Below are 54,421 nucleotides of genomic sequence, written 5' to 3'. Positions count from 1 at the left end.
TGGCCGCGTTCCGCACACCCTTCTTTCGGTCCTTTCTGATCAACGATCCGACCCTTGTGAAAGAGGTATTGCAGGACAATCCAGAGGACTACCCGAAGTCCAGTCGCGTGAACGAAGGTTTGCGCCCCTTGCTGGGTAACAGCGTGTTCGTCACCAACGGGGCAGTCTGGGAACGGCAGCGACGGATCATCGATCCGGCCTTCGAAGGCGGGCGTCTGCGCGATAGCTTTCCAGCCATGCAGCATGCCGCTGCCCGCACGGTCGAGCGCCTTGCCGAACGGGGGGCTGCCGACGCGGTGGAGGTTGAGGAACAGGCCAGTCACGCCGCCGCGGACGTCATGTTTCGCACGCTGTTTTCGATCCCGATCCAGGACGAAACCGCGACCAAGGTGTTCAAAGCGTTCCGTACCTACCAGCGCAGCCAACCCATCCTGAATCTTGCCGCGTTTATTCCGCTGCCGCACTGGATGCCCCGGTTCCACCGGTCCGAGACGGTTCTTGCGGCAGAAAAGATCCGCAAATTACTCACCCAACTGTGCGATGCACGTCAGGCAGAAATTGCCGCGGGCACGGCCCCCGATGACTTGGCGACCAAGATCATGACGACGCGGGACCCCGAGACGGGGGAGTTGTTCACGACGGAGGAAATGGTGGATCAGGTTGCGATCTTCTTCCTCGCCGGACATGAGACCTCTGCCAGCGCGCTTGGCTGGGCGCTGTGGCTGCTGGCGGCGCATCCCGACATACAAGAGCGCGTCGCGGCCGAGGCTGCCAGTGTCGACCCGGTCTCGATGCCATTTGCGCACCTGTCGAAATTGCCCCTTACGCGCAATGTCTTCCGGGAAGCGCTACGCCTGTACCCGCCGGTGCCGATGATGGTGCGCCAGAACACTTATCAGCGCGAGTGGCGCGACCGGCGCATCCCGCGCGGCGCGCAGATCGTCCTGAGCCCCTGGCATCTGCATCGGCACGAGCGGTTGTGGGACAATCCCGACGGGTTCGATCCGGACCGTTGGGACGATCCTGCAACGAAAGACAGCCAGCGCGACGCCTACTTGCCGTTCTCTGCCGGGCCGCGTGTCTGTGTCGGGGCCGGGTTCGCGATGGCCGAGGGTGTGGTGTTGCTTTCCGCGATCATGGCGTCCTGTCGCGTTGCGCCGATCGAGGGGCAGGTGCCGGAACCGCAGGCTCATCTGACGGTGCGTGCGCGTCACGGCATCTGGTTGAAGATCATGCCCCGATCAGGCCAGGCAGGTTGAGCGCCAGCCCCAGAGCGGCAACTGCAAACTCGGTTACAAAGAACGCCCACGTCTTCGGTGTCGGGGCCGTATCGCGCAGCAAAGAGGTCGCGCGCCCGAGCGCTGCACCACCCCATGCGAACCCGACCATGGCGTAGGCCGCAGGCCCGCCGAGAATCAGTGCGCCACTACCCAGACCCACGAACAGAGCCCCCGCAGAGGCGCGAATTTCCGACACGCCCATCGTTGTTTCGCCGGTATGCAAGTCCAACGCTTCCATTGTGTATTTCGGCGCGAGCCAGCCGAAGCATCCAAGGCCGATGCTCAACAAAGCAATTATAATGTTCAGAATCTCGATCATCGGGGTGGCCTTCCTGTGGCAGTCCCGTGCCTCTACCGCACGGGTCGGCGAATGAAAACGGCAGAGCGCGGGGTGCGGGAATGTTTGACAATTCAGGTTTGCTGCGGAAATCCTGCGGCCTAGGGAGGATACATGCTTCGCACAGCTTTTGATTTGCGCAGCCTTTGCTGGCTGGCATTTTTTGCCGCCATCCTGATGGCGTGGGTCATGCTGTTCGGCATGGCGAGGATGTCGGGTCTTGATTGGCTTGGGCGACCGGTCGCAATGAACATGATGCCGATGACCTCGTTCGGGGCGCTTGCTCCGATGTGGGCGATCATGATGGCCGCGATGATGTTGCCCACACTGGTGCCTGCCCTTGGCACGTACGAAGCCTTGATCCGATCCGCCGATGGCAGCCGGGCCGGGTGGGTTGGCGTTGTGGTCGGGTATTTCGGAGTTTGGATCGGCATGGCGCTGATCTTTGCGTTCATGCAGGCGGTGCTGATCAGCACCGGAGTGGTGGATGACCTCGGGGCTGCAACCTCGCTTTGGATATCCGCCGGATTAATGATTTTTGTGGGGCTTTACCAGTTTTCCCGCTTGAAAGAGATCTGCCACGGCGTCTGTCACAGCCCGATGTCTTACTACCTTGGGCACTGGACACCCGGATTTGCCGGTGGGGCGCGCATGGGGGCGGGGCTCGGCGGCTATTGTGCGGGCTGCTGCTGGGGCATCATGGCGCTCGGGTTTGTTGGCGGCACTATGAGCCTTTTGTGGATGGGGCTTGCGACGGCCTTCATGGTGCTCGAAAAGCTGCCGCAGGTCGCGCACGTGGTGTCGCGCCCGGCTGGGGTCGTTTTGATCGCGGCAGGCGTGACTGTCATCGCCTACGCGGCCACGGGTATGTAAGGGAGGGACAATGGCGAAGCACAAGAAATCCGACCGCCTTCAGGTGATGGAGCGGATCGACGCGCGGATGAACCCGCGCCGCCGCCGGATGGAGCCCACGAGTTGGGAGATCAAGGGCGAGCTGTTTCTCAATTGCTCCTGCGACGTGTTCTGTCCGTGCGTTGTCAGTCTTGGCAAGCATCCCCCGACCGAAGGCGACTGCAAGGCCTGGATGGCGATCCGCATTGATGAGGGCCATTTCGAAGGCGAGTCCCTCGCCGGGCTGAACGTCGCGCTGATGGTCGAGATTCCGGGCCGCATGGCCGAAGGCGGCTGGCGTGTCGCGGCCTACGTGGACGAACGGTCCACACAAAAAGCCTATAACGGCATTCTCAAGATTTTCTCCGGCGCGGCGGGCGGCACCACGGGCCTCTTTACGCTGCTGGTCTCCGACATTGTCGGTGCGGAGCGCGCGCCCGTGGAGATTGGGACGAACGGCGCGCGCCGTTCGATCAAGGTGGGCCGCAAGATCGAAGGGGAGATCGAGATGGTCGGTGGCGCCGATCCCGATCATCCCGTGATGGTCTCGAACTCCAAATACTGGATGGGACCCGACATCATCGTCGCGAAAGGGCTCAAAAGCAGGGTGCGCGATTTCGGCCGGATGTGGGACTTCGGGGGCAAGTCCGCCGAGATTTGTCCGATCCACTGGTCCGGGCCCGGGAAATGATCACGCCCGGCTATTGCCACATGATGGCACGCTATAACGCGTGGCAGAACGAAAGCCTGATCTCGGCGGCGGCGGGCTTGCCTGTGGCCGAGTTGACCAAGTTTCGCGGCGCGCATTTCGGCTCGATCTTTGCGACGTTCAATCACCTGCTCTGGGGCGACACGATCTGGATGAGTCGCTTTGCCGAATGGGACAAACCCGAGGGCGGCATTGCCTCAAGCGTCGAATTCACCCCGAGCTGGGCAGTCTATTTACGGGCCCGGCGGGAGGCAGACCGTCAGATCACCGATTGGGCAGGACGGTTGGACGCGGAAGCCCTCGAAGGCACGCTTGGTTGGTTTTCTGGGGCCCTGAACCAGCAGGTCGAGCGGCCCTTCGCCGTGTGTGTGGCGCATTTCTTCAACCATCAAACGCACCATCGCGGCCAGATCCACGCGATGCTGACTGCCGCTGGCGCGCGTCCTGGCGACACCGACCTGTTCGCGATGCCGGAGGGGCTTTGATGGAACTCTCGCTCTCTCGCCGCCTGCGGCGCACGCCCTTTTCGCCCGGTGTGGAGGCGGCCGGGGTCAAGGGATACACCGTTTACAACCGTATGCTCCTTCCGACCGTATTCGAGAGCGTTGAGGCAGATTACCGCCACCTGAAAACAAACGTGCAAATCTGGGACGTGGCCGTCGAACGACAGGTGGAATTGCGCGGCCCTGATGCGGGGCGCCTGTTGCAAATTCTGACCCCGCGCGATCTGCGCGGTATGCTTCCGGGGCAGTGCTATTACATCCCCGTCGTGGACGAGACGGGCGGCATGCTGAACGACCCGGTCGCATTGAAGCTGGCGGAGGACCGGTACTGGATTTCGATTGCTGACAGCGATCTGCTTTTGTGGGTCAAGGCGTTGGGCCACGCGCGCCAGCTCGAGGTCTCGGTGGAGGAACCGGATGTCTCGCCGCTGGCCGTTCAGGGTCCAAAAGCGGACACGCTGATTGCCCGGCTCTTTGGCGATGACGCCGTCGCCCTGCGCTTTTTCCGGTTCGGCTTTTTTCAATGGGAGGGGCGCGAACTGGTCGTGGCCCGATCAGGCTATTCGCGCCAGGGTGGGTTCGAGATTTACGTGGAAGGCGCAGAGCTTGGCATGCCGCTCTGGGATGCGCTGATGACGGCGGGTGCCGATCTGGGCGTGCGGGCTGGATGTCCCAACCTGATCGAACGGATCGAGGGGGGCTTGTTGAGCTACGGCAATGACATGACGCGGGCGAATACGCCCTTCGAGTGCGGCCTGGGGCGATTTTGCAATGTGGAAACCGCAATCGGCTGTCTGGGGCGCGATGCCTTGATGCGCGTGTCGATGGACGGGCCGATCCGGCAGGTCCGCGCGCTGGATATCAGTGGCGAACCGGTCGGGCGCTGTGACCGGGAGTGGCCCTTGTGGGCGGGCAACACGCGGGTCGGGCAGATTACCTCGGCGGCGTGGTCGCCCGACTATCAGACCAACGTGGCCATCGGCATGGTGCGTCTGACCCACTGGGATGCAGGCACCGAGTTGCTGGTCGAAACACAAGCAGGCGCGCGTACCGCGACGGTGCGTGGCGGGTTTTGGATTTAACCGGATCAAACGGAGAGTGGATGACATGAAAGCACTGGTCGTGCGCAAAGAAGGTGACGAAAAACCGGTCGCTGCGGTTGAAGAGATCACCGAAGACATGCTGCCCGAGGGCGACGTGACGGTGGCGGTCGAATACTCTACCGTGAATTACAAGGACGGTCTTTGCATTGGTCCGGGCGGAGGTTTGGTGCGCAAGTACCCGCACGTGCCCGGCATCGACTTCGCCGGAACGGTTGAGGCGTCCGAAGACGCCCGCTACGCCCCCGGTGACAAGGTTGTCCTGACCGGCTGGCGCGTTGGGGAGGTCCACTGGGGCGGGTATGCGCAAAAGGCGCGTGTAAAAGCCGACTGGCTGGTGCCGTTGCCTGGCGCACTCAGCACGCGGCAGGCCATGGCCGTCGGCACGGCAGGGTTCACCGCGATGTTGGCAGTTATGGCGCTCGAAGATCACGGGCTGACCCCCGAAAACGGCCCGGTTCTGGTTACGGGTGCGGCTGGCGGTGTGGGGTCTGTCGCGGTCGCGATCCTGTCGGCGAAGGGCTACGAGGTGGCCGGTGTCACCGGACGGCCCGAAACGGCAGATTACCTCAAGAGCCTCGGGGCGACGCAGATCGTCGCCCGCGAGGACATAAACGAGACCGTAAAACGCCCGCTTGAGGCCGAAACCTGGGCGGGGTGCATCGATGCCGTCGGCGGACCGATGCTGGCGCGCGTGCTGGGTCAGATCAAGTACGGCGGCTCTGTCGCGGCGGTTGGACTTGCCGGCGGTGCAGGTCTTCCTGCAACTGTGATCCCGTTCCTGTTGCGCGGTGTGAACCTGCTCGGCATCGATTCCGTCATGCGCCCCTACGAGGACCGTGTCCGCGCCTGGGCCGAGATCGCCCAGAGCCTTCCGATGGACAAGCTCGAGACGATGGTGCAACCCGCCACGATGGCCGATCTTCCCAAGTTGGGGTCGGACATCCTGAAAGGACAGGTCAAGGGCCGCGTTGTCGTTGACGTGAACGCCTGATCCAGTCGCGCCCTACATCGCACTGCGCGGTGGGGGCGCGATCAACAGGTCTGTGGGAGGATTGCGGACCATGTCGGCGGTGAAGCTGCCGAGCAGCGCATCCATGATCCCTGTTTTCGTGTGCGCGCCGAGGCAGACCAGATCGGCGCGCGCCTCCTGAAATGCCGCTTCGAACACGCTGCTGATCGCACCCGCCTTGCACGTGACCGCCTGATCCGGGCTGAATGCCTTTGCGCGCGCCTCTGCATCTTCAAGAAACGGCGTTGGGTCCACCATATGGGAGATATCGCCAACGGCACCCGGGGCCGCGATTGCGGTTTGATAGGGCACTTGCACTGCATGGATAACGTCGATTTCGGCCTGCGGGGCCAGGGCGCGCGCGGCCTCGATGCTGGCCTTGCATGCGCGGGAGAAATCGACCGGAGCCAGAACCCGCGCGTAGTCCTGTGCCGCGGGTGAAACTGCCAGCAAGGCAGGGCAGGTCAGGCTTTGCAGGATTTTCTCGACCGTGGTGGCCCGGACCGCATCCAGCAATCTGCGGTGGTGGTGGCGCCCCATCACAACCAGATCGGCGGCGCAACCGGCGCTCGCATGGGCTATCTCGGATGCCGGGTCTCCGGCCTTGACGGTGATGTGCGTGTCCAGTGCGTCTGCGCCGACATGCAGCGCAAGCTGATCGCGCACCAATCCCTTGCGCAGGGTGAGTGCTGCGTCCTGTTCGGTGTCTTCCATAACGGACAGCACGGTCAGGGCGGCACCCTGAGCCGTTGCGATCCGTATCGCCCGTGCGAGGGCCCGGTCGCTGTCGGCATGGGTGTCGGTAGCAATCAGAATTGAGCGCATCGCGTCCTCCTGTCATGTGCGCCTTACGGTACCATAACGCGTTGCGTGATGGCTTGATCAGGGTCAACCAGTCTGCGCGCCGTTCAAGGCCTTGGCAATCAGACCCTGTCGCGCTACCCCGAGGCAAAAGACAGGGAGTGGACAGCATGGATCTGGGTATCAGAGGCAAGAAAGGGATTGTGTGCGCAGGCTCGAAGGGCCTTGGACGCGGGTGCGCAGAAGCCCTCGCGGCAGCAGGGGTTGATCTGGTCCTCAACGCACGCGGAGCGGAGGCACTGGAAAAGACCGCAGCGCAGATTGCCGAGACGTTTGGCGTCTCCGTGACACCGGTTGCGGCCGATATCGCGACCGAGGAGGGGCGTACGATGGTCCTCGATGCCGCCGGGGATGTGGACATCCTCGTGAACAATGCGGGAGGGCCGCCGCCGGGGGTGTGGTCCGACTGGGACCGGGAGGATTTCATCGCGGCCCTTGATGCAAACATGCTGAGCCCGATCGCCATGATGAAGGCCACGTTGCCGGGCATGATCGATCGCAGGTTCGGGCGTGTGGTCAATATCACCTCCGTTTCCGTGCGCGCTCCGATCCCGCAACTGGGGCTATCGAACTCGGCCCGCGCGGGACTGACTGGCTATGTCGCCGGAACCGCCCGGCAGGTTGCTGCCAACAACGTGACGATCAACAACCTGTTGCCCGGCATCCATGCGACCGACCGGGCCGATGCGCTGGACGCGGCGGTTGTTGCGCGGGACGGCGTCACCCTCGACGAAGCCCGCGCGGCGCGGCAGGCCACGATCCCGGCGCATCGCTATGGCACACCCGAGGAGTTCGGTCAGGCCTGCGCGTTCCTGTGTTCAATACATGCAGGCTTCATCGTTGGTCAGAACATCCTGATCGATGGCGGCGCGGCGAACCTGACGGTCTGATCGACGCCGTCAGTCACATACGCGTAGGTGATCGTGTTGTGACTGGTCGTTTCCAGCGGGCCTTGCTAGCCCGGTCTGGCAAACCACACGGCGGGAAGTTTCTGTATGATGACGATCTATGTTGGGCTGGCTTTCGTTCTGGTGGCGGCGGCCTCTGTCGCCGTGGCACCGCGCCGTGCAACGGTGGACGGGTTTTTTGGTGGCCGGTCCGCAGCGGGGGCGGCGCCGGGATTGTGGACGCTGGTACTCAGCCAGGTGACCACCTGGATTTTCGCCCGCTCGCTCATGAACGCCGCGATCCTGGGGTACTTTTACGGAATGCCCGGCACGCTGGCCTACGCTGCCTACTATGGGTCGTTTCTGACCGGCGGTTTCATCGTTGCACGCATCCGTGCGCAGGGCGGACGTTCGGTGCAGGCGTGGCTTGGCGCGCGGTTCGGCGCGACCGGAACCGGCACCTACAATATCGTCATCGCGCTTCGCCTGTTGTCGGAGGTGTTCGCCAACCTTCTGGTGGTCGGGCTCATTTTCGATGCCCTGGTCCCGCAGAGCGGGGCAGGGACCATCGCAATTCTCGCCGTGGCGGTTCTGGGGCTCGCCTATTCCGCCTGGGGCGGGTTGTCCGCAGCGTTACGGACGGATGTGGTGCAGATGCTTTTGTTTCTGGTGGTGTTCGGCATCGCCTTCTACGCGCTCATTACGTCCGCCGAATTCGATCTTGCGGCGGTTCTGAGCGCTGAAGGCACCTCCGGCACGCGACAGGGCTGGATTCTGCTGGCCGTCGCCGCGCTTCAGGTGTTTTCGTATCCGGCGCATGACCCGGTGATGATGGATCGCGGATTTCTGGCGGATCGCAAGCGTACCGCTTGGTCGTTCCTGCATGCGTTCTGGATTTCCAGCCTGTGTATCATCGGCTTCGGTATGTTCGGCATTCAAGCGAGCCTGACGGGTGCCGAATACGAAGGGCAACTGCTTGGCACATGGGCCACGATGTTTCCTGGATGGGTCTGGGCCTTGCTGATGCTGTCGCTTCTGATCTCGGCCCTATCAACACTTGATTCCGCACTGTCTTCGTCCGCCCGTGTCATGGTGGAGGAGTTGCGTCTGCTGCCGCGCACCCTGGCTGGCGGGCGTATCGCCATGGTCGGGTTCATGGCGGCGGGCACGGCGCTGACGCTGTGGGGCAATGCGACCCTGTTTGACGCTGTGGCGGTTTCCGGCACGGCCTCTATGTTCCTCACCCCCGTGTTGGTGGCGGGTCTGATCCTGAAACGGGACATTCCGCTGTGGTCTTACCTTGTTTCGTTCGCGGCGGCGATTGGTGGAGCGCTTGTATATTTCTGGCGGGATACGGAACTCGTCGTCCGGGTTTTGCCCGAGGCGCACAAATATGATCAGCTTCTGTGGATCTGCGTGGCGGTGCTCGCCATTGGTTTCGTGGCCGTCGGTCTGGGCCTGCGCGGGGCGCGGGTTGCGCCTGCGGAATAGGGCTGATACGCCCAATCCCGAGTAAAACCTTCGGGATTGAGGCTGCCTTTGCTGAAACCGCCCCCTCCAAGGCTGGATGTCCGCAACCTGATGCGCGAGTTTCAGGGCAAACGCGTGGTCGACGATGTCAGCCTGCAGGTCGAACAGGGGCAGGTCACATGCTTGCTGGGCCCCTCAGGTTGCGGAAAATCGACCACCCTGCGGATCATTGCAGGTGTAGACCGACAGGATGGCGGCGATCTGCTCGTGGATGGGGAGATGATCGCCTCCGATGCGCTCCATACTCCTCCGGAAGGCCGCTCTATCGGGCTGATGTTTCAGGACTTCGCCCTGTTTCCGCATCTGAGTGTCGAGGATAACGTCGGGTTTGGCCTGCATGGCGCAAAATCCAAGAAACGCGCCCGTGCGGGCGAGCTTCTGGAACGCGTCGGGCTGACCGGATACGCCAAGAAATTTCCCCATCAGCTGTCTGGCGGCGAGCAGCAGCGCGTGGCCCTCGCGCGCGCCCTTGCCCCACGGCCCCGGATCATGTTGATGGACGAACCGTTCTCGGGCCTCGACAACCGGTTGCGCGACGGGATCCGCGACGACACGTTGGAGGTCCTCAAGGACGAAGGCACGGCTGTGTTGCTGGTCACGCATGAACCGGACGAAGCGATGCGCATGGCGGACAATATCGCCCTGATGCGGGACGGCCGGATCGTGCAGCAAGGTGCCCCATACAACGTGTACAATGCGCCAATGGACAAGGCAGCGGCTGCATTTTTCAGCGATATCAATGTTATATCTGGAAAAGTTCAGGGCGCGCTTACGGAAACGCCATTCGGTCAGTTCCTCGCTCCGGGTGTTCCCGATGGCGGCCAGGTTGAGATTATCATTCGGCCCCAGCATCTGCGCATCGATTTCGACCGCGCGGGACAAGGCCCCAGACCGACCCCGCAAGACGGCGCCCCTGCGCGAGGCACGGTGACCCGCGCGCGGTTCATGGGGCGCGAAAGTCTGGTCGAATTTCGCATGGATTTCGACGATCTCATCCTGCGGGCGACGGTGCCGGGGGTGTTCTTGCCCAAACCGGACACGGTCTTGTGGTTGTCGCTGCGGCGCGACCGGTGCTTCGTGTTTGCCGCCTGAACTCTCTTACGCACCACCTCGGTGCGCAGCCATGGGGTCATAGTCCGCCAGGCGTTTGCCCGGTTCGTCCACGAACAGCGCGGGCATGGGTTTCACGGCGCTGATCCGGTCCAAGCGAAACACGCGAAACCCGGTGCGCAGTTCGCACCACGCGGTCAGGGTCCAGACCCGGCCCCAGTACTCCAGCTCCAACGGGCGTACGACACGCTCCGTTTCGGCCCCGTCGAGCGACGTGTAGCCCAGTAGAACCTTCTGGCGCGCCCGGATCGCCGCGCGCAAGGGTGGCATATGGGTAAAGCCTTTTGCGGCTTCGGCAAAGGGATAGACGGCAAAGCCCCATCCGGGGCGTGGCGCTTGGGTGTCTTCGGGCAACACCGCGTCTATCTTTCGTGACAGCGTGTGTGCTGCGGCCTGCATCTCGGGGCCCGCAGCCTCCCCGATGATGGCGAGCCCCAGATGCAGTGCCTCCAGCTCTGCAAGTGTCAGGTTGAGCGGGGGCAGGGTAACGGGCGCGGTCATCATGTATCCGACGCCGCGCTCCCCTTCCACCGGGACGCCTGAGGCCTGTAATGTCTCCATATCCCTGTAGATCGTGCGCACTGACACCTCCGTGGCCTCCGCAAGGTCCTGTGCGCGGTGCAGTTTGCCATCGCGCAGGATCTGGATCAGGTCGAAGAGACGGTCGGTGCGGCGCATGGGTCAGCAGGCCGTTTGCAAGCGGATCACCAGACAGCCACGCGTGACGCCGGACCGATCGATGGTGGCAAGAACCCGATTGAACTCCGGCCGCGTCAGGACTGCCGCGCCCGCGAACCGCGCAGTTCCGCTTGACGCCCCGAGGATCATGTCGCGCCATCGCTCCTTCGTCCCGAAGCGGGCTGTCCTCTGTTCGGTCGCGCGCAAGACTGGTCCTGCCGCTCTCGCCGTGGTCAGGCAGAAAACGCTGTCGTGCCCCGGCAGTGGGCAAGTGATGCCATGTTCCGTGCCGGGCTGGTGCTGCTGGCTGATGGGCGACGTCAGTGTGCTTTTCCTCATGACCGCGTGTGATTCCATCTCAACTCGACCTATAACTGACATAAACCTGTCAGTTGGCCCGGTCCAGTTTTGGAGTTTTCATGGGAAACACGTGAAAATTCCGACCTGATGCGAACCTCCGCCGAATTGCCCTTTTCATTGGCGTGCACGGAAAATACCTGTTGTCGCAATCATGGAACCGGCGTGCCTGAACGGCGCGCAGCGAATGGAGAGATGACATGCTCAACAATATCGGCCTTCCTGGCCTGCTTCTGATCGCGGTTGTTGTCCTGGTCCTGTTTGGCCGGGGCAAGATCAGCTCTCTGATGGGCGAGGTCGGCAAGGGCATTACCGCCTTCAAGAAGGGCGTGAAGGAAAGCAACGACGAGATCGAAGAGGCCAAGGACGTCGCCGCGCGCGACGTTACGCCGGAGACTGAAGACAAAGACAAAGTCTGAGCGCCCGAGCTGAGACATGTTTGATCTGGGTTGGACCGAACTGCTTGTCATCGGGGTCGTGGCGTTGATCGTCGTGGGCCCAAAGGACTTGCCCAAAATGTTCCGCACGTTGGGGCGGTTCACGGGCAAGTTGCGTGGCATGGCGCGCGAATTTAGCCGTGCGATGGAGGACGCCGCCGACGATGCGGGCGTCAAGGACGTCGCCAAGGAATTCAAGAACGCGGCCAACCCGCGCAAGATGGGCATGGACGCCCTCGACGATGCCGCGAAGAGTTTCGAGAAGTGGGACCCGGGCTCCAACACTGGCAAGCTGGCCAAAGACCGCGCAGAGGCCGCCAGAAAAATTCACGACGCGACGGCTAGAAAACAGCAGGAAAAGCGTGATGCCGAAGCGGCCGCCAAGGTGGCCGAAGAGCCGCCCGCGCCAGTGGCCGACCCTGCGCCCGAGGCCCCGAAAGAAACATGACAAAGACCGACGACATCGAAGACAGCTCCGCCCCGCTGATCGAGCATCTGGCGGAACTGCGCACACGCCTGATCCGGTGCGTGGCGTATTTCGCTGTTGGCATGATCATCTGCTTTACGGTCGCGACGCCGATATTCAATTTTCTGACGGACCCGCTCTGCAAGGTGCTGGCCGATCGCGGGCAGGATTGCGACCTGATTTTCATCTCTCCGCAGGAGGGTTTCTTTGTCGCGATCAAGGTGTCCTTCCTTGGCGGCTTCATGCTGGCGTTTCCGTTCATTGCCAACCAGATGTGGCGGTTCGTGGCGCCCGGCCTCTACAAGTCCGAGAAGGGCGCATTCCTGCCGTTTCTCATCGCATCGCCGTTCATGTTCATCCTTGGCGCAGCCTTCGCGTTCTATGTCGTCACACCGCTGGCCTATGACTTCTTCCTTGGATTTCAGCAGTTTGGCACCGAAGGGGAGGCGGTCGTCGGCGAAGAGATCAGCCAGGGCCTGTCGGTCGTTTTTCAGGGCTCGGCGCAGGAATACCTGAACCTGACGATCAAGTTTATCGTGGCCTTCGGCATGTGTTTTCAACTGCCGGTGCTGCTGACCCTCATGGGCAAGGCGGGGCTGGTATCGTCCGCCGGACTGGGCGAGGTGCGCAAATACGCCGTTGTCGGCATTCTGGTGTTGGCAGCGCTGGTTACGCCGCCCGACGTAATCACGCAGATCATCCTGTTCGTCGTGGTCTACGGCCTGTACGAAGTGTCGATCATGCTTGTGCGCCGGGTGGAACGGAAGCGTGAGGCGGACTTGCGGGCGCAGGGCCTGTGGGTCGATGAAGATGAAGACGACGAAGACCTTGAAGCGGACCCGATCTTTGACGAGTTCCGTGAGGAGGACGAGAAGGACCGCAAGGACCCCAATACGTGAGCGAAGAAGTACTGACGCGGATCGCGCAGGCGCTGGAACGCCTCGCCCCGCCCCCGTTGGACCACCCGGATTTCAAGGTTGCCGATGCGTTCTTGTGGCAAGAGACGCCGGAGGCGGTCTTGCCTGTTGCGCGGGTCAACCGCGTCGATCTGAAACTGCTGGTCGGGATCGACCGGGCGCGCGATACCTTGCTGGAAAACACGCTCCAGTTTGCCCGCGGTTTGCCCGCGAACAACGCGCTTTTGTGGGGGGCGCGCGGGATGGGCAAATCCTCGCTCGTCAAGGCGGTCCATGCCGAGGTTCTGGCACAATGGCATGCGCTCAAGCTCGTGGAGGTGCCACGAGAGGATCTGGCAAGCATTGGGCGGTTGCTGGACCATCTGCGCGCCGCGCCGGATCACCGCTTTGTCCTGTACTGCGACGACCTGAGCTTCAGCCACGATGACCAGCATTACAAATCGCTCAAGGCGGTTTTGGACGGCGGAATCGCGGGGCGGCCGGACAATGTGGTGTTTTACGCAACCTCGAACCGTCGCCACCTGATGCCGCGCGACATGATCGAAAACGAGCGCTCAAGCGCGATCAGCCCGTCTGAGGCGGTGGAGGAAAAAGTATCTCTGTCAGATCGTTTCGGTCTTTGGCTCGGGTTCCATGCCTGCGACCAGGACCAGTACCTGTCGATGATCGACGGGTATTGTGCGGCCTACGGCGTCGACGTGGCCCCGGAGGTTCTGCGCGCGGAGGCCATTGAATGGCAGGCGACGCGCGGCGGTCGGTCAGGTCGGGTTGCGTGGCAATTCTTTACTGACCTCGCAGGGCGCCACGGGGTAACGCTCTAGCCGCGTTCCAACACCAATCGGCCATCGTTGATCTCGATCCGGTCGAACGTGTTGAGATAGCTCATGCCCAACAGAGAACGCCGCATCTCGCCCCCGTTGACGACAGCGCGGATGTTTTCGTCCTTTAAAGAGCCGAGCTCGACCTGTCGTAACCGCACCGGTGCGGTCTGAACCGTGCCGTTTGCCGTGCGTGCCATCCCGCTGAACATCAGGTTGTCCGGATCGATGCCGGCGCGCAGCGCGTCCTCGCGGCTCAGCACCACATCGGTCGCGCCGGTATCGACGATGAACTCGATCGGGGCGCCGTTGATGTCCAGAACGACATGATAGTGCCCATCCCGCGAGCGCGGAATTTCCACGCGGCCTTCCGACTGAAACACGGCGGTGCGAGGCAGGTGCGTGCGATTGTCGGTGAACAGACCATAGCCGACGATCAGTGCAGCGAAGATCAATGCCCAGGCGCTGGCCTGCCTGAGCATCGCGCCAAGCTGTCCGCGAAATGCCATCAACATGCCGCCGCCGATAAAGACGCCGAGCAAGACGAGGTAGATCAGATTTGCGGTTTCGGTGCTGCCCATGGAGAAGATATAGGTCCGCTTTCGCCCTGCAGGAGGGTCAGAGCGGCATAATCCCCAGATCGCGGATACCGTCGAGGACAAACTGCACCGACAGCGCGGCCAGCAACATTCCCAGAAGCCGCGTGACCACCATGATGCCTGTCGGCCCCAGCCCGCGTTCGATCACCCCGCCCAACAAGAACATGACCAGCACACAGGCCAGGACGGCAGCCATCACGCCGTGCACCATGGCAAGATACGCGACATCGCCGCTGCTCTGCCCGGTCAGCAGGATCATCGTCGCGATAGAGCCCGGTCCGGCAATCAGCGGCGTGGCAAGGGGAAAGATCGACGGGTCATCTTCGGGGTCCGTCACACTGTCGCTGGCCTGACCCTCGCGGCGCTTCGTGCGCCGCTCAAAGAGCATGTCGAGCGCAGTCAGAAACAACAAGATCCCACCCGCGATGCGAAAAGCGGGCATCGAAATGCCCAGAAACCCAAGGATCGCTTCTCCGGCCAGGCCGAAAAGCGTGAGCAGGATCAACGAGATCACGCACGCTCGTACTGCGATTGCCCGCCGTGCGGAAGCAGACGCCCCTTGGGTCAGCGCCACGAACAACGGTGCGAGGCCGATGGGATCGATGATCACGAACAGCGCAACGAAGGCGGTTATGGCCTCGGCCATGGTCATGCCGGGTTTTCCGCCTTTTCCAGCTTTTCAGCCGCCGCCATCCAGAGCGCCTCTGCCTTGTCGAGCCCGTCCATCACTTCGGCATATTTCCGGTTCCATGTTTCCAATTCGCCGACCTTCTCGTCTTCGTAAAGTGCCGGGTCGGCGAGCTTCTTTGACAGTTTTTCCTGCATCGCCGCAATCTTGGCGACACGTTCCTCGCATTTGCGCACTTCCGCACGCATCGCTTGCAGATCGTCGCGGCTGGCGCGTTTGGGTTTGGAAGGCGCCTTTGCTTTGGTTTGCGCAGGCTTGTCAGGGGTCAGAAGCATTCGCCGGTACGCTTCCAGATCCTCATCGTAGGGCTTTACATGACCATCTTTCACCAGCCACAGACGGTCGGCGACAAGGCTCAGCAGGTGCATGTCGTGGCTCACGAGGATCACTGCGCCCGAATAGGCGGTGAGCGCTTCCACAAGCGCCTCGCGGCTTTCGATGTCGAGGTGGTTTGTCGGCTCGTCAAGGATCAACAGATGCGGCGCATCCAGTGTGGCCAGCAGCAGCGATAGCCGGGCTTTCTGCCCGCCTGACAGGCGGCCAACCTCGGTCTCTGCCTGCTCGGCCATCAGGCCAAAGCCCGCGAGCCGTGCGCGCAGGCGCGGTGGCGCTTCCTCCGGACGGGCGCGCTGGATATGCTGAAGCGGCGTTTCGTCCACCCGCAACTCGTCGACCTGATGCTGGGCAAAGAACCCCACACGCAGTTTCGAAGAGGTGGTCATCCGCCCTTCCATCGCCTGCAGGCGGTCGGCCAGCAGTTTCGACAGGGTGGACTTGCCCTCGCCGTTGCGACCCAGCAGCGCGATCCGGTCGTCCTGATCGATCCGCAGATCCAGCTGGCGCAGAACAGCGGTGCCGCCATAGCCGACGCTGGCATTTTCGGTCGCCAGAATGGGTGGGCTGAGCTGATCAGGCTCCGGAAAGGTGAAGACCGTGCGCGCGGCATCCTCCGGCGCGCGGATCGTTTCCATCTTCTCCAGCATCTTGACCCGTGACTGGGCTTGCTTGGCCTTGGAGGCCTTCGCGCGGAACCGGTCCACGAAACCTTGCAGATGGGCACGCCGCGTCTCCTGCTTGGCGGCGGCTGCGGCTTGCGCGGCGCGCGCGGCGGCGCGCTGCCGCGCGAACTGGTCATAGGTACCGGTGTAGTAGGCAAGCTTGCGGTCGTTGAGGTGCAGGATGCCCCCAACCGCCCGGTTCAGAAGACCGCGATCATGGCTGACGATCAGAACAGTGTGCGGATACTTCGCAAGGTAGGCTTCAAGCCACAGCGCACCTTCGAGGTCTAGGTAGTTCGTCGGTTCGTCCAGCAGAAGCAGATCCGGCTGTGAGAAAAGCACGCCGGCAAGCGCCACGCGCATCCGCCACCCGCCAGAGAAGGCAGAGCAGGGCTGGTGAATCTCGTCGGCCGTAAAGCCCAGACCGCGCAGGATCGCACTGGCCCGCCCTTCAGCGGACCACGCGTCGATATCGGCAAGGCGTGTTTGAATGTCGGCAATCCGGCCCGGGTCCTGAGCTGTCTCTGCCTCCGCCAGAAGGCTGGCGCGCTCCGTATCGGCGGCCAGTACCGTGTCAAGCAGGCTGACCTCGTTGCCCGGCACTTCTTGTGCCACGCCGCCGACGCGCGCCCCGCGCGGCAGGCTGATGCTGCCGGTATCGAGGGTGAGCTCGCCCCGGATCAGCCGAAACAGCGTGGTCTTGCCCGTCCCGTTGCGTCCGACGAGGCCGACCTTGTGCCCTGTCGGGATCACCGCGGATGTGTGGTCGAGCAAGGTGCGCCCCTCAACCGCGTAGGAGATATCTTCGAGCTTCAGCATGGGCGCGGTGTGGCGCGCGCGGGCGTCGCTGTCAACGGGGTGTGTTTGGCGTGCCGGGGGCCTCCGGCGGAGGTATTTTCGCACAAAAGAAGCCCGCGTGCCTCCTGTCATGCAGCAGGGCAAGACAACGCGTAAGCAGGGCTTTGCCGGGTCTCCGCGCCGTGGTGTGCGGTGTCGGGGGTAAACACGTCTTTTCAAGCTTCGCCCCCCATGCTAGGGCGCGCGCAACCGAACGCGGCGGCATGCAAACCGCCTCAACTCCAAGGAGCGAGACCCATGGCAATCGAACGTACATTGTCCATCATCAAACCCGATGCGACCAAGCGGAACCTGACTGGCAAGATCAACGCCAAGTTCGAGGATGCAGGCCTGCGCATCATCGCGCAAAAGCGCGTGCAACTGACCAAGGCGCAAGCCGGCGTGTTCTATGCCGTCCATGCCGAGCGTCCGTTCTATGAGGAGCTGTGCGAATTCATGGCATCCGGCCCGGTGGTTCTTCAGGTGCTGGAAGGCGAGGGTGCGATCGCGAAGAACCGCGAGGTCATGGGCGCGACGAACCCCGCAGACGCTGCCCCGGGCACAGTGCGTGCGGATTTCGCCGAAAGCGTGGGCGAAAACTCTGTCCACGGCTCGGATGCCCCAGAGACTGCGGCGGTCGAGATCGCGTATTTCTTCTCGGGCCTCGAACTGGTCGGCTGACTGCGGTTCACAGACAGGTCGGAAAGCCCCGGGTCGCGCAGCGCCGGGGCTTTTTCATGTCCGGCGCAACCCGGTTCCGATCTCATCCAGCAGACGTTCGATCGCACTGTCGGTGGTGGGGGAGGCTTGGGCCTTGAGCGTGTCGAAGCGCACGCGAAGCGCGTCTTTCTCTGCGCCTTTGGCATCGTTCCACGGGCGCCCCTGAAGGCCCATGACCAGCGCGTAGTAGGCGATGAAATGCGGCTTCGATCCGGTATTGAGCAGCTGCAGATAGGTTGCGTCAGCGCCGAGCGCGCGAACCTCCTCAGCCGTGTGCAAACCGGCGCGCGCGAAGGCTTCGTCGCTGGCCGGGCCAAGGTTGCGGATCGAGGAAACGGGGTCGGGCATGGTGTGGAGCACTCACAATCTGCCCGGACAGTAGCCTTGCGCAAAACGAGCGCAAGTCGTCAGCCCATTCTGATCGTCCGTCCGCGACGGTCCGTCAGGTCAGATCATCGCCCAGTCGGTGAACTTCACCGGGGGTTTCTGGTCGCCCTTGCCAGTCTGGACCGGCTTTTGCGGTTCGGGGTCACGGGGGGTCTGTTTGGTACGCATTACAATACTCCTTACGCCAGCTCTGCCTCATCCTGCGCTCTGCGGCACTTCGGATGCGAAGCAGAATACCACGATTCATCTTTGAAAACCTTACCGGTGCACCGTCAGTAAAACGTTTGAAACCATGTCGTGAATGGTAAGGGCGCGACCTCGTCATGCGTCCGGTTCGGAAAAAGCGCTTGCTTTAAATGGGTTGCATGGTCCAGTGTTGGCGGCAGGATGCGCGCAGATGATGGGATGGGGAGGTCTTGTCAGTTAACGCAGCCGCCGGAATTATTTCAGCGCTGTGAACGTTTTCTGTCCAAAACGCCCCCAAATGCGAAATATTGTTTCCCGATGCGGCCTCAAAATGAACACGAAATCAGGGAGGAACGTTTCGTGACACGACATTTAATTCCCCGAAAGGGTACTTTTCTGACGAGCACGGCAGTCGCGCTCGCCCTGTCCGCGATGGGCGTTCAGGCCGACACAATCCGGTTCTGGACGACGGAAGAACAACCCGAACGCCTGGCCAAGCAGCAGGAAATGGCCGCAGCATTCGAAGCGCAAAGCGGTACCGCCGTAGAGGTCATTCCGGTCACGGAAAGCGACCTGGGCACGCGCGCGACTGCGGCGTTTGCCGCCGGGGATCTGCCGGACGTGATCTATCACACGCTGCAATACGCGCTGCCGTGGGCCGAGGCAGGCATTCTGGACACCGATGCCGCGACCGAAGTGATCGAGGACCTGGGCGCAGGAACGTTTGCGTCCGGTGCTCTGGCGATGGCGGCCTATGACGGCGGTACGGCCTCCGTTCCGGTTGATGGCTGGACGCAGATGATCGTGTATCGCAAGGATCTGTTCGACGCGGCCGGTCTTGAAGCTCCCTCGAGTTATGCAAATGTCCTCGCTGCGGTGGAAGCGCTGCACAATCCTCCAGAGGTTTACGGCTTCGTCGCCGCGACCAAGGTGGACGAGAACTTCATGAGCCAGGTGCTGGAGCATGTCTTTCTTGCCAATGGTGTGAGCCCGGTGGACGATGACGGTCTGGCCGATCTTGATGTGGCGGCCACAACCGAAGTTCTCGATTTCTACAAGGCCATCGCCGAAGCGTCGCCTCCGGGAGAGTTGTTCTGGCAGCAGTCGCGCGAGCTCTATTTTGCGGGTCGTGCTGCGATGATCATCTGGTCGCCGTTCATTCTGGATGAACTGGCGGGCCTGCGCGACAGTGCGCCCCCCACGATCAACGACGATCCGACCTCGGGTGAACTGGCATCCAAGACCGGTATCGTGACCCGGTTCTCGGGTCCGTCGAACCCGGATGGCGCTGCATGGGGCGACATCCGGTATTTCGGGATCACGAGTGACGCGGATACAGACGCGGCGATGGAGTTCGTGAAGTTCTCGATGGATGAAGGCTACACCCAGACGTTGTCCATCGCACCCGAAGGCAAGTTTCCCGTGCGGCGCGGTACCGCTGATGCCCCCACCAGGTTCACCGATGCCTGGGCGCAACTGCCGGTAGGTGTGGACCGCAAGGCGCCGCTCGGCGAGCTTTACGAGGCCTCGATGATCGAGGAGATCGTGGGCGGCCTCGACAGGGCGCAGCGCTGGGGGGTGGCCGAAGGTCAATTGTCGCTCGCCTCGAAGATCATCAACAGCCAGGTCATCAACCGGCTGGTGCGCGAATACATCGACGGCACGCGTAACGCTGCGGAAACGGTCGCGGCGATGAACGACGAACTGGCGAAGATCCAGTAGACGTTCCGGCGGGGCCGCCACGTGTGGCGGCTCCGGTCTTCGAGGGAGGGAAGGCCGACATGTCCGTGACAGAGCCGCCGCCTGCGCCCCCGTCAGGGCGTGGGGCGCTTCAGAAACGCGAGGCCCGTCTGGCGTGGGGACTGTTGTTTCCCACCATTGCTATCGTGTCGATGGTGGTGATCCTGCCGCTTTTGGCGATTTTCTGGATCAGTTTCAAACCCGTTGGTCTGGCCGATCTGCGCCCAACAGTGCCGGTCGTGCGGGAAAGCCTGCGCGGGTCTGGTGGTGACCTGCGGCTCGAATACCGCGTGCGCAACACATCGCAGGACAAGGTGATCACCGGCGTCACGCTGTCGGATACCTTGCCACCGGATCTGGTTGTCACGGATGTACCTGCACCCTGTGTGCTGAGCGCCGGCCTTTTCGAGTGCGACTTCGGCATGTTGGAGGCAGGTTTCAACGAAAGGCTCATCCTGCCGCTGACGTTTTCCGGGGATGAAGACGCGCTGGAGGACCTGCTCGAAGGGTCCGAACCGATAATGACCGGGGAGGCGGACAATATTCTGACCAATGCGGAGTTCACCTTTGAGAACTTCATTCGGATATTCGACGCAGACGAATTCTGGGAGGTGATGTGGGTCACCTTGTTCTACACGGTTTTCGGTACTATCGGCGCGCTGGTGATGGGCCTGTTTGCCGCGATGCTCCTGAACAAATCGTTTCGCGGGCAGGGGATCTTGCGCGGGCTGTATCTGTTTCCCTACGTCGCCCCGGTCATTGCGGTGGCCTTTACGTGGGTGACGCTGTTCGATCCGTTCTCGGGCTCTGCCAACGCCTTGCTGATCCAGATGGGTGTGACGGACGAGGCGATCAACTTCTTCGGTCAGCGCCCGCTGGCGTTGATCATGGTGACGGTGTTCGAGATCTGGCGATATTTTCCCCTGTCATTCCTGTTCATCCTTGCGCGGATGCAGTCGATCGACAGCGATATGTACGAGGCCGCGGATATGGATGGCGCCAGCCCGTTCCAGAAATTCTGGTACCTGAGCCTGCCGATGCTGGTCGGCATTCTGTCAGTCCTTTTCCTGCTGCGCTTCATCTGGACCTTCAACAAGTTTGACGACATTTTCCTTTTGACAGGCGGCAATGCCGGGACGCGGACCCTGACGGTGAACGTCTATGAGCAGGCATTTGCGATTTCGAACATCGGGGCAGGGGCTGCAGTGGCGGTTGTCATCTTTGGTTGCCTGATCCTGTTTGCCGCGTTCTTCTTTCGCTTCATCAGTCGAGAGGAAGGATTGTGAGGCCCATCGTCTGCCTGCGGCAGCCGGTCCGCGCGGGGGCCTTGCCCCCGCACCCCCAAGGTATTTGGGCACAAAAGAACCCGGAGGCGACGCGATGATGCGGATCTTTCCCAACGCGGTGAGCCTCGCGCCGGTTCTGGGTGCGCTATGGGCGTTCATCGCCTGCGCGAGCGTCGCGGTGATCATGTCGTTTTCCACCGGGGAGCCCTTTCGTCCGGACCCCCTGATCACGCTTGGTTTCGGGGCTGTTCTGGCGCTTGTCGCGTTGCAGGCGCGGTCCGGTGCGATCCTGGTCCTGCTGGTCGCGATTGCGGCCTTTGTGATGAATGCCTCGGGCTTTGGGGCCTTGGTCATTGGCGAAGACGTGAGCATGACGGCCAAGATCATTGCTTGCGGGATGCTGGGGGTGTCGCTGGGGCTCGGGTTGGACAAGATCCTCGATGCTCTGCCCAATGGCACCATCAGCAGGCATGAAGCGGAAGAGGCGATCATTCGGTTCCTGACAGGGTTCGGGTACATCTTCTTCACCGCGATCGTCCTCATTCCATTTTACGTGATGGTGATGACGTCGTTGAAATCGCAGTCGGCGCTGTTGCAGAACCCGCTTGATTTTTCGCTTGACCTCTCGCGGGGTCTGGGTCTGTTCCGGTCCTATTTCGAGTTGTTCGGTCAGTTCAATTTCGGCACCTATCTCTGGACGTCTTTCCTCGTGTCGGTGATCACGGTCCTTATCACGCTGGCGTTTTCGATCCCCGGCGCCTACGCGGTGGCGCGCTTGCGGTTTCGCGGGCGGGCGGCGTTTTCGCGCTCGATCCTGCTGATCTACATGGTGCCGATGATCGTGCTGGCGCTGCCGATCTACATCGCGTTCTCGGTCACTGGTTTGCGAAACACGCTGATCGGGATCGTTCTGATCTATCCGGTAACGACCATCCCAGTGGCGCTTTACATGCTGCAGGGGTATTTCCGCGGCTTGCCCGCCGAAGTCGAGGAGGCGGGCCTGATGGATGGTTTGAACCGGTTGCAGGTGATCTGGAAGATCACCTTGCCGCTGGCGCTGCCGGCGCTGGCGTCCGTCAGCCTGTACGTTTTCATGATCGCCTGGAACGAGTTCCTGCTGGCCTTCATGCTGCTGGATGATCCGTCGAAATTCACGCTCACACGCGGGGTGGCGATGCTGAACTCTTCGGAGATCCCGCGCGAGCATCTGATGGCCGGGGCGGTGATCGCTACGGTGCCGGTGATGGCGCTGTTTCTCGGGTTGGAGAAGTTCATGACCAAGGGCCTGACGGCGGGGAGCGTGAAGGGATGAAGGACATGCGCGATCTGGATACGGAGGCCGCAGGGATCCTGCGCGCCAACGATCGCGGCGGGTATTCCGTTCCGACCGCCGGGCTTTATCCGTACCAGTGGAACTGGGACAGCGCCTTTGCGGCCTATGGTTACGCGTTTCTGGACATTGACCGCGCCTGGGTTGAACTTGAGACGCTGTTTGCCGGGCAATGGGCCGACGGGATGGTGCCGCACATTCTATTTCACAAGGTCGACCCGAGTTACTTTCCCGGTCCGGATATCTGGGGCGGCGTGGGGCCTGTCCCGTCTTCGGGCATCAGCCAGCCCCCCATTGCCGCGACGATGGCGCGTTTGGTGTGGGAACTGGACAAGGAGGCCGGGCAGGCTCGGATGGCGGCGCTTTTTCCGAAGATGGTCGCCTGGCATCGTTGGTTCATGGCGGCGCGCGACGATGGCAATGGCGCGATTTGCCTGACCCATCCATGGGAGGCGGGGCGCGATAATGCCCCGGATTGGGATGGACCGATGAAGCGGATCGAACCGCACGGGATCGCCCCCTATGAGCGGCGCGATACCGGTCATGTAGATGCGGATATGCGCCCCAAGAAGGCAGATTATGACCGCTACCTCTATCTGGTGAAGCAAGGCCACGACTGCGGGTGGGATCAGGCCCATCTGCGGGAGGTGAACCCGTTTCGGATGGCCGACCCGACCATGACGTTCTCACTGCTGCGTGCGACGCGCGACCTGATCTGGATCGGCGAAGAACTTGGGACGTCTACCGAGGGCCTGTCGGACATGGTCGTCCGGATGGAGTCCGGGGCCGCCACCCTGTGGAATGACACCATTGCCGCCTATGACGTGCGCGACACCAAGACTGGTGCCTGGGCAAACGCGGTCTCAAACGCGGCATTCCTGTGCTGGTATGCCGGGATCGATCCCAAATCGACGGCTCATACCTATGCACGGGTGCAATCGAAGGTGCGCTTCGGTGTGGCCAGCCATGATCCTGACAGTCCGGCTTATGAGCCCAAGAGGTATTGGCGCGGGCCGTCCTGGGCGATGATGAACATGCTGATCGCGATGGGGATGGATGAGGCTGGCCTGCCCGAAGGCGCGGCCTTGCGCCAGCAAACGGCAGACATGATCGCGACGGGCGGTTTCGCGGAGTATTTCGACCCGCGCGACGGGGCGCCTGCGGGGGGGCAGAATTTCACATGGACAGCCGCCGTCTGGCTTGGCTGGTGCAGTCCGAATGTGCGGAGGGGACGATGGGCGCAATCACACTGAAGGCGGTCGAAAAATGGTTTGACGACGTTCAGGTCATCAAGGGCGTCGACTTCGACATCCGCGAAGGGGAGTTTGTGATCTTCGTCGGCCCCTCGGGCTGCGGCAAGTCCACGCTTTTGCGCATGATCGGCGGGCTCGAGGACACGTCGCGCGGGCAGATATTGATCGACGGACAGGACGTGACCGACCAGCCGCCCGCGCGCCGGGGCCTCACGATGGTGTTCCAGTCCTATGCGCTCTACCCGCATATGTCCGTGCGTGAGAACATGGGGTTCTCTCTCAAAACTGCAGGCGCGCCGAAGGCTGAAATTGACGCAAAAGTCGATGCGGCGGCTGAAGTGCTGAAACTCGGCGATTATCTCGACCGGCGGCCCAAGGACCTGTCGGGGGGACAGCGGCAGCGGGTGGCGATTGGACGCTCAATCGTGCGCGAGCCCACGGCGTTTTTGTTCGATGAACCGTTGTCAAACCTCGACGCGGCGCTGCGGGTGGAGATGCGCTACGAGATTGCCAAGCTGCACCAGAAGCTCGACACGACGATGATCTACGTGACCCACGATCAGGTGGAGGCAATGACGCTGGCCGACCGCATTGTCGTTCTGGAGTTTGGCCGTATCGCGCAGGTCGGCACGCCGCGTGAGCTGTACGAAAACCCCGCCAATCTGTTCGTGGCCCAGTTCATCGGCAGTCCGAAAATGAATGTGATGCCCTGTACCACCGAGGGCGGCGCCTACCATCTTGGTGGTGGTCGGGGTGGGGCTTATGGTGGTGCGCGTCCGGCAGTGAAGCTGGGTATCCGGCCTGAGCATATCGCGCTCGGGCCCGTCGGGTCCGGCCAGATCGACGCGACAATCGACGTGGCCGAATACCTAGGCGCCGATACGTTGCTGGTGGTCCAGTTGCCGGATGCGGGTCAGGCAACGGTGCGCGTCATCGGCGATACCGATCTGAGGCCAGGTGAACAGGTCGGTCTTGAGTTCGACGCAACCCGCCTGAGTTTCTTCGACGCGGATGGCCTTGCTGTGCCGCACTAGGCCGCGGGCGCACGGACCTTGTCGCCTGCCTCTTGGACAAGCGGGTGAAATGGGCTCGGATCGGCCTCCAGCATCTCCAGCAGTTGCGCGCGCATGCGCGGATCCCAGAAGTCGTTCAGGTGTGCCGCCACCGATGTCACGCGCGTCGCTTGGGGCTGGCTGTCAAAAAACGTGGCGATCTGGTTGGCCATTCGAATGGTTTTTTCAGGCGACATGCGTCGTATCCTCCGCTTTGGCGCCGGGCTGGATGCGGTGCCCGTGACTGCGCAGTTCAAAATCCCCGCCGCGGGCGTTGGTGATCAGCGTGACACCGGCCTCTGCCGCCGTGCGCACTGCCAGCGCCGTGGGGGCAGACACCGCAATCAGGATCGGCACGCCCGCCTGCGCGGTTTTCTGAACCAACTCGACGGATACCCGTGAGGTCATGACAATCGCGCAGTCTGCATGCGGAAGACCTGCACGCAAGGCCGCGCCGATCAGCTTGTCGAGCGCATTGTGCCGTCCGACATCCTCGCGCAGTGCGATCAAGCCCCGTGCCGGATGCCAAAGGCCCGCGCCATGTGCTGCGCGTGTTTCGTCATGGAGTTTCTGACCGTCCCGCAACGCGGCGACCGCGCGCGGGATGTGCGCAGGGTCGATCCTGGCAGGTGATTGCACCGGGGCAGGGGCCCTCAGAGCCTCCTCAAGGCTGTCGATCCCGCACAGGCCGCAGCCCACGGGGCCAGCCATCTTGCGGCGGCGCTCGGCCAGATCGGCGCCAGCGCCGGGCGCCAGCCACATCTGCACTTCCAGACCCTTCGGATGGGCGACAACCTCCAGATCGCGAATGCTGTCGCGTGCGATCCCTTCGGCATTGGCAAACCCGATCCCGAAATCCTCCAGATCAGCGGGGGACGCCATCATCACCGCTTGCGTGGTCCCATCAAAGCTCAGCGCGACGGGCACCTCTTCGGCCAGTGCACGCGCACGCGCGGGGGGAAGCGCGCGGGGCGTCATTCTGCGGCCGTCCGTGGGAGAATGCGCCGGGCTTGTGCGGCCTGGGCCTCGTACTCCTTCTGCCAGTCGGTCGGCCCGTTGGAGGGCATGACCTGCACAGCCGTCACCTTGTACTCGGGGCAGTTCGTTGCCCAGTCAGAATAGTCCGTTGTGATGACATTGGCCTGTGTGTCCGGATGGTGGAATGTGGTGTAAACGACGCCGGGGGCCACGCGTTCTGTCAGCGTTGCGCGCAAAGCCGTCTCGCCTGCGCGGGAGGCAAGCTTGACCCAGTCGTCCTCCTTGATGCCGCGCTGTTCGGCATCATGGGGGTGGATTTCCAGCTTGTCGGCTTCATGCCAGACGGTGTTGGCCGTGCGTCGGGTCTGCGCCCCGACATTGTACTGGCTAAGGATCCGCCCGGTGGTCAGCAGCAGCGGGAAGCGAGGCCCGGTCCGCTCTTCGGTCGCAACATATTCAGTGACGACGAACAAACCCTGTCCGCGTACAAACCCGTCGGCATGCATCACGGGCGTGCCTTGGGGCGCAGTTTCGTTGCATGGCCACTGGACCGACCCTTGCGTTTCCAGAACCTCATAGGAAACGCTTTGGAATGAGGGGGTTGTCGCGGCGATCTCATCCATCACCTGAGATGGATGTGTGTAGCTCCAGCCTGCGCCCATCGCATTGGCCAGCGCCTGGGTGACCTGCCAGTCGGCCAGGCCATTCTTGGGGGGCATGACCCGGCGGACCCGGTTGATCCGACGCTCTGCGTTTGTGAACGTCCCGTCCTTCTCAAGGAAGGTTGATCCCGGCAGGAACACGTGGGCGTAGTTCGCGGTCTCGTTCAGGAACAGGTCATGGACGATCACGCAGTCCATCGCGGCCAGTCCGTCGCGCACATGGTGGGTGTTCGGGTCCGATTGAAGGATGTCCTCCCCCTGAATGTAGATGGCCTTGAACGCGCCTTCCATCGCGGCATCCAGCATGTTTGGGATACGCAGGCCCGGCTCGTCACTGAGTTGTGTGCCCCAGAGCCGCTCGAATACACTGCGCGTGGCGTCGTCATGGACATGGCGGTAGCCCGGCAACTCATGCGGGAAGGAGCCCATATCGCAGGACCCTTGCACATTGTTCTGACCCCGCAGCGGGTTCACACCCACGCCGGGTCGCCCAATGTTGCCCGTGGCCATCGCGAGATTGGCAATCGCCATGACGGTCGTGGTGCCCTGGCTGTGTTCGGTCACGCCCAGCCCATAGTATATCGCGCCATTCCCGCCAGTGGCGAACAGCCGGGCTGCCGCGCGCAGCTCTTCCGCCGGAACCCCGGTCAGCAACGCGGTCGCCTCAGGGGAGTTGCGATCCCGCGAAACGAATGCCGCCCAGTCCTGAAAAGCTTCCATATCGCAACGGTTTGCGACAAAGCTCTCATCCACCAGGCCCTCGGTCACGATCACATGGGCAAGGGCTGTCAGAACAGCCACATTCGTGCCGGGGGTAAGAGCCAGATGGTGCGCGGCCTCGATATGCGGTTGGCGCACAAGGTCGATCCGACGCGGGTCAATCACGATCAGCTTTGCGCCCGCGCGTAGGCGTTTTTTGAGCCGCGATGCAAAAACCGGGTGCCCGTCAGTCGGGTTCGCCCCGATAACGATCACGACGTCCGTATGCTCGACGCTGTCAAAATCCTGGGTCCCGGCGGACGTGCCGAAGGTCGTCTTCAGCCCATACCCAGTTGGCGAATGGCACACGCGTGCGCAGGTATCCACGTTGTTCGTGCCGAAGACCGCGCGGACGAGTTTTTGCACAAGGTAGGTTTCTTCATTGGTGCAGCGAGAAGACGTGATCCCGCCAAGTGCGCTCGGGCCGTGGTTTTCCTGTATATCTTTCAGCTTGGTGGCAGTGAAAGCTAAAGCTTCGTCCCAGGTAACCTCCTGCCATGGATCCTCGATCCGTTCGCGGATCATCGGGTTCAGGATGCGGTCGCGGTGGTTGGCATAGCCCCAGGCAAACCGACCCTTTACGCAAGAATGGCCGCGGTTCGCCTTGCCGTGCTTGTAGGGCACCATGCGCACCAGCTGGTCGCCCTTCATCTCGGCTTTGAACTGGCAGCCCACTCCGCAATAGGCGCAGGTGGTGACCTTGGCGTGGTCCGGCTGGCCCATCTCGATGATCGACTTTTCCTGCAAGGTGGCGGTGGGGCACGCCTGCACGCAGGCCCCGCAGGAGACGCAATCCGAGGATAGAAAATCCGGCGCGCCGGTGGAGACGCGGCTGTCGAACCCGCGTCCGGTGATGGTCAGCGCAAACGTGCCTTGCACCTCTTCACACGCGCGCACGCAGCGTGAGCAGACGATGCATTTGCTGGGGTCATAGGTGAAGTAGGGGTTGCTGTCGTCCTTGGGGATGTATTGCGGGTTGGCCTCGCCATTCTGGCGCGTCTGGAAATGAGTGTCTTTTGCTTCGTAGCGCACATCCCGCAGGCCCACGACGCCTGCCATATCCTGCAACTCGCAATCGCCGTTGGCCGCACAGGTCAGGCAATCGAGCGGATGGTCGGAGATATAAAGCTCCATCACGCCGCGGCGGAGTTTCGCAATTTTCTCGTTCTGGGTGGTCACGATCATGCCGTCCACCACCGGCGTCGTGCAGGAGGAAGGCGTGCCGCGGCGCCCTTCGATCTCAACGAGGCACAAGCGACAGGACCCGAATGCGTCGACGCTGTCCGTGGCGCAGAGCTTCGGGATCGCGATCCCGGCCTCCATCGCGGCGCGCATCACGGACGTGCCGTCGGGCACGGTCACTTCGGTGCCATCGATCGTCAGGGTGACCGGCGCGCCCTTGGCTGCCGGGGTGCCGAAATCGGTATCGGGGATGATGAAGTCTTTCATTCCGCGGCATCCTTTTCGAACGCGAAATCGTCTGGGAACTGTCGCAAGGCCGACAGGACGGGGTAGGGCGTGAAGCCGCCGAGCGCGCAAAGCGATCCGTCGCGCATCGTCTCGCACAGGTCTTCGAGCAAGGGTTTGGCGGCACGATCGCCCGTGGCGATCCGGTCAATCACTTCGACGCCACGGACAGCCCCGATCCGGCAGGGCGTGCATTTTCCGCAAGACTCAACCGCGCAGAACTCCATCGCGAACCGGGCCTGGGCGAGCATGTCGGCGGTGTCATCAAACACGACGATGCCGGCGTGCCCGATCAGTCCGCCCGCGCCATCAAACTCTTCGTAGCCAAAAGGCGTGTCGAACTGGTCAGGGCCGAAATACGCGCCCAGTGGCCCGCCAACCTGCACTGCCTTGACGGGGCGACCTGAGGCGGTGCCGCCCGCGATGTCATGCACGATCTCACCCAAGGGGCGACCGAACGCGGTTTCAAACAGGCCGCCATGCTTCACATTGCCAGCGATTTGCAACGGGATCGTGCCGCGTGACCGGCCAAGCCCGAAATCCCGGTAGTGCGCGGCGCCTTTTTCGAAGATCATAGGGATCGTCGCCAGACTGATGACGTTGTTCACGACGGTAGGCTTGCCAAAGAGCCCCTCAAGCGCGGGAAGCGGAGGTTTGGAACGTACAACGCCGCGCTTGCCTTCGAGCGAGTTGAGGAGGGACGTTTCCTCCCCACATACATAAGCGCCCGCACCGACCCTGGGTTCGATGTCAAAGGCGGGGCCAGTGCCCAGAACCGAAGGCCCGAGAAGTCCGGCCGCGCGCGCAATATCGAGTGCCTTGCCAAAAACGCGGATCGCGTCGGGGTATTCTGACCGCAGATAGACGTAGCCCATCGTCGCACCTACCCCGAGGCCCGCGATCGCCATGCCTTCGATGACCGAGAAAGGGTCGCCCTCAAGGATCATGCGGTCGGCAAAGGTGCCGCTGTCACCTTCATCGGCATTGCAGACGATGTATTTCTGATTGGCTTCGGCGGTTCTGACAGTCTGCCATTTGAGGCCCGTTGGGAAGCCCGCGCCGCCGCGCCCACGCAACCCGCTTTCGGTTACCTCTGCAACGATGTCGGCATCCAATGCGCGGCGCAGCCCGGTAAGCCCACCATGCGCCTCGTAATCGGCGAGCGAGAGCGGGTCGATCACCCCGCAGCGCGCGAATGTCAGACGGGTCTGTTCTTTGAGGAATGGGATATCCTCGACCAAACCGAGGGCTTTGTCATGTGTATCCGGGGCGTCGAACACAGTGGCCACATCGGAAGGGGTCATAGGTCCGAAGCCAATGCGCCCATTTTCTGTATTCACCTCAAGAAGCGGTTCCAGCCAGATCATGCCGCGGGACCCTGTGCGCACCAGGTCCAGTGCGACACCCCTGGCTTTCGCCTCACGCACCAGCGCCTCGGCAACGGCATCCGCACCGAGCGCGCGTGCGGCGGCATCTTGTGGCAGGAACACCTTCATCGACGCGCCTCCGCCACCAGCGATTTTGCCTCGGCCCGCCCGATGGGGCGGTCGTCAATCATTGCGGCGGGCGCGCAGGCACACAGGCCAAGGCAATAGACCGGCTCCAGTGTGATTGCGCCCTCAGGCGTCGTACCGCCCCAGTCAAGGTTCAGCAGCGCTTGCACGTCCGCCTCCAGATCGCGCCCACCCATGGATTGGCAGGCTTCGGCCCGGCAGATTTTGAGTATCCTCCGCCCGGCCGGAGCATCGCGATAATCGTGATAAAAGCTGATCACGCCCGCAAGTTCGGCACGCGAGATGTTCAGGGCTTCGGCAATGGGTGCACGGGCCGTCTCGGGAATATGACCAAATGCCTCCTGAACGGCATGCAGGATTGGCAAAAGCGCACCTTGCATGTCCGCTTGGCGGGCGAGGATATCTGACAGACGGGGATCGGGATGCGGCGTGCTCATGGCTAAGCATGGCGCCATTTCATAGGTCGTTCAATATCGTTATCCCGTTTTTCGATAGGTGATATCTATCAAAAATCCCCGTTCAGACCCCCTGTTTTTCCGATGGGAAACAGGGCTAAACCGTTGCGATCCGTCGCGCTTCGGCGAAAAGCGCAGACAGGACCGGCGTGGCGGGTTCCCGTTTCAGTGACAACAGCCCTACCCGGTGGGCCGCTTCGGGCTTCACCAGCGGCAGCACCGTCAAATCCTCCATGCCGTTCAGCAGCATGGCGGTTCGGTCCGACAGGATCGTTGCAACCCCGCCGCGCCGGATATGCGCCATCAAAACCAAGACCGTGTTCGCCTCCACGCTTGGGCGCACGTCCACACCCGCCTCGGCCATGTGCTGGTCCATGAACCGGCGGTTCTGCATCTCGGGGGTCAGCAGACACAGCGGCAGTTCCGCAAGGTCCGCCCAGGGGAGGGTCGACGCCCCGGGAGGGAGCATGTCGGTGCGCGCAACAACGCGGTATCCTTCGTCGTAGAGCGGCAGGCCGAACATCTTCGGCCCGGGCTCTGCATCCAGATAGGTGATGCCCGCATCAAGGCTGAGCGAGTCGAGCCCGTTGGCAATCTCTTCGGCGCTGCGCGACAGGATCGTGAACCGCGCATTCGGGTGGCGCTTGAGGAACGGATCGGTCAGTGCGGGAACATAGGCCAAAGCAGACGGGATCACGCCGATGCGCAGGTTGCCGGACAGGCCTGTCTTGGCCATGCGCATCTCGTCCCGCAGCGCGCGACTGTCCCCCACGATCCGGCGCGCCCATTCGAGCGTGCGCTGGCCTTCTGGTGTCAGGCCCTGAAACCGCGCCCCGCGCCAGACCAGCTGAACGCCCAGCTGGTCCTCCAACTGCTTGATGCCCGCCGAGAGCGTGGGCTGGGTTACGCCACAGCTTTCGGCGGCCCGTCCGAAATGCTGAGCCCGCGCGAGCGCGATGAACATCTCCAACTTGTCGATCATGACCCTAGGCGTTGCACGGGGCGGACGGATTTACAATCCGTCGGTGGGTTATACTGTGACGCCCGGCAGAGGAGGGGCCATGCAACCAATAGATACCGATTTTCTCGCAGCGACCTTTGGGCTAGGGGGCAAACGCGCGTTGATCACGGGGGCCTCCAGCGGGATCGGGGCGCATCTGGCTGGCAGTCTGGGGCGCGCAGGCGCCGAGGTGATCCTGACAGCGCGCCGTTCGGACAAGCTCGACGCGATACGAGCAAAACTTCATGCGCAGGGGTTGTCCGCGCATGTTCAGACGCTCGACGTGACGGACGCCGCATCTGTCGATGCCGCCGCGCAAGCCGTCGGGCCACTGGACATCCTGATCAACAATTCCGGTGTATCTTCCGAGGCGATGTTGGCCGACATGTCCGAGCGCGATTGGGACCGGGTGTTCGACACCAATCTCAAAGGCGCATGGCGTGTCAGTCGCGCCTTTGCCCCGGCGCTGATCGCATCCCGAGGCGTGATCCTCAACGTTGCGTCCATTCTTGGCATGGGCGTCCTCAAGACCGTGGGGGCCTATGCGGCGTCCAAGGCGGGTCTGATCCAGTTGACGCGGGCCATGGCGCTTGAACTCGCGCAGGACGGAGTGCGGGTCAATGCCCTGGCGCCGGGCTATATCGAAACGCCCATCAACGCCGCGTTCTTCGCGACACCGCAGGGCGCGAAGATGCTGCGCGGCGTTCCGCAAAGACGTCTGGGGCAACCCGCCGATCTGGACGCCGCTGTTCTTGCGCTTGTCGGCCCTGGCGGCCAATTCACCACCGGGGCGACCATCGTCGTCGACGGGGGCCATACGTTGAGCCTGAGTTGACGTTCGGTCGCCGCGACGTTTGTGCCCTTTCCCCTGCCGAAGCGCTTCGGCTAAGCTTTTTTCCGTGGGTGGCAGACGAAGCCCTGAACATGGGCTTTGACTTGGGGGCGGCCCTGACGAATGATATCCGCACTTCGGTGCAGGAGAGCTTATGAGCTTTGACGCCCGCCCAGACCCAGATCGCATCTTTGTGGACGCCCTCACTGAGGGCAAATTACTGATCCAGACCTGTCTGAAGTGCGGTGAACACTGCGCTCCACCGACGGAGGCGTGTCCGACATGTGGCAGCGTTTCCTACAGTTGGCATCCCTCCAGAGGGCGCGGATGTCTGGAACGCACGATCATGCTGGGGGAACCGGACGCTTTCGGCGATGACCCGTATGTCACCCGCGCAATCGGGGCGGTCCGTCTTTCGGAGGGGCCGACGGTCAGCGTTCGTGTGCTGGGTGATGTTCCGGCCAAGGGCGCACACGTCCTTGTCACGGTGCTGTCGGGTAGTCTTGTCGCGCGCGCGATCATTCCTGCGGAACACGAGGATCGCCGCGTTTAAACCGACATTAACGTTGATCGGCCAAAGTCCCGCAACCATTGAGGAAATGACCGGGGGCTTGAGTGGCCTATTTCGACGACCTTCGCGCACCCCTGTGGGGTCGTCTGCACTTGACGGCGCGCGGTCTGCTTGCTTTCGGTGGCGCGGTTTTTGCAGTTCTGACCTGTACGGCGATGGTCTTGTCCATGGTTGAGGCGATGCCTTTGCGGCTCAGTCTGCTGGGCAGACAAAATTATGCGCATGCCTGGGTCTTCAACGCGGGTCTGGCAACATGGGGCGGTTCGGTCTTTGCAGTCGCAGTTTTCATGCGCGAGATGCGTCTGACCTGCCGTCTCGGCGCCCTGTTGTTGGGAGCAGGACTGATCGCGCTGGCTCAATGGTCCGCGGCACCGCTTGACACCGAAGGCACCGGAAGCGTTTTGGAGTACCGGTTGCATATGCTCTATTGCATCATGACCCTGGTCGGATTTGCCTTAGCTTGCGCGGGAAGGGGGCTGGCGGTGGGCCGACGGCCTGATATTTTCAGCCTTGCCGCGCTTTATGCCATCCTCTGCGCCATGGGCGTCTTTGTTTTCCTGCCCGAGTTCTATGGCATTGCCGAGCTTGTGTTGGCGGCGCTCTGTCTGATCTGGACGTACGCAAGACTTCCCGGGCCGCGCGCATAGCTATTCACCCCATGCGCCCTTGGCGTTGGGGTTTGATTCGGGACGTGTTCCGAAGCGCAGATCCATAGAGCGACCATGCCACGCAGCGGGCCCTTTGGTCAGAAGGTCATGACCTCCGGGTCACGGTCACTCAGTCAAAACACCGGGAAGAACCCGTGGCACCAACGCCTTGTCCGGCTCTGCGGTCATGAGGGCTGTTGCCAGAGCTTCGGCGCTCAACCGGGGCAGCGTTGGTTCCTGATATGTCGGTGCGTTCTTTTGTATGACGTCTTCCATTGCGCGCAGAGAACTGTCGGTATCGTCCGTGCGACCGGTGGTCTTGCCCTGATCGACATCCGAGGCCGCGGCCGGCGCTTTCGTCGGGCGCAGGGTCTCCGCGTCGCGCAACCCGGTGCGGCTGGCTGCATCAGCGCCTTGCACGGCGGTTTGCGGCTTCGCCTCGGCTTCGGCACGTCGGTTTTGCGAACTGTCTGTCTGGGACAGGGGACTTGCTGCGGGACCCATGTCAAAAGCGGTGCGATACCCTTGTATCATCGCGCACTCCTTGCGTCGTAGAACGCCACCCACCGCCCCCGACATATCAACAAAGAATTAAGCCGGGCTTAAGGATTTATGTTCAATTGTCACTCGGAACGGCACGTGCGCAGCAACGGTGGCTACGGTTTGGCCGATGCAGGGGCGCAACGCGTGGCATCTCGATGATCCCCGAATTCTCGAAATGGATTGTGAAGTAACTGTTTGAATGCCTTTCTGCGCCTCAAGCCACAGACCACAAGGATCGCGTCGTCCTGCGACGCCAGTTGCCACGATGAAAAAATGCCTGTTACTCACCCCGTTGATACTTGCTGCCTGTGAACCACAGCTGACCGATGACGTCGGTGTGCCCCTTCTGGACGATATCTCTCCTGCGGCGCTGGCAGCGTTGCCCGACGGTGTTCCACCATCACTCCTGATCCGAGACGGGAATGGCTGTTACGGTATCGCGATCGAAAAGACAGAGCCGCAAACCGGCGCAGCCCTGTTGGATGCCAACCGTCAACCGATCTGCGACGGGTGAGCCCGTTGGCAGAGCGCGCACGTCCGCACTGCGCGAAATAGGCTTTCCTTCAAGCACATGATCTGGTAACCAACCCGTGAAATGGGTCTTTCCGTTTCATATGTGCATGACTCGCGCCCCGGCTATCCGGGGCGTTTTTTTATGCAGGGTACGTCGCGGTCAGGCCCGTGAGCGGCTGGTCCCGTACAATCCGCAACAAGTCTATCATCCCGCTGACCTGATGCGTACAGGTGGCGCGCCCCTTCTCGGCGGTGGCGCGCGCCGCATCTCCCACGGTTCCGGCGGGATTGAGGTCTGACGAGACCCATCCGTAGCTGACCGCACCCGTGGGCGCGAGGGCCGCACCCTCTGCGCTTGAGCGGAAATCCTGCGCCTTCGACATGTCCACAAGGGCAGGGCGAAAGGCCAGCATCAGTGAGGTTTCGATATCTCCCCCGTGAATGCCAAACGCGCGTTCACGATCTGTATAGACGCCCTCAGGCGTGCCGAAACTCATCCACTGGGTCTTGACCGCCAACATCCCGGCGCGCACCCGCAACTCCCGGCTAAGGACCGACACAAGGTCAAGGTTGCCACCGTGCGAATTGATCAGAATGATCTTCCGCAGACCCGCCCTTGCGACAGAAAGGCCAATCTCGCGCCAGGCCTGAAGGGCGGTCTCCGCTGGAAGGGTCAGCGTGCCGGGGGCATGGACATGCTCGTTCGATTTCCCGACGGACTGGATCGGCAGGATACGGATGTCCAGATCCTCGGGCAGATCGGCGCGCAACCTGTCCAGCATCCCCTCCATGATCATCGTGTCGGTCCCGGTGGGCAGGTGAGGGCCATGTTGCTCGATCGCAGCTGTCGGCAACACCGCGATCACCTTTTCCGGGTCGAGGTTTTCGAATTCCGTGGTTCTGAAATCGGCCCAGTCGAGGCGTCGGTCAGGCATAGGTCTCCTCCAACCGGCTGCGCAGATAGGCGGCCCCCGTTGTTTCAGGATATTTCGCAGGACCGGTGCCGGGCAGGGCCTTGATCACCGCATCCGGGTTCGGGTCGAGGAAAAAGGCAATTGACATGCGCGCGGCAGGCGGTGGCAGAACCCGGTGCGGTGTCGACACGTAGACATCGTTCGACCAGCGCATCAGGCAATCGCCGATATTCACGATATACGCACCGTCCACATGCGGGACGTCGATCCAAGCACCATCGCGGGGCCGCACCTGGAGGCCCGGCACCCCATCGGTCAACAGAAACGTCAATGCGCCGTAATCGGTATGTGCGCCCGCGCCGACTTTCTGATCCGGGACCGCCGCAGGGTAGGACAGCAAGCGCAGTGTGGCGATGGGGGCGTCCAGACTGGCGTCAAAGTAGTCGCTGGGAAGGTTCAGGTCTTCGGCCACGGCCCCCATGACATCGACGCCCAACCGGTGAACCGCGCTGAAGTAAGCCCGCAACGTATCCGCAAAGTCCGGCAGGTCAGGCCATTTGTTGACCCCGCGAAACGGCTCGCGCGCCAGCACGCGCGGGTCATCCGCGGCAAGATCGAGGCCCATGTTGAACGCCTCTTTGCGGTCCGGTGCGTCCTTCGGATCAAGCTGCTCCGTGCCTTCGGCAGCCCATCCTCGGTTATCGGCGTCGATCGCGAGGGTGGATTTGTCTTTCGCCGGCAGGTCGAAAAACCGCGCGCCCTGTGCAAACACATCCGCAATCAGCGCCCCCGCAATCCCGTGGCCGGTCAGCAGGAAGAACCCCGGACCCCGTGCCGCGCGCCCGATCTGTTCGGCGCGGTCCGGCGCGGTCCAATCGATGATGGGCAGGCTCATTCCGCAGGCTCAGCCGCGAACTGGGTGCGCGGTTGGCGCCCGATCATCCTGTCCATCTGTCGCGCCACCCGGTTGAGATGACGGCGGCGGGTCTCGGGTGTGGAACTGTCCATAAGGTAGTGCGCGGCGAAAAACGTCTTGCAGCCCTTGGCACAGATCAGCCGTACCCCGCGGGTCAGGGTGCGTTTGCCCGGTGCACCGATCAGAGTGGTCAGCCAGTGGCTTGCCCCGCACGTGGTGAATACGCCGAGGCGCTGAATGTTGGTCAGGCCGGGCCGAATATCCGAGTTCTCTGCATCGGGCATCAGGAACGCAACATCCGGCAGCAGCACGCGGTCGAGCCAGCCCTTGAGCAGCGCAGGCAACCCGTACCACCACGTCGGATAGACGAAGATCAACGTGTCTGCCCATCTCAAATCATCCACGTCGCGGGCGACGGGCGCCATGTTATCAGGGCAATCCAGATAGATGTCCAACTCGCAGGCGGCGAGCACGGGCTCGAACCCCCGCGCGTACAAATCCGTCAGGCGCACTTCTGCGCCGGCCGCTTCGAGCTTGGACAGAACCAGATCCCGGATGGCCGCGTTGAAGCTGCCCTCCTTGGGATGACAATAAACTACCAAGGCGCGCATTCAGAATGCCTCCATCTCGCGCTCCACCCGTTCCAGAAATGCTGTTCGACGGGCCTCGCTCGCCCGGTTCATATCGTACAGCGCAAGGTATCTCATTTTCATCGGGCGGCAGACATGCCAGACCGCCCGCTTCACGCAGTGCCGCGGTGGGTCACCCGCGAGTAGCGCACGCCGACGTGTCCCGCCATAGGTGGTCACTGCTGCCAGCCTCTTGATATGCGTCAGGTTCGGCAAGACCTTCCCGTCCTCCAGTCGAAAGGACACGCCGGGCAGAAACACGCGGTCAAGAAACCCTTTCAGGATCGCAGGATAGCCGAAATTCCATACAGGGAACACCATCACGAGCGCATCCGCGGCGCGCACCCGTGCGACATATTCCGCCACGGGTCCCTCGTTCGGACCGACCTCGTGATATCCGCGCCGCTCCGCTTCGGACAGGACCGGATCGAAGCCTTCGGCATAAAGGTCGCAATCGTCCACGTCCCAGTCGCGCGCCCGCAATTTCGAAACAACCGTTCCATGCAGGGCTTGAGAGAAACTCTCCGCGCAGGGGTGGGCTGCCAGCACCAGCGCCCGGGTCATCGCACACCCCCATGTTCAGGTCTGGAAAAACCCCGCCGGGAGGACGCAGAGCATCCGCGGGGCCGGGTCCCCGTCATTCCGCCGCCCGCATTTTCGGATAGCTGTACATCTCCGCATAGTCCCAGTCTGGCGTGTCCCAGGCAATCATCTTCCCGGGGTTGAGAAGGCCCTTCGGGTCGGCCTCCTGCTTGAATTTCAGTTGCCGGTCATCGACTGTCTGCCGCCCGCCTTCCTCCAGGGTATAGCGGTGCGGGTTGAAGATCATCGCCCCCGCTTCCTCGTGCAGGCCGATGATCTCGTCCAGGCGTTCCTCCGTCGTGAATTTCACCAGGCTCAAGCCAGCGAACATGACCTTTCCGTTCTCGCGCAGCACTTCGAGGTGTTGAAGCACTTCGGGGGAAAGCTCCGTTCGCATCTTCTCGACCAGTGCAAGGTGGTCCGGGAACCCATAGCGCACCTGCAGATACGTGATCGACGGATCGACCTTCAGGGCGCGCAGCGTCGTGTGGTTCCAGCCGTACTCGAAAACCGGCCCGGGTTCACGCGCCCACGCGTGATCGTCTGAGCGGTAGATCAACCGAGCTTCCGGCCGCCGACCCAGGAAGGTCAGAAACCCATCCATCGAATGCGGCGCCACCATCAGTCCCACGAGCGTGTCCTTGTCGCTGACGTATGGTCTCACGCGTTGGAAGTAGTCATGCGGCGCAGGGGCCTCGTAGACGGAGGCGAGCTTGATCAGGATCCCGTCCTCGTTTGCCAGACCTTCGGCAAAACGCGCGGCGTCCATGAAATCCTCGCAGGCCACGAATATCTCCACCCAGTCATAGGCGGGGGCAAGCGGGACTTCGATCTCCGTAATGATGCCGTTGGTCCCGTATGCATGGGACACGCGGGCAAGTTCCTCGCCCCGGAACTCCAGCACACGCGGTTCTTCCTCCATTGTCACGACGCGTAGGCGGATGATGTTGCCCAGATCGCGCAAGGAGCCCCATGTGCAGGATCCGACACCGCCCGACCCGCCGGCGATGAAGCCGCCAATTGTTGCGGTCGCCCATGTGCTGCTGAACATGCGGATTTCCTGACCGCTGTCGGCTTTGCACGCCGCATCCAAGTCTTTCAGAAGGATGCCAGGTTCACAGATCACCCGCCCGGGGTGGATTTCCTTCACCGCCGTCATGTGGCGCAGGTGCATGACACACCCGCCGCGCATCGGCATGGCCTGCCCGTAATTGCCCGTGCCCGCGCCGCGCGTGGTGACCGGGACGTCATGCGCGTAGCAGGTCCTGAGCACCTCGATCACCTCTGCCTCCGACCGCGGGCTGACCACGAAATCCGCAATCAGGTGGTCCATGCGCGCCTTGAGCACCGGGGAGTACCAGAAGAAATCGCGGCTCTTGGATTTGATCGCCGCGTCGTTCTGTTCGATATCCAGATGGGACAGGGCTTCTTTCGCGGCTGCTACGTTGTCAGGCATGCTCATCAGGTCGTCTCCATCAAATCGTCAAGCTCGGCATAGTCGGGCAATGTACGGTCGATCGGCTCGCCGCCGCGCAGCACGATCCGGTCGGCTTGGGGCCGCGCGTAGAACTCGGTCCAACTGCGGGCGCGCGTGATCACCAGGTCCGCTGGTGCCCCGCGGTGTATGTCGCCCGATGCAAAGCCACACAGGCGCGCCGGGGTCTGTGTGAAGGCCTGTGGCCAGTCGGGCTTGCCGTGGTCCAGATGCCCGATCCTCGTCGCCTCCCGCATCACTTCGATCATGTCCATGTCCCCATAGGCATAAAACGGATCGCGTGTGTTGTCCGATGAAAACGCGACGGGAATGTCCCGTGCAACCATCTCATGCACCAGGGTAATCCCGCGCCCCCTCGGCGTGCGCCCGGCATGCCTGTCCTGGAGGTAAAGGTTGCACAATGGCAGCGACACGACGCCGATCCCCGCCTCGGCCACCAGATCGAGCGTGTCCAATGCGCGGGTTTCGTCCTGGGTGGAAAGGGAACAACAATGTCCGACGACAATCTGGCCCTCGAATCCGACCTCCATGGCGACCCGCGCAATGGCGCGCAAGGTTTCCGAGGACGGGTCCATCGTCTCGTCAACGTGGAAATCCGCATCGAGACCGCGGTCCGATGCCATGGCAAAAAAGCCCCTGAGCCTGTCATCAAGATCCTCGACCGGGTACGTCACCATGCCCAGAACGCCGCTATGCGCGGCCACCAGGTCTGCAGTGTGCGCAAATGCGCCATCGGTCGAAAAGGCGTCGCACCCGATCAGGCATACTGCCTGCAACTCGACCCGACCCGCCCAGGCATCGCGCAGATCGGAAAACACGGGCCAGCTGATATCATCCTGCGGCGGCAGGCTGTCGAGATGGGTCCGAATGCGGGCGGTGCCATGGGCGTAGGCACAGCGCAGCGAGAATTCCATCCTCCGCCGCACATCTTCTGCGCGCCAGTTCGCCGCGCGGTCCGCGGCAACCGTTGTCAGCGCGCCCATGAACGTGCCGTCCGGGTTGGGACTGCGCGCCCAGATGTGCCCCTTGTCCAGGTGCGTATGCATGTCGGTAAAGCAGGGCAGGGCTATCGCGCCTTCCATATCCACCGCGATCGGTTGCGGGCCCGCGATCCTGCCTTCCTCGATCGAGATCTCGGTCGTGACCAAATCCCCATCCTGTCCCAGAAGGCAGGCGGGGACCTGAACGTTTGTCATCGTGAAGTCGCCGCTCGGCAACGCGCGGTAGTCCATCAATTCTCCCGGGTGAGCGCACTTTCGTGCCATTTCCTGAGCAGCAGATGACTCACGATCGACAGCGCCGCAAAGAGAAACACACCCATCGCCGCAATCATGCTGAGGGCTGCAAACATGCGCGCGATATTCAGCCGATATCCCGCTTCCTGAATGCGCATGGCAAGGCCCGCACCGACGCCGCCCGTGCCGGCGACCAGTTCGGCGACAACCGCGCCGATCAGGCTGAGCCCGCCCGCGATCTTCAACCCACCAAGGAAGTAGGGCAGCGCAGAGGGCAGTTGTAGCATGGTAAGCCGTTGCCAGCGCGTGGCGCCGTAGATCCGAAACAGGTCCCGTAGGTTGTGATCAACCGAGTTCAGGCCGAGCGTCGTAGAGCTGAGCACGGGAAAGAACGCAACGATCCACGCGCACAAGAGCATGCCTGCGGTTTTGCTTTCGACATAAATGAAGATCAGCGGCGCGATGGACACCACCGGTGTCACCTGCAGGATCACCGCGTAGGGGTAAAAGCTCATCTCCAGCATCTTGGACTGGTTGAACAGGATCGCGAGCCCTGCGCCACCAATCACCGCGAAAATCAGCGCGAGGATGGTGGTTTTGGCCGTAAGTTGCGCCGCATCGAACAGGATCGCCCAGTCCGTGATCAACGTGTTCCAGACCCGGCCCGGGTCCGGCAGGATATAATGGGGAATCTCGTTCCACGCGACGATGCGGTCCCACAACCAGATCGCGAAGATCATCATCACGATTGGCAGCGCGTACTTTCCGATCTTCTCCAGCCGTTTGGCGCGCGTGCGCGCGACCTCATCTGCATCGGCGGCTGGGGCAAGCTGCGTGGGGTCGGTTACGGCCATCTCAAACCTCCATCGCTTCGTGCAGGGCATCGGATGCGGCCCGGCAATGCGCGGCGTATTCGGCAGAGGTGCGGAACACCTCGTCGCGCGGATAGGGGGCGTCGACCTGCACTTCGCGCAGGACACGTCCCGGGCGCGCTGCCATCACGACGATACGATCTGACAAAAACACGGATTCGAAAACCGAATGGGTCACAAAGATCACCGTGCAATTGATCTTGGACTTCAGCGCCAGCAGGTCATTGTTGAGTTTGAAGCGCGTGATCTCGTCCAGCGCGGCGAAGGGCTCGTCCATCAGGATCAGCCGCGGGCGTGTCACCATGGCGCGCGCGATCGACACCCGCATTTTCATGCCGCCCGACAACTCTCGTGGATAAGCGTTCTGGAATTTCTCGAGCCCGACCAGTTTGAGCACCTCGAGGATGTCATCCCTGACGCTGTTGTAGGATTTGCCCCGCAGCCGAAAGGGAAGGTAGACGTTTTTTGAGACCGTTGCCCAAGGCATCAACGTGGGTTCCTGAAATACCACCCCAAGGTCATCCTTTGTGTGACCACCCGCCCACTCCACCGTGCCGCGGGTGGGGTGCAGTAGATCGGCAATGATCCGCAGGGCTGTTGACTTGCCGCAGCCTGACGGTCCCAAAAGGGACATGAAATCCCCCTGCCGCACATCAAGGTTCAGGTCTTTCAGCGCCACCACTTCGCCGCCGAAAACCTTGTCCACACCGCTCAGCCGGAGCAATTCGGGGCGGTCCGCGAATACCGGTGTTTCAGCGACAGCGTTGGGTGCGTTCATCAGAGGATCTGTCAGGGACATGGAAAGAGGATGCGGTCTCTGCGGCCGAAAGAAAAGGCCGGGCTGGCGCGTACCAGCCCGGCCCGTGTGTCAGCCCTCGGGTTTCAGATCCATACCGAGGCCAGCGTTCACAAACTGCGTGTCGTAGCTTGCGGCAATATCCAGGCCATCCTCGATCACGCCCGCAGCGACCATCTTTGCGTAGAAATCGGCGACCACGTCAGGGTTGATGGCCCCGATGCCCATCTCAAGTGCGTCGCCACTGTCGACGATGCCCCATTCCTTCATCTTGCCGATGGCGTATTCGATCTTGTCGGCTGTCATGTCGGGATTGGCGGCCAGGATAAGCTCATTGGCGCCAGCATTGTCACCGTACAGGTAGTTGTACCACCCCTTGATCGACCCTTCGACGAAGCATTTCACCTCTTCGGGCTTTTCGTCGATCGTGGCCTGCATCGTCTCGATGGTGGTCGCATACGACGTGAAGCCGTTATCTGCGATCAGGAAGACGTTGGGCGTGAACCCTCCTTCCTTTTCAACGAGATAGGGTTCCGAGCTCAGATAACCCTGCATGCCCAACTGATCGTCCGCAAGGAATGGGGCCGGGTTGAACGTGTAGGGCTGACGTTGTTCCACCGTGAAGCCATGTTCGGCGATCATCCACTGGTAGTACGACGTGAAGCCATTGTCCCCGATCAACAGTGTCAGGTTCTTCAGCTCGTCCCAGCTGTCAGCGACGCCGGGATGGGCGAGGATGACTTGCGGATGCTTCTGGAAGGTGGCCCCAACCATGACCACGGGGATACCCTCTTTGACGGCGTTGAAGGCCTGCAGCATGTCGCCGCCCATATGGTAATCAATCCGGCCCGCGAGCATGAGCGCGCGATTGTTGACCTGCGGTCCGCCAGAGACGATCTCGACATCCAGCCCGCACGCAGCATAGGTACCATCTGCAACGGATTGGTAGAAGCCGCCATGTTCGGCCTGGGCCAGCCAATTCGTGCCGAAGACGACCTTGCTTAACTCCGCATGGGCGGCTCCTGTGCAGACGACGGCGGCAGCCGATGCGAGAAGGGATAGACGCAATGCCATGATGCTCTCCTGTCAGTGAAATCGTTTTTTGTTGCGTCGAAGCTAGGTCGTTGTGCCGTGGGCCGGGATGCCAAGCGCGCAAGCTCAGGAATACTTTGTTGTGAACTTTCCGGTTCGCCAACAAAATAATCTGTGTGGTCAAAATTTGAGCGAAAAGAAAACAGCTAACACGAACCCGTCTGGTCTGTGAGACGGTGATTTGGCAACCTGTTACGGCGAGTCGAAGGCAAAGGAAACGCAGTGAAGTCCCTTATCCCCTCCAGTATCCGCCCGCCCTTCGCGAACTATGCGCACGGTGTCGAAGTCCCCGCGGGGGCGCGTTGGGTCGTGTGCTCGGGGCAATTGGGGGTCGGCGCGGACGACATGGCGCCAGAGACCGCTGAAGCGCAGGCTGCGCTGTGTTTTGCCAATCTTGACGCGGTACTGGCAGAGGCGGGCATGGGGCGGTCGGATGTCGTGCGCATCAATGCGTACGTGACGGACAGATCGCACATGACTGGCTACATGGCTGCGCGGGATGCGTGGCTTGCGGGTGCAGCGCATTTGCCGGCATCAACCTTGATGATCGTATCAGGGTTCACGCGACCGGAATTTCTTGTGGAAATCGAGGCGCTTGCCGCTCAGGCTTAAGGCAGAACTCAAAGTGCAGCGGCGCGAAATAGCGCGCCGCTTAGCGGTTGTGATGTCGTGCAGGCTGCGAAGGTCTACCCGACCGTTGCCGGTTCGTCCTTGCGCTCGGCATAGATCAGCAACGGTTTCGCATCGCCGGAGACGACCTCTTCGTTGACGACAACCTCGTCGACATTGTCGAGGCTCGGCAGGTCGAACATCGTGTCCAGCAGGATGTCTTCGAGGATGGAGCGCAGGCCCCGCGCGCCGGTCTTGCGCTCGATTGCGCGGGAGGCCACGGCCTTCATCGCGTCGTCAGTGAAGGACAACTGCGCATCCTCCAGTTCGAACAGACGCTGGTACTGTTTGACCAACGCGTTCTTGGGTTGGGTCAGAATGGTGACCAGCGCCTCTTCGTCCAGATCGGTGAGGGTTGCGATAACCGGCAACCGCCCGACGAATTCCGGGATCAGACCGAACTTCAGCAGATCTTCGGGTTCCAGTTCGCCGAACATCTCGCCCACGCCGCGGTCGTCATTGTCCCGCACGTCCGCGCCGAAGCCCATGGCGGACCCTTTTCCGCGTTGTGCGATGATCTTCTCAAGCCCGGCAAAAGCGCCGCCGCAGATGAACAGGATGTTCGTCGTGTCCACTTGCAGGAATTCCTGCTGTGGATGCTTTCGGCCCCCTTGCGGCGGCACGGACGCGACCGTGCCTTCCATGATCTTGAGCAGAGCTTGCTGAACGCCTTCGCCGGAGACATCACGGGTGATCGACGGGTTGTCGGACTTGCGCGTGATTTTGTCGACCTCGTCGATGTAGACGATCCCGCGCTGCGCGCGCTCGACATTATATTCGGACGCTTGCAGGAGCTTTAGGATAATGTTTTCAACGTCTTCGCCGACATACCCGGCCTCGGTCAGGGTCGTCGCGTCCGCCATGGTGAACGGAACGTCAAGGATCCGGGCCAATGTCTGGGCCAGCAGTGTCTTGCCGCAACCGGTGGGGCCGATGAGCAGGATGTTCGACTTTGCCAGTTCGATATCTGACTTACCGGCATGGTTGAGGCGCTTGTAGTGGTTGTGCACGGCAACAGACAGCACACGCTTGGCATGGGCTTGACCGATCACGTAGTCATCCAGCACCTGGCAAATTTCGCGTGGGGAGGGGACGCCTTCGGAGGATTTCAGCCCGGCTGACTTTGTCTCTTCGCGGATGATATCCATGCAAAGTTCGACGCATTCGTCACAGATGAACACCGTCGGACCGGCGATCAGTTTGCGGACCTCATGCTGGCTTTTTCCGCAGAACGAGCAGTAAAGGGTGTTCTTGCTGTCGCCGGAGTTGTTCGCCATCGGATACCTCGTCGGTTGCTCACCCCGCACGACCATGGCTGGATCGCGACAGGACTTGGGGCCGGGCAGGGCTGCGCTTTCACATTATGCTATGGCAGCCGATTTCGGGGCACAATGCCAAAATGCCGGTTGATATGTCGCGTTTTGGTTAACGCGGGGCGCGGTTTACGGGCAAAGCGCGCGGCTTACGTGCAGGGCTGGCCGGAACACGGGACGTGCTCCGGCCGATGGTCGTCACTTTGCGCTTTCGTCGTCGGTTGCGCGGCTTTCCACGATCTCGTCGATCAGGCCCCAGTCTTTGGCCTGCTCGGCATCCATGAAGTTGTCCCGTTCCAGAGCATCGACGACCTTCTTCATGGTCTGTCCGGTATGCTTGACGTAGATGGAGTTCAGCCGGTCCTTCAGCTTCTGGGTTTCCTGCGCGTGGATCATGATATCCGTTGCCTGTCCCTGATACCCGCCGGAGGGTTGGTGCACCATGATCCGGCTGTTGGGAAGTGAGTAGCGCATGCCTTTCTCGCCCGCCGTCAGCAGCAGCGACCCCATGGACGCCGCTTGCCCGACGCACAGCGTGGACACCTTGGGTTTGATGTACTGCATGGTGTCGTAGATCGACAGGCCGGAGGTCACCACGCCGCCCGGGCTGTTGATATACATCGAAATTTCCTTGCTCGGGTTTTCTGCCTCAAGGTGCAGAAGCTGCGCAACGATCAGCTGGCTCATGCCGTCGTGTACGGGACCGTTCACGAAAATGATCCGTTCCTTCAACAGCCGGGAGAAAATATCGTAAGCGCGCTCGCCGCGGCTGGTCTGTTCGACCACCATCGGAACAAGGTTCATATAGGTGTCGACTGGGTCTTGCATGTGCTTCTGCCTCGATAGGTGGGATGACTTCACGTCGAAATGTCCCCTGAATCTTAGGTCTGCGTTCAGGGAGCTACAAGGGGCAACGCAACATCTTGCGGCGGAGGCTTGACCCATCGGACGCGGCGCTAGTTTCCGGGGCTATGACGTACCCACTTAGAATTGATCCCACCCGATCCGAAGGCCTGCGCCGGTTACAGGCGTTCGTCCCCGCAGCGGGTGCCGACTATACCCGTCTGCGCAACTACGACTATGCCGACAAGGGTCATCCCCATGTCTCTACTCTGTCACCGTATATTCGGCACCGGTTGCTGACCGAGGAGGAGGTGCTGCGAGCAGTGCTGGGTCGGCATTCACCCGGTACGGCGTCGAAGTTCGTTCAGGAGGTGTTCTGGCGCACGTATTGGAAAGGCTGGCTGGAGATGCGCCCTTCGGTCTGGACGACTTACAAGGCCGACCTGAATGCAGCGCTCGACCGTGTGCACACCGAGGCCGGCTTGCGCAGCGCGTGGGAAGATGCGTGCCGTGGCGAGACAGATATTGATGCCTTCAACGCCTGGGCGCACGAACTGGTCGAGACAGGGTACATGCACAATCACGCGCGCATGTGGTTCGCCTCGATCTGGATATTCACCTTGCGGTTGCCGTGGGAGCTCGGGGCGGACTTCTTTCTGCGTCACCTGCTGGACGGCGATGCGGCCTCAAATACCCTGAGTTGGCGATGGGTGGCGGGTTTGCAAACCCACGGCAAGAATTACGTCGCGCGGGCCTCCAACATATCCAAGTTTACCGACGGGCGCCATCGCCCCCTGCACCAGCTGACCCCAAACCCGGAGCCTCTGACCGGGCCTCCGCATCCGCCGCGCATGGACCCGCCGCGCCAATCCCATTGGGACAGATCCCTGCCGCTCGGACTGCTGATCAGCGAAGATGACCTGTCGCCGGGGTATCTTTTTGCTGCGGGGGTGGAGCCGCAAGCGGCGGCTTTTCTGGGTGCGACGGCCAACCGTTCCCCCTTGCATGTCTCGCAGACCGTAACCGCGTTCGTCGACGGTGCGATTGCCGATACTGCGGATCGCTATGCCGACCGCCTGGGCGGCGACCTGCCTGTACTGCGCACCGCTCAGGGCGTGGTCGACTGGGCAAATGCTCAAGCCCTCTCCCAGATCGTGATGCCCTACACACCCACCGGACCGGCGGCCGACGTGATCGCAGAGGTCCGTCAGGCCGCGCCTGAGCTGGCAATCATTCCGGTTCTGCGAGAATGGGACTTGCAGGCCTGGCCGCATGCCACCGCCGGGTTCTTCAAGTTCAAGGACAAGATCCCGCAGTTGTTGGGCGCCGTAAAGGGTCTGAAGGCCGCCTGATCTCTCGTTCAAGGCTGCGAATACTCTCGGGAGAGGCCTCGCAAGGGCCGTGAGGGCAGATAGCCCCGACACCCGTCGCCCACGAGCCGCCCCGCGTCCGCATGTCGCTGGACGGCAGGGGCGCAATCCGTCATATCATCTGCAACCGGACCGGAGGTTCAAAATGAAGTTTCTCTTGCAGCTGATCACCTGGTGGAATGCCGAAACCCTCGGCATGCGGCTTTGGACCAACCGCAACGGCGAAAAGGTCGGCGAGGATGACGCGGGCAACGTTTTCTATCAATCCAGGGACGGAAAGCGCCGTTGGGTGATTTATAACGGCGAGGTCGAAGCCAGCCGGGTGTCACCGGAATGGCACGGCTGGTTGCATCACACCTGGAAAGAGACACCCGAGGAAAATCCCGTGCCCCGCAAGGCATGGGAAAAACCGCACGAAGAAAACCTGACCGGCACGCCCTTGGCCTATGCCCCGGCCGGTTCGCTGCGGCGCGCAAAACCTGTTGAGCGCTCCGACTATGAGGCATGGCAACCCGAATGATCCTGCCTTAGATTACGGGCAAAGGCGGTCTCTCACGCCGAAGTTCGAAATCTCGCAGACCATCTGGCAGGGGGCCACATGTCTCAAAATACCACCGAAGTCGTAACCGGCGCGGCCGTGCTGGCCATTGCGGTCGGGTTCCTCGTGTTTGTTGCAAACTCCACGGGAATGTCCCGCAGCGGCAGCGGCTACGACCTCGTTGCGTCCTTCCGAAGTGCCGACGGTATCGGGATTGGCACAGACGTCCGGCTTGCCGGGGTCAAGGTCGGTACCGTCACCGGGCTGAGCCTTAATCCCGAAACCTATCGGGCCGATACGACCATAACCGTGGCGGGCACGGTTGAAGTGCCCGATGACAGCGCGATCGCCATCTCTTCCGAAGGGCTTCTGGGGGGCAACTTCGTCGAAATCCTGCCGGGCGGATCGCCATTCGCAATGGAAACCGGGGGGGAGTTTCTGGACACGCAGGGCTCTGTCAGCCTGATCTCGCTGCTGATGAGTTTCGTGGCGGCGTCCGGCAGCGACGAATGATCCGGGCCCTTGGTCTGACCCTTGCGCTGGCGGTGCCCGCGGTCGCGCAGCAGGACGGGATCGTCGTGTCTCCGCTGGAAAAGTTGGAGCAGCGCGCCAGTCCCGGAGGGGCCGATGACGGGTTCGGCGGGGAACTGCGCCTGCGCGATGAAGAGTTCCAGACATTCGAGCAGGGCGTTACCACCGAGAAATCGGACGCGGGCACTGTGCGTGTGCTTGACAAGACCACGGGCCGGGTATCGGAGATGAGGATCGCGGTCGGCGACAAGGCCGTCGCGGGTCGGCTGGAGATCGCATTGCACGAGTGCCGTTACCCGGTCGAAAATCCGGCCGCCGATGCGTTTGCCCGGCTAAGCATCGTCGACCCGCGTGTTTCGACCGCTTTGTTCCAAGGTTGGATGCTTGCGTCTTCCCCGGCGCTGATGGCGCTTGATCATCCGCGGTACGATGTATGGGTTACGGGGTGCGGCCTTGCGGAGCAAGAAACGCGGCAGGCGTCTCCGGCAGTGGCTGCCGGTCTAGAGTCGCCTCGACCGAAAGCGCGTCCTTGAGCCGGCTGCGATAATCATCGCGGGAAATCTCGAGCGCCCCCATGCTGTGCAGATGTGGCGTCACGAATTGGGTGTCGAACAGTGCAAACCCGCAGGTCCGCAAATGCGCTGCAAGGCACACCAAAGCGATCTTTGAGGCATCGGGACTGCGGGAAAACATGCTCTCGCCAAAAAAGGCTCCGGCGATTGCAACTCCGTAAACCCCCCCGACCAAATGGGTTTCTTCCCACAACTCGATCGAGTGGGCGTAGCCCATTTGGTGCAGATCGATATAGGTGTCGTAGATGCCAGCATTGATCCACGTCTCGTCACGATCCGCGCAACCGTCCACGACCGCAGCGAACGACGTGTCGAGGCTCAGCCGGTAACTGCAGGTGCGCATGGTCTTGCGCAAGGATCGCGAAACATGCACGCCGTCCAGCGGAAGGATGCCGCGGCGCTTCGGGTCCACCCAGAAAACCTCGGGGTCGGTGCGGCTTTCGGCCATTGGGAAAATGCCCGACATGTAGCCACGCAACAAAAGCTCTGGCGTCAGCGGAGGGGAGCTTGGCGGGAACATATCATGCGGCATGTCCGCATCAGCCTAGCCACGGCTCAGGCCAAGGTCTATACCGTATACGTCAAAGATCAGACGCGGCCTGGCGCAAACCCGTTTGACATCCGTCTGCCTAGAACTCGGCCGTTTCCAGCCACTTCTCTAGCCAGTGAATGTTGTAGTCGCCGGTTTGCACCGCGTCTTCTTCCAACAGGGCATGGAACAGGGGCAGGGTCGTATCTACGCCGTCCACAATCAATTCATCCAGAGCGCGTTTCAGGCGTGACAAAGCGGCCGGACGATCCTGGGCAACGACAATCAGCTTGCCGATCAGACTGTCGTAATAGGGCGGGATGGAGTACCCGGTATAAAGCGCGCTGTCGATACGCACACCAAGGCCGCCGGGCTGGTGAAACGTGGTGATCTTTCCGGGGCAGGGGGTGAAGTTCGGCAGCTTTTCGGCGTTGATCCGCACCTCGATCGCATGGCCGCGCAACGTCAACTTGTCCTGGCTCAATTTCATCGGATAGCCCGCCGCGACGCGTATCTGCTCTTTCACCAGGTCAACGCCGAACACGGCCTCTGTCACGGGGTGTTCGACCTGCAATCGGGTATTCATCTCGATGAAATAGAACTCGCCGTTTTCATAAAGGAATTCGATGGTACCCGCACCGGCATAGTTGATCGAAGCCACGGCGTCCGCACAGACCTTGCCGATCCTGGCGCGGGTTTCTGCGTCGATCACTGGGCCGGGCGCTTCTTCGAGGACTTTCTGGTGGCGACGTTGCAGTGAACAGTCCCGCTCGCCCAGATGTACCGCGCGGCCCTTGCCGTCGCCGAAGACCTGAATTTCTATATGCCGAGGCGTCCCGAGATACTTTTCGATGTAGACTTCGTCGTTGCCGAATGCCGCCTTGCCTTCAGCGCGCGCGGTAGAAAACGCCTCGTCCAGATCCGAAGCCGTCTTGGCAAGTTTCATGCCGCGCCCTCCGCCTCCGGCGGTCGCTTTGATGATTACGGGGTAGCCGATTTCTTCGCCGACCTTCCGTGCGGTTTCCAAATCAGGGACGCCGCCGTCTGACCCTGGCACGCAGGGCACGCCAAGGGATTTCATCGTTTCCTTCGCGGTGATCTTGTCGCCCATGATCCGGATGTGTTCCGCGGTGGGCCCGATGAACTTCAGGTCGTGATCCTCGACGATCTGGACGAAGTTCGCGTTTTCCGAAAGGAACCCATAGCCGGGATGGATCGCCTCCGCCCCGGTGATCTCGCACGCAGAAATGATCGCGGGCATCGACAAGTAGCTTTGGGGACCAGGGGCAGGGCCGATACACACGGCTTCGTCGGCCATGCGCACGTGCATTGCGTCACTGTCAGCGGTCGAATGGACCGCCACCGAAGAAATGCCGAGTTCACGGCAGGCGCGGATGACCCGGAGCGCGATTTCGCCCCGGTTCGCGATCAGAATCTTGGAGAACATGGTCAATCCCGCGCTTATTCGATGATCATCAGCGGCGCGCCGTATTCCACCGGGGCACCGTCATCGATGAAGATCCGGCTGACCTTGCCCGCGCGCGGAGCGGGGATCTGGTTCATCGTCTTCATGGCTTCGATGATCAGCACGGTCTGACCCTCTGCCACGGTATCACCGACGCTTACAAATGCCGCGGCACCGGGTTCCGGCTGCAGATAGGCCGTACCCACCATCGGAGAGGTCAGGGCGTTCGGGTCCTGTGCGGGATCGCTCGCGGGTGCAGCGGTGGCGGCCGGGGCCGTGGCAAGCTCGACAGGTGCGCTTGGCGCGGCAAAAGGGGCCGGTGCTGCCGTCTGAACCGGCGCAGCCACCGTCTGGCGCGACACGCGTACGTTCAGGCTGTCGTCTTCGCCGTAGTCCCGTTTGACCTGCAATTCGGTCAGATCGTTTGCCCGCAGTAGTTCTGCGAGCGCCTTGATGAACGCCACATCATCGTCGTGGGACTTGTTGCTCATTCCGCCCTCGGTCAATTGCCTGTCCTTATGTAAGCCGGTCGTGAAACCTGCGCCGTTGGTGTCATATACGTGACGCGCGCTGCGGATGAAAGGGAAAGCGCTGCATTTGAGACCATCTGATCATTGCGCGAGTGCGACGCAATCCTCACGCAGCTGTGACCCCTCGGGGCGGCTTTCGGTGGCACAGTGCAGCCCTTGTACGGACAGTTCCCTGGAGGAGAAGAACATGTCGAAACTGATCTCTGTCGTCGCGGCGCTCGCACTGTGCGCTGTGACCACCATGGCTGCGGCCCAAGACCGCTACACCAAGCAGAAGGTGGTCTATCACATCAATTACAACGGCGGCGAAGACGATCGCGCCTATATCGGCGCGATGCGCAATATTCAGAACCACATAAACGCGGTCGGCGCAGAGAACATGGACATCAAGGTCGTCCTGCATGGCAATGGTCTCGGGCTGCTGGCCAGCGCGATGGACAATGACAAGGTCCAACAGCGGGTGATGAACCTGCGGGGGCAGAACGCGCAGTTTCACGTCTGCAACAACACGCTTGTGGGCCGGGAGATCTCTTATGAAGACGACCTTTTCGAGGTGTTCGAAGATGACATCGTCCCCTCCGGTGTAGCTGAACTGAGCCATCTGCAGATGCAGGGGTACACCTACATCAAGCCATAAGCGGGGCCCGGTTCCACGCATGCAAAAAAGGCGCCGAGCGGCGCCTTTTTCCTTGTCAGATGGGCAAACCCCTCAGTCCTTTTTGTTCATTCTGTTGTTGATGAGGTCGTCGACGACGGATGGGTCTGCGAGGGTTGATGTGTCTCCGAGGGCGCCGAAGTCGTCTTCGGCGATCTTGCGCAGGATGCGGCGCATGATCTTGCCGGAGCGGGTTTTCGGCAGGCCGGGGGCCCATTGGATGAGGTCCGGGGCGGCGATGGGACCGATCTCGGTGCGGACCCAGGTGCGCAGCTCCTTGCGGAGCTCCTCCGAGGGTTCCTCGCCGTTCATCAGGGTCACGTAGCAGTAGATGCCCTGGCCCTTGATGTCATGCGGGTAGCCGACCACGGCGGCTTCGGCCACCTTGGCATGCGCCACCAACGCGGATTCCACTTCGGCGGTGCCCATCCGGTGGCCCGAGACGTTGATCACGTCATCGACCCGGCCGGTGATCCAGTAATAGCCATCCGCGTCGCGGCGGCAGCCATCGCCCGAGAAGTAATACCCCTTGTAGTCAGAGAAGTAGGTCTTCACGAAGCGCTCGTGATCGCCGTAGACCGTGCGCATCTGGCCCGGCCAGCTGTCCTTGAGGCAGAGCACGCCCTCGGCCGTCGTCTCGTGGATCTCCTCGCCCGAATGGGGGTCCAGGACCACCGGCTGGACGCCGAAGAACGGGGTCGTGGCCGAGCCGGGCTTGAGCGCCGTGGCGCCCGGCAGCGGGGTCAGCAGGTGGCCGCCGGTCTCGGTCTGCCACCAGGTGTCGACGATCGGGCATTTGCCCTTGCCGACGAGGTCATTGTACCAGTTCCAGGCCTCGGGGTTGATCGGCTCGCCGACCGTGCCCAGCACCCTGAGCGTGCTCAGGTCGCACTTCTCGACGAACTCCGGCCCTTTGGCCATCAGCGCGCGGATCGCGGTGGGGGCGGTGTAGAACTGGGTGACCTTGTGCTTGTCGCACACTTCCCAGAACCGGCTGGCATCGGGGTAGGTCGGCACGCCCTCGAACATCACCGTGGTGCCGCCATTGGCCAGCGGCCCGTAGACGATGTAGCTGTGGCCCGTGACCCAGCCCACATCCGCCGTGCACCAGTAGATGTCGCCCTCATGCACGTCGAAGACGTATTTCTGGGTCATCGCCGCATAGAGCAGGTACCCGCCCGAGGAATGCACGACGCCCTTGGGCTGGCCGGTGGAGCCGGAGGTGTAAAGGATGAACAATGGGTGTTCGGCCTCGACCTCGACCGGGCGCTGGACCTCGTCCGCCTCCAGCATCAGCTCGTTATAGTCGAAATCGCGCCCGTCGACCCAGGTGGTCTGCCCGCCGGTGCGCTTGACCACCAGCATCTTGACGTCGTCCTTGGTGTGCAGCAGGGCGGCATCCGCGTTGGACTTGAGCGGGGTCTGACGGCCGCCGCGCGGGGCGTAGTCGGCGGTGATCACCAGCTTGGCATCCGCGCCATTGATGCGCGCGGCCAGCGCGTCCGGCGAGAAGCCCGCGAACACGATCGAGTGGATCGCGCCGATGCGCGCGCAGGCCAGCATCGCATAGGCCGCCTCGGGGATCATCGGGAGATACAGGATCACCCGGTCGCCCTTGCGCACGCCGAGGTCTTCCAGAACGTTGGCCATCTTGCAGACCGAGCGGTGCAGCGCGGTGTAGGTGATGTGCTGCGCGGGCTCTTCGGGATCGTCGGGCTCGAAGATGATCGCGGTCTGGTCGCCGCGGGTCGCCAGGTGCCGGTCAATGCAGTTGGCCGCCACATTCAGCGTGCCATCCTCGAACCAGCGCACATGCACGTCGTCATGCGCAAAGGACGTGTCCTTCACCTTCGTATAGGGCTTGATCCAGTCCAGAGAGCGCCCATGCTCGCCCCAGAACCCCTCCGGATCCGAAACCGAAGCCGCATACATCTCAGCATAACGATCCGCATCAATATGCGCGGT

General features: G+C 62.0%; 59 protein-coding genes (1 of these 59 cut by a window edge). 29 read left to right on the top strand and 30 right to left on the bottom strand.

All coding sequences use genetic code 11. The features are described 5' to 3' along the window. Positions 1-1,259 carry the 3' portion of a cytochrome P450 gene (locus tag ACP15N_RS15685; RefSeq protein ID WP_425093446.1) on the top strand. The gene continues 109 nt to the left of window position 1, outside the view, so 1,259 of the gene's 1,368 nt are visible here — the last part of the coding sequence; the start codon falls outside the window, past its left edge; the stop codon is at positions 1,257-1,259. Here ACP15N_RS15685 and ACP15N_RS15680 read toward each other — a convergent pair. Next, a complete protein-coding gene (locus tag ACP15N_RS15680) occupies positions 1,231-1,599 on the bottom strand; it encodes a DUF4345 family protein (protein ID WP_425093270.1) in 369 nt (122 codons plus the stop codon). The two genes, ACP15N_RS15685 and ACP15N_RS15680, sit on opposite strands and share 29 nt — an antisense overlap. 132 nt (positions 1,600-1,731) lie before the next feature. Between ACP15N_RS15680 and ACP15N_RS15675 the strand changes: the two genes are divergently transcribed. The 5 genes from ACP15N_RS15675 to acuI are packed head-to-tail and all read left to right on the top strand — an operon-like array spanning position 1,732 to position 5,814. Then, complete coding sequence (locus ACP15N_RS15675; RefSeq protein ID WP_425093269.1) at positions 1,732-2,490, top strand: DUF2182 domain-containing protein; 759 nt, start codon at positions 1,732-1,734, stop codon at positions 2,488-2,490. Positions 2,491-2,500: 10 nt separating this feature from the next. After that, a complete protein-coding gene (locus ACP15N_RS15670) occupies positions 2,501-3,199 on the top strand; it encodes a DUF1326 domain-containing protein (RefSeq protein ID WP_425093268.1) in 699 nt (232 codons plus the stop codon). After that, a complete protein-coding gene (locus ACP15N_RS15665; protein ID WP_425093267.1) occupies positions 3,196-3,702 on the top strand; it encodes a DinB family protein in 507 nt (168 codons plus the stop codon). Before ACP15N_RS15670 ends, ACP15N_RS15665 begins: the two co-directional genes overlap by 4 nt. After that, entirely contained in the window at positions 3,702-4,802 is a 1,101-nt protein-coding gene (locus tag ACP15N_RS15660; protein WP_425093266.1) for a dimethylsulfoniopropionate demethylase, read from the top strand. The genes ACP15N_RS15665 and ACP15N_RS15660 overlap by 1 nt, the downstream gene beginning before the upstream one ends. Before the next feature lie 25 nt (positions 4,803-4,827). Continuing rightward, positions 4,828-5,814 (top strand): acryloyl-CoA reductase, encoded by a 987-nt coding sequence (gene acuI, locus ACP15N_RS15655; RefSeq protein ID WP_425093265.1) that lies wholly within the window; start codon positions 4,828-4,830, stop codon positions 5,812-5,814. A 12-nt stretch (positions 5,815-5,826) separates the two neighbouring features. Here acuI and ACP15N_RS15650 read toward each other — a convergent pair whose 3' ends face one another. Further along, positions 5,827-6,657, bottom strand: a complete 831-nt coding sequence (locus tag ACP15N_RS15650) for a universal stress protein (RefSeq protein WP_425093264.1) — start codon at positions 6,655-6,657, stop codon at positions 5,827-5,829. A 146-nt stretch (positions 6,658-6,803) separates the two neighbouring features. Between ACP15N_RS15650 and ACP15N_RS15645 the strand changes: the two genes are divergently transcribed. The 3 genes from ACP15N_RS15645 to ACP15N_RS15635 all read left to right on the top strand — a co-directional run bounded on the left by ACP15N_RS15645 (position 6,804) and on the right by ACP15N_RS15635 (position 10,202). Then, positions 6,804-7,583, top strand: coding sequence for an SDR family oxidoreductase (locus ACP15N_RS15645; protein ID WP_425093263.1), 780 nt, complete (start codon positions 6,804-6,806; stop codon positions 7,581-7,583). A gap of 105 nt (positions 7,584-7,688) precedes the next feature. After that, positions 7,689-9,071, top strand: coding sequence for a sodium:proline symporter (locus ACP15N_RS15640; RefSeq protein ID WP_425093262.1), 1,383 nt, complete (start codon positions 7,689-7,691; stop codon positions 9,069-9,071). 90 nt (positions 9,072-9,161) lie between these two features. Then, a complete protein-coding gene (locus ACP15N_RS15635; protein ID WP_425093445.1) occupies positions 9,162-10,202 on the top strand; it encodes an ABC transporter ATP-binding protein in 1,041 nt (346 codons plus the stop codon). A 6-nt stretch (positions 10,203-10,208) separates the two neighbouring features. On the opposite strand, the gene ACP15N_RS15630 is transcribed toward ACP15N_RS15635, so the two are convergent. Then, positions 10,209-10,898, bottom strand: a complete 690-nt coding sequence (locus ACP15N_RS15630) for a helix-turn-helix transcriptional regulator (RefSeq protein ID WP_425093261.1) — start codon at positions 10,896-10,898, stop codon at positions 10,209-10,211. 3 nt (positions 10,899-10,901) lie between these two features. Next, positions 10,902-11,237, bottom strand: coding sequence for a hypothetical protein (locus ACP15N_RS15625; RefSeq protein WP_425093260.1), 336 nt, complete (start codon positions 11,235-11,237; stop codon positions 10,902-10,904). Positions 11,238-11,455: 218 nt separating this feature from the next. Here ACP15N_RS15625 and tatA point away from each other — a divergent pair, with 218 nt between their 5' ends. Genes tatA through ACP15N_RS15605 form a run of 4 tightly spaced genes read left to right on the top strand, consistent with a single transcriptional unit; the run spans position 11,456 to position 13,896 of the window. Continuing rightward, the gene (gene tatA, locus ACP15N_RS15620) at positions 11,456-11,674 is read left to right on the top strand and encodes a twin-arginine translocase TatA/TatE family subunit (protein WP_425093259.1); all 219 of its coding nucleotides are present in this window, start codon (positions 11,456-11,458) and stop codon (positions 11,672-11,674) included. Between the two features lie 16 nt (positions 11,675-11,690). Continuing rightward, a complete protein-coding gene (gene tatB / locus ACP15N_RS15615) occupies positions 11,691-12,140 on the top strand; it encodes a Sec-independent protein translocase protein TatB (protein WP_425093258.1) in 450 nt (149 codons plus the stop codon). Beyond that, positions 12,137-13,057, top strand: a complete 921-nt coding sequence (tatC, locus tag ACP15N_RS15610; protein ID WP_425093257.1) for a twin-arginine translocase subunit TatC — start codon at positions 12,137-12,139, stop codon at positions 13,055-13,057. Before tatB ends, tatC begins: the two co-directional genes overlap by 4 nt. Then, entirely contained in the window at positions 13,054-13,896 is an 843-nt protein-coding gene (locus ACP15N_RS15605; protein WP_425093256.1) for an ATP-binding protein, read from the top strand. The genes tatC and ACP15N_RS15605 overlap by 4 nt, the downstream gene beginning before the upstream one ends. On the opposite strand, the gene ACP15N_RS15600 is transcribed toward ACP15N_RS15605, so the two are convergent. From ACP15N_RS15600 to ACP15N_RS15590, 3 genes are read right to left on the bottom strand one after another with little or no spacing between them, the layout of a single operon-like run. Then, positions 13,893-14,474, bottom strand: coding sequence for a retropepsin-like aspartic protease family protein (locus tag ACP15N_RS15600; protein ID WP_425093255.1), 582 nt, complete (start codon positions 14,472-14,474; stop codon positions 13,893-13,895). The two genes, ACP15N_RS15605 and ACP15N_RS15600, sit on opposite strands and share 4 nt — an antisense overlap. Before the next feature lie 37 nt (positions 14,475-14,511). After that, complete coding sequence (locus tag ACP15N_RS15595) at positions 14,512-15,144, bottom strand: MarC family protein (RefSeq protein WP_425093254.1); 633 nt, start codon at positions 15,142-15,144, stop codon at positions 14,512-14,514. Beyond that, positions 15,141-16,997, bottom strand: a complete 1,857-nt coding sequence (locus ACP15N_RS15590) for an ABC-F family ATP-binding cassette domain-containing protein (protein WP_425093253.1) — start codon at positions 16,995-16,997, stop codon at positions 15,141-15,143. The genes ACP15N_RS15595 and ACP15N_RS15590 overlap by 4 nt, the downstream gene beginning before the upstream one ends. A 276-nt stretch (positions 16,998-17,273) precedes the next feature. Between ACP15N_RS15590 and ndk the strand changes: the two genes are divergently transcribed. Next, positions 17,274-17,696 carry a nucleoside-diphosphate kinase gene (gene ndk / locus ACP15N_RS15585; protein ID WP_425093252.1) on the top strand — a complete coding sequence of 141 codons (423 nt, stop codon included), beginning with the start codon at positions 17,274-17,276 and terminating at the stop codon, positions 17,694-17,696. A 54-nt stretch (positions 17,697-17,750) separates the two neighbouring features. On the opposite strand, the gene ACP15N_RS15580 is transcribed toward ndk, so the two are convergent. Beyond that, complete coding sequence (locus tag ACP15N_RS15580; protein WP_425093251.1) at positions 17,751-18,083, bottom strand: TfoX/Sxy family DNA transformation protein; 333 nt, start codon at positions 18,081-18,083, stop codon at positions 17,751-17,753. A 657-nt stretch (positions 18,084-18,740) separates the two neighbouring features. Here ACP15N_RS15580 and ACP15N_RS15575 point away from each other — a divergent pair. From ACP15N_RS15575 to ACP15N_RS15555, 5 genes are all read left to right on the top strand, one after another. Then, a complete protein-coding gene (locus ACP15N_RS15575; protein ID WP_425093444.1) occupies positions 18,741-20,030 on the top strand; it encodes an ABC transporter substrate-binding protein in 1,290 nt (429 codons plus the stop codon). Between the two features lie 59 nt (positions 20,031-20,089). Next, positions 20,090-21,334, top strand: coding sequence for a carbohydrate ABC transporter permease (locus tag ACP15N_RS15570; protein WP_425093250.1), 1,245 nt, complete (start codon positions 20,090-20,092; stop codon positions 21,332-21,334). A 97-nt stretch (positions 21,335-21,431) separates the two neighbouring features. After that, positions 21,432-22,646: a carbohydrate ABC transporter permease gene (locus ACP15N_RS15565; RefSeq protein WP_425093443.1), complete on the top strand. Its 1,215-nt coding sequence runs from the start codon at positions 21,432-21,434 to the stop codon at positions 22,644-22,646. Next, positions 22,643-23,917: an MGH1-like glycoside hydrolase domain-containing protein gene (locus ACP15N_RS15560; protein WP_425093249.1), complete on the top strand. Its 1,275-nt coding sequence runs from the start codon at positions 22,643-22,645 to the stop codon at positions 23,915-23,917. Before ACP15N_RS15565 ends, ACP15N_RS15560 begins: the two co-directional genes overlap by 4 nt. After that, complete coding sequence (locus tag ACP15N_RS15555; RefSeq protein ID WP_425093248.1) at positions 23,899-24,951, top strand: ABC transporter ATP-binding protein; 1,053 nt, start codon at positions 23,899-23,901, stop codon at positions 24,949-24,951. Before ACP15N_RS15560 ends, ACP15N_RS15555 begins: the two co-directional genes overlap by 19 nt. Here the strand turns inward: ACP15N_RS15555 and ACP15N_RS15550 are convergent. The 6 genes from ACP15N_RS15550 to ACP15N_RS15525 form a co-directional block, all read right to left on the bottom strand. After that, the gene (locus ACP15N_RS15550) at positions 24,948-25,166 is read right to left on the bottom strand and encodes a formate dehydrogenase subunit delta (protein ID WP_425093247.1); all 219 of its coding nucleotides are present in this window, start codon (positions 25,164-25,166) and stop codon (positions 24,948-24,950) included. The two genes, ACP15N_RS15555 and ACP15N_RS15550, sit on opposite strands and share 4 nt — an antisense overlap. After that, positions 25,156-25,947: a formate dehydrogenase accessory sulfurtransferase FdhD gene (gene fdhD / locus ACP15N_RS15545; RefSeq protein ID WP_425093246.1), complete on the bottom strand. Its 792-nt coding sequence runs from the start codon at positions 25,945-25,947 to the stop codon at positions 25,156-25,158. Before fdhD ends, ACP15N_RS15550 begins: the two co-directional genes overlap by 11 nt. After that, positions 25,944-28,817, bottom strand: coding sequence for a formate dehydrogenase subunit alpha (gene fdhF / locus ACP15N_RS15540; RefSeq protein WP_425093244.1), 2,874 nt, complete (start codon positions 28,815-28,817; stop codon positions 25,944-25,946). The genes fdhD and fdhF overlap by 4 nt, the downstream gene beginning before the upstream one ends. Continuing rightward, positions 28,814-30,331 (bottom strand): formate dehydrogenase beta subunit, encoded by a 1,518-nt coding sequence (locus tag ACP15N_RS15535; RefSeq protein WP_425093243.1) that lies wholly within the window; start codon positions 30,329-30,331, stop codon positions 28,814-28,816. Before ACP15N_RS15535 ends, fdhF begins: the two co-directional genes overlap by 4 nt. Then, entirely contained in the window at positions 30,328-30,786 is a 459-nt protein-coding gene (locus ACP15N_RS15530; protein WP_425093242.1) for a formate dehydrogenase subunit gamma, read from the bottom strand. Before ACP15N_RS15530 ends, ACP15N_RS15535 begins: the two co-directional genes overlap by 4 nt. Positions 30,787-30,901: 115 nt before the next feature. Continuing rightward, positions 30,902-31,786, bottom strand: coding sequence for a LysR family transcriptional regulator (locus tag ACP15N_RS15525; RefSeq protein WP_425093241.1), 885 nt, complete (start codon positions 31,784-31,786; stop codon positions 30,902-30,904). 79 nt (positions 31,787-31,865) lie between these two features. Between ACP15N_RS15525 and ACP15N_RS15520 the strand changes: the two genes are divergently transcribed. The 3 genes from ACP15N_RS15520 to ACP15N_RS15510 all read left to right on the top strand — a co-directional run bounded on the left by ACP15N_RS15520 (position 31,866) and on the right by ACP15N_RS15510 (position 33,854). Further along, on the top strand, positions 31,866-32,639 hold the full coding sequence (locus ACP15N_RS15520; RefSeq protein ID WP_425093240.1) for an SDR family NAD(P)-dependent oxidoreductase: 774 nt from the start codon (positions 31,866-31,868) through the stop codon (positions 32,637-32,639). Between the two features lie 151 nt (positions 32,640-32,790). Further along, the gene (locus ACP15N_RS15515; RefSeq protein ID WP_425093239.1) at positions 32,791-33,189 is read left to right on the top strand and encodes a Zn-ribbon domain-containing OB-fold protein; all 399 of its coding nucleotides are present in this window, start codon (positions 32,791-32,793) and stop codon (positions 33,187-33,189) included. 62 nt (positions 33,190-33,251) lie between these two features. After that, positions 33,252-33,854, top strand: coding sequence for a DUF998 domain-containing protein (locus ACP15N_RS15510; RefSeq protein WP_425093238.1), 603 nt, complete (start codon positions 33,252-33,254; stop codon positions 33,852-33,854). Between the two features lie 126 nt (positions 33,855-33,980). Here the strand turns inward: ACP15N_RS15510 and ACP15N_RS15505 are convergent, their stop codons facing one another. After that, entirely contained in the window at positions 33,981-34,388 is a 408-nt protein-coding gene (locus ACP15N_RS15505) for a hypothetical protein (RefSeq protein ID WP_425093237.1), read from the bottom strand. Between the two features lie 274 nt (positions 34,389-34,662). On the opposite strand from ACP15N_RS15505, the gene ACP15N_RS15500 reads away from it, so the two are divergent. Beyond that, positions 34,663-34,911, top strand: coding sequence for a hypothetical protein (locus ACP15N_RS15500; protein ID WP_425093236.1), 249 nt, complete (start codon positions 34,663-34,665; stop codon positions 34,909-34,911). Positions 34,912-35,050: 139 nt separating this feature from the next. Here ACP15N_RS15500 and ACP15N_RS15495 read toward each other — a convergent pair whose 3' ends face one another. The 9 genes from ACP15N_RS15495 to ACP15N_RS15455 form a co-directional block, all read right to left on the bottom strand. After that, positions 35,051-35,845 carry a creatininase family protein gene (locus ACP15N_RS15495; RefSeq protein WP_425093235.1) on the bottom strand — a complete coding sequence of 265 codons (795 nt, stop codon included), beginning with the start codon at positions 35,843-35,845 and terminating at the stop codon, positions 35,051-35,053. Then, positions 35,838-36,719: an isopenicillin N synthase family dioxygenase gene (locus ACP15N_RS15490; protein ID WP_425093234.1), complete on the bottom strand. Its 882-nt coding sequence runs from the start codon at positions 36,717-36,719 to the stop codon at positions 35,838-35,840. Before ACP15N_RS15490 ends, ACP15N_RS15495 begins: the two co-directional genes overlap by 8 nt. Further along, a complete protein-coding gene (locus tag ACP15N_RS15485; RefSeq protein WP_425093233.1) occupies positions 36,716-37,351 on the bottom strand; it encodes an NAD(P)H-dependent oxidoreductase in 636 nt (211 codons plus the stop codon). The genes ACP15N_RS15490 and ACP15N_RS15485 overlap by 4 nt, the downstream gene beginning before the upstream one ends. Further along, positions 37,352-37,933, bottom strand: a complete 582-nt coding sequence (locus tag ACP15N_RS15480; protein ID WP_425093232.1) for an NAD(P)H-dependent oxidoreductase — start codon at positions 37,931-37,933, stop codon at positions 37,352-37,354. Between the two features lie 73 nt (positions 37,934-38,006). Next, positions 38,007-39,413 carry an FAD-binding oxidoreductase gene (locus tag ACP15N_RS15475; RefSeq protein WP_425093231.1) on the bottom strand — a complete coding sequence of 469 codons (1,407 nt, stop codon included), beginning with the start codon at positions 39,411-39,413 and terminating at the stop codon, positions 38,007-38,009. Continuing rightward, a complete protein-coding gene (locus ACP15N_RS15470; protein ID WP_425093230.1) occupies positions 39,413-40,678 on the bottom strand; it encodes a cytosine deaminase in 1,266 nt (421 codons plus the stop codon). The genes ACP15N_RS15475 and ACP15N_RS15470 overlap by 1 nt, the downstream gene beginning before the upstream one ends. Beyond that, entirely contained in the window at positions 40,678-41,535 is an 858-nt protein-coding gene (locus ACP15N_RS15465) for an ABC transporter permease (protein ID WP_425093229.1), read from the bottom strand. The genes ACP15N_RS15470 and ACP15N_RS15465 overlap by 1 nt, the downstream gene beginning before the upstream one ends. A 1-nt stretch (position 41,536) precedes the next feature. Then, complete coding sequence (locus ACP15N_RS15460) at positions 41,537-42,331, bottom strand: ABC transporter ATP-binding protein (protein ID WP_425093228.1); 795 nt, start codon at positions 42,329-42,331, stop codon at positions 41,537-41,539. Between the two features lie 90 nt (positions 42,332-42,421). Beyond that, positions 42,422-43,423: an ABC transporter substrate-binding protein gene (locus ACP15N_RS15455; RefSeq protein WP_425093227.1), complete on the bottom strand. Its 1,002-nt coding sequence runs from the start codon at positions 43,421-43,423 to the stop codon at positions 42,422-42,424. 240 nt (positions 43,424-43,663) lie between these two features. On the opposite strand from ACP15N_RS15455, the gene ACP15N_RS15450 reads away from it, so the two are divergent. Beyond that, positions 43,664-44,053: a RidA family protein gene (locus ACP15N_RS15450; RefSeq protein WP_425093226.1), complete on the top strand. Its 390-nt coding sequence runs from the start codon at positions 43,664-43,666 to the stop codon at positions 44,051-44,053. Between the two features lie 74 nt (positions 44,054-44,127). On the opposite strand, the gene clpX is transcribed toward ACP15N_RS15450, so the two are convergent. Together clpX and ACP15N_RS15440 are read right to left on the bottom strand one after the other, a co-directional pair. After that, positions 44,128-45,387 (bottom strand): ATP-dependent Clp protease ATP-binding subunit ClpX, encoded by a 1,260-nt coding sequence (clpX, locus tag ACP15N_RS15445; protein WP_425093225.1) that lies wholly within the window; start codon positions 45,385-45,387, stop codon positions 44,128-44,130. Between the two features lie 234 nt (positions 45,388-45,621). After that, a complete protein-coding gene (locus ACP15N_RS15440; protein ID WP_425093224.1) occupies positions 45,622-46,251 on the bottom strand; it encodes an ATP-dependent Clp protease proteolytic subunit in 630 nt (209 codons plus the stop codon). 143 nt (positions 46,252-46,394) lie between these two features. Here ACP15N_RS15440 and ACP15N_RS15435 point away from each other — a divergent pair, with 143 nt between their 5' ends. The 4 genes from ACP15N_RS15435 to ACP15N_RS15420 all read left to right on the top strand — a co-directional run bounded on the left by ACP15N_RS15435 (position 46,395) and on the right by ACP15N_RS15420 (position 49,238). Next, a complete protein-coding gene (locus ACP15N_RS15435) occupies positions 46,395-47,618 on the top strand; it encodes an FAD-binding domain-containing protein (protein ID WP_425093223.1) in 1,224 nt (407 codons plus the stop codon). A 163-nt stretch (positions 47,619-47,781) separates the two neighbouring features. Beyond that, the gene (locus tag ACP15N_RS15430) at positions 47,782-48,156 is read left to right on the top strand and encodes an NADH:ubiquinone oxidoreductase subunit NDUFA12 (protein WP_425093222.1); all 375 of its coding nucleotides are present in this window, start codon (positions 47,782-47,784) and stop codon (positions 48,154-48,156) included. Between the two features lie 78 nt (positions 48,157-48,234). Beyond that, entirely contained in the window at positions 48,235-48,687 is a 453-nt protein-coding gene (locus ACP15N_RS15425) for an outer membrane lipid asymmetry maintenance protein MlaD (protein WP_425093221.1), read from the top strand. Then, positions 48,684-49,238, top strand: a complete 555-nt coding sequence (locus ACP15N_RS15420) for a DUF2155 domain-containing protein (RefSeq protein WP_425093220.1) — start codon at positions 48,684-48,686, stop codon at positions 49,236-49,238. Before ACP15N_RS15425 ends, ACP15N_RS15420 begins: the two co-directional genes overlap by 4 nt. Here ACP15N_RS15420 and aat read toward each other — a convergent pair. The 3 genes from aat to accB all read right to left on the bottom strand — a co-directional run bounded on the left by aat (position 49,144) and on the right by accB (position 51,762). Continuing rightward, a complete protein-coding gene (gene aat, locus ACP15N_RS15415; RefSeq protein WP_425093219.1) occupies positions 49,144-49,797 on the bottom strand; it encodes a leucyl/phenylalanyl-tRNA--protein transferase in 654 nt (217 codons plus the stop codon). The two genes, ACP15N_RS15420 and aat, sit on opposite strands and share 95 nt — an antisense overlap. 109 nt (positions 49,798-49,906) lie before the next feature. Next, on the bottom strand, positions 49,907-51,253 hold the full coding sequence (accC, locus tag ACP15N_RS15410) for an acetyl-CoA carboxylase biotin carboxylase subunit (protein ID WP_425093218.1): 1,347 nt from the start codon (positions 51,251-51,253) through the stop codon (positions 49,907-49,909). Positions 51,254-51,267: 14 nt separating this feature from the next. Further along, on the bottom strand, positions 51,268-51,762 hold the full coding sequence (gene accB / locus ACP15N_RS15405) for an acetyl-CoA carboxylase biotin carboxyl carrier protein (protein WP_425093217.1): 495 nt from the start codon (positions 51,760-51,762) through the stop codon (positions 51,268-51,270). Positions 51,763-51,988: 226 nt separating this feature from the next. On the opposite strand from accB, the gene ACP15N_RS15400 reads away from it, so the two are divergent. Beyond that, positions 51,989-52,438: a DsrE family protein gene (locus ACP15N_RS15400; protein WP_425093216.1), complete on the top strand. Its 450-nt coding sequence runs from the start codon at positions 51,989-51,991 to the stop codon at positions 52,436-52,438. 72 nt (positions 52,439-52,510) lie between these two features. Here the strand turns inward: ACP15N_RS15400 and acs are convergent. Continuing rightward, the coding region (gene acs, locus ACP15N_RS15395) for an acetate--CoA ligase (RefSeq protein ID WP_425093215.1) at positions 52,511-54,421 on the bottom strand (1,911 nt) is incomplete at its 5' end.

This window comes from Tropicimonas sp. S265A, from assembly GCF_049800835.1.
In the GTDB taxonomy this organism is placed as follows: Bacteria; Pseudomonadota; Alphaproteobacteria; order Rhodobacterales; family Rhodobacteraceae; genus Dinoroseobacter.
Note: the sequence above shows the minus strand (reverse complement) of the source record. Positions and strands in the feature narration are given on the sequence as shown.

Bases quoted from the DNA above. Each gene is read 5' to 3' on its own strand.
- ACP15N_RS15665 (WP_425093267.1), top strand. From the start codon at position 3,196: ATGATCACGCCCGGCTATTGCCACATGATGGCACGCTATAACGCGTGG.
- ACP15N_RS15475 (WP_425093231.1), bottom strand. From the start codon at position 39,413: ATGAGCATGCCTGACAACGTAGCAGCCGCGAAAGAAGCCCTGTCCCAT.
- ACP15N_RS15440 (WP_425093224.1), bottom strand. From the start codon at position 46,251: ATGCAAGACCCAGTCGACACCTATATGAACCTTGTTCCGATGGTGGTC.
- ACP15N_RS15485 (WP_425093233.1), bottom strand. From the start codon at position 37,351: ATGCGCGCCTTGGTAGTTTATTGTCATCCCAAGGAGGGCAGCTTCAAC.
- ACP15N_RS15675 (WP_425093269.1), top strand. From the start codon at position 1,732: ATGCTTCGCACAGCTTTTGATTTGCGCAGCCTTTGCTGGCTGGCATTT.
- ACP15N_RS15560 (WP_425093249.1), top strand. From the start codon at position 22,643: ATGAAGGACATGCGCGATCTGGATACGGAGGCCGCAGGGATCCTGCGC.
- ACP15N_RS15645 (WP_425093263.1), top strand. From the start codon at position 6,804: ATGGATCTGGGTATCAGAGGCAAGAAAGGGATTGTGTGCGCAGGCTCG.
- ACP15N_RS15630 (WP_425093261.1), bottom strand. From the start codon at position 10,898: ATGCGCCGCACCGACCGTCTCTTCGACCTGATCCAGATCCTGCGCGAT.
- ndk (WP_425093252.1), top strand. From the start codon at position 17,274: ATGGCAATCGAACGTACATTGTCCATCATCAAACCCGATGCGACCAAG.
- ACP15N_RS15595 (WP_425093254.1), bottom strand. From the start codon at position 15,144: ATGACCATGGCCGAGGCCATAACCGCCTTCGTTGCGCTGTTCGTGATC.
- ACP15N_RS15600 (WP_425093255.1), bottom strand. From the start codon at position 14,474: ATGGGCAGCACCGAAACCGCAAATCTGATCTACCTCGTCTTGCTCGGC.
- fdhF (WP_425093244.1), bottom strand. From the start codon at position 28,817: ATGAAAGACTTCATCATCCCCGATACCGATTTCGGCACCCCGGCAGCC.
- ACP15N_RS15430 (WP_425093222.1), top strand. From the start codon at position 47,782: ATGAAGTTTCTCTTGCAGCTGATCACCTGGTGGAATGCCGAAACCCTC.
- ACP15N_RS15680 (WP_425093270.1), bottom strand. From the start codon at position 1,599: ATGATCGAGATTCTGAACATTATAATTGCTTTGTTGAGCATCGGCCTT.
- ACP15N_RS15420 (WP_425093220.1), top strand. From the start codon at position 48,684: ATGATCCGGGCCCTTGGTCTGACCCTTGCGCTGGCGGTGCCCGCGGTC.
- ACP15N_RS15495 (WP_425093235.1), bottom strand. From the start codon at position 35,845: ATGCCTGACCGACGCCTCGACTGGGCCGATTTCAGAACCACGGAATTC.
- ACP15N_RS15625 (WP_425093260.1), bottom strand. From the start codon at position 11,237: ATGAGGAAAAGCACACTGACGTCGCCCATCAGCCAGCAGCACCAGCCC.
- clpX (WP_425093225.1), bottom strand. From the start codon at position 45,387: ATGGCGAACAACTCCGGCGACAGCAAGAACACCCTTTACTGCTCGTTC.
- accC (WP_425093218.1), bottom strand. From the start codon at position 51,253: ATGTTCTCCAAGATTCTGATCGCGAACCGGGGCGAAATCGCGCTCCGG.
- ACP15N_RS15570 (WP_425093250.1), top strand. From the start codon at position 20,090: ATGTCCGTGACAGAGCCGCCGCCTGCGCCCCCGTCAGGGCGTGGGGCG.
- ACP15N_RS15535 (WP_425093243.1), bottom strand. From the start codon at position 30,331: ATGAAGGTGTTCCTGCCACAAGATGCCGCCGCACGCGCGCTCGGTGCG.
- ACP15N_RS15515 (WP_425093239.1), top strand. From the start codon at position 32,791: ATGAGCTTTGACGCCCGCCCAGACCCAGATCGCATCTTTGTGGACGCC.
- ACP15N_RS15590 (WP_425093253.1), bottom strand. From the start codon at position 16,997: ATGCTGAAGCTCGAAGATATCTCCTACGCGGTTGAGGGGCGCACCTTG.
- ACP15N_RS15640 (WP_425093262.1), top strand. From the start codon at position 7,689: ATGATGACGATCTATGTTGGGCTGGCTTTCGTTCTGGTGGCGGCGGCC.
- ACP15N_RS15435 (WP_425093223.1), top strand. From the start codon at position 46,395: ATGACGTACCCACTTAGAATTGATCCCACCCGATCCGAAGGCCTGCGC.
- ACP15N_RS15460 (WP_425093228.1), bottom strand. From the start codon at position 42,331: ATGAACGCACCCAACGCTGTCGCTGAAACACCGGTATTCGCGGACCGC.
- fdhD (WP_425093246.1), bottom strand. From the start codon at position 25,947: ATGACGCCCCGCGCGCTTCCCCCCGCGCGTGCGCGTGCACTGGCCGAA.
- ACP15N_RS15525 (WP_425093241.1), bottom strand. From the start codon at position 31,786: ATGATCGACAAGTTGGAGATGTTCATCGCGCTCGCGCGGGCTCAGCAT.
- ACP15N_RS15400 (WP_425093216.1), top strand. From the start codon at position 51,989: ATGTCGAAACTGATCTCTGTCGTCGCGGCGCTCGCACTGTGCGCTGTG.
- ACP15N_RS15505 (WP_425093237.1), bottom strand. From the start codon at position 34,388: ATGATACAAGGGTATCGCACCGCTTTTGACATGGGTCCCGCAGCAAGT.
- tatC (WP_425093257.1), top strand. From the start codon at position 12,137: ATGACAAAGACCGACGACATCGAAGACAGCTCCGCCCCGCTGATCGAG.
- ACP15N_RS15470 (WP_425093230.1), bottom strand. From the start codon at position 40,678: ATGGACTACCGCGCGTTGCCGAGCGGCGACTTCACGATGACAAACGTT.
- ACP15N_RS15660 (WP_425093266.1), top strand. From the start codon at position 3,702: ATGGAACTCTCGCTCTCTCGCCGCCTGCGGCGCACGCCCTTTTCGCCC.
- ACP15N_RS15565 (WP_425093443.1), top strand. From the start codon at position 21,432: ATGCGGATCTTTCCCAACGCGGTGAGCCTCGCGCCGGTTCTGGGTGCG.
- ACP15N_RS15490 (WP_425093234.1), bottom strand. From the start codon at position 36,719: ATGAGCCTGCCCATCATCGATTGGACCGCGCCGGACCGCGCCGAACAG.
- ACP15N_RS15465 (WP_425093229.1), bottom strand. From the start codon at position 41,535: ATGGCCGTAACCGACCCCACGCAGCTTGCCCCAGCCGCCGATGCAGAT.
- ACP15N_RS15650 (WP_425093264.1), bottom strand. From the start codon at position 6,657: ATGCGCTCAATTCTGATTGCTACCGACACCCATGCCGACAGCGACCGG.
- acuI (WP_425093265.1), top strand. From the start codon at position 4,828: ATGAAAGCACTGGTCGTGCGCAAAGAAGGTGACGAAAAACCGGTCGCT.
- ACP15N_RS15425 (WP_425093221.1), top strand. From the start codon at position 48,235: ATGTCTCAAAATACCACCGAAGTCGTAACCGGCGCGGCCGTGCTGGCC.
- accB (WP_425093217.1), bottom strand. From the start codon at position 51,762: ATGAGCAACAAGTCCCACGACGATGATGTGGCGTTCATCAAGGCGCTC.
- ACP15N_RS15635 (WP_425093445.1), top strand. From the start codon at position 9,162: ATGCGCGAGTTTCAGGGCAAACGCGTGGTCGACGATGTCAGCCTGCAG.
- ACP15N_RS15670 (WP_425093268.1), top strand. From the start codon at position 2,501: ATGGCGAAGCACAAGAAATCCGACCGCCTTCAGGTGATGGAGCGGATC.
- ACP15N_RS15500 (WP_425093236.1), top strand. From the start codon at position 34,663: ATGAAAAAATGCCTGTTACTCACCCCGTTGATACTTGCTGCCTGTGAA.
- tatA (WP_425093259.1), top strand. From the start codon at position 11,456: ATGCTCAACAATATCGGCCTTCCTGGCCTGCTTCTGATCGCGGTTGTT.
- tatB (WP_425093258.1), top strand. From the start codon at position 11,691: ATGTTTGATCTGGGTTGGACCGAACTGCTTGTCATCGGGGTCGTGGCG.
- ACP15N_RS15520 (WP_425093240.1), top strand. From the start codon at position 31,866: ATGCAACCAATAGATACCGATTTTCTCGCAGCGACCTTTGGGCTAGGG.
- ACP15N_RS15480 (WP_425093232.1), bottom strand. From the start codon at position 37,933: ATGACCCGGGCGCTGGTGCTGGCAGCCCACCCCTGCGCGGAGAGTTTC.
- ACP15N_RS15580 (WP_425093251.1), bottom strand. From the start codon at position 18,083: ATGCCCGACCCCGTTTCCTCGATCCGCAACCTTGGCCCGGCCAGCGAC.
- ACP15N_RS15575 (WP_425093444.1), top strand. From the start codon at position 18,741: ATGGGCGTTCAGGCCGACACAATCCGGTTCTGGACGACGGAAGAACAA.
- ACP15N_RS15530 (WP_425093242.1), bottom strand. From the start codon at position 30,786: ATGAGCACGCCGCATCCCGATCCCCGTCTGTCAGATATCCTCGCCCGC.
- ACP15N_RS15550 (WP_425093247.1), bottom strand. From the start codon at position 25,166: ATGTCGCCTGAAAAAACCATTCGAATGGCCAACCAGATCGCCACGTTT.
- ACP15N_RS15555 (WP_425093248.1), top strand. From the start codon at position 23,899: ATGGGCGCAATCACACTGAAGGCGGTCGAAAAATGGTTTGACGACGTT.
- ACP15N_RS15455 (WP_425093227.1), bottom strand. From the start codon at position 43,423: ATGGCATTGCGTCTATCCCTTCTCGCATCGGCTGCCGCCGTCGTCTGC.
- aat (WP_425093219.1), bottom strand. From the start codon at position 49,797: ATGTTCCCGCCAAGCTCCCCTCCGCTGACGCCAGAGCTTTTGTTGCGT.